Raw genomic sequence first — 57,671 nt, forward strand, 5'->3', positions numbered from 1 at the left:
CCCATTCAAAATCCGCTAGTTGTGATAAATGTTTGAAAATATCAACTAATATTCCTTTTTTAGACCACAAATTAAATCGCCTATAGACAGTGCTCCATTCACCAAACTCTTCTGGCAAATCTCGCCAAGGAATACCGGTTCTCATTCGGAAAAGGATCCCTTCAAACGTCATCCGATGCTCGGATTTATTATAAACTCGGCCGGTATTTTTCATTATTTGTAGTAGCTTTTCCCACCGTTTATCTGTTAGCATTGTTCTTGGCATGATGAATCGAGTTATGGTTGTTTTTGGCTGAATTATTATAACTCACATCATGCCGTCTAAAAAATAATCATGAAAGATCAACACGCCCTAGTCGTACTTACTTATTTAAACAATCTTTACCATTTATCATTAAGGAAAAACCAGTCAACGTTATGTTGATTTAAGTCGTTAACTCCCTCTTTTTAAATATGCAATATTCCGAATAATTTCAGTAAATTTCATTAAGATTAATAATTAAAATGGAACAAAGATCGAAAAATTCAACATCAATTATTTTTTTATGATATCAAGTGATAGGCTTATATTGTTTAATATAAAGATGGTAAGTATTAGTGCAGAAAATTTGTTCTTTGGATTTAATGGCTATAATGTTTTCATTAGGTTGTTTACCATTACTATTTTTGCCACATTTATTGTCTGATCTATATTGGTATTTACTTGCTTTTATCTTGTTTTTAGTTGTGTTAATCGTTCCTGTTAACTTTCGTTGGTATTTATCTGTTTTTGTTGTATTTAGTTTAGGTTTTTTGTGGTCAACTGCTTATTCTAAGCAATATTTATCCAACATTTCTCCCTATATTGATAAAACGCTAGTTGTTCACGCCAAAGTAGTTAATATCAATACTCATCAGGCAGCAACGGCCAACGAACCTTATTACATGCCATTTTCTATTTTTTCCATTTCAGATGTTACGCTTGCAAAGGATATTCCGATTTCGGTTTACTGGGATAGGTTAGATCCCCCTAAATCTGGGGAAATTTGGCAATTGACACTAAAAACAAAAGTTGTACATGGGTATTTAAATGATGGAGGATTTGATAGCCAACGCTTTTCGATAGCAAACCGTAGTTTATTATCGGCTAAATTGGTTGATGCCAAGTTGTTAAATAATAAATCTGACTTAAGACAATATATTACTAATTTGGCTCTACCTTATATCGATTTATTTAGTTATAAAGGTATTTTGCTAGCTCTTGCTTTTGGTGATCGTTCTCAATTAGATGACGAGCATCGTATGGTAATGATGCAAACAGGTATTGCTCATTTAATGGCTATATCTGGTATGCATATTTTAGTTGTTTATGGGCTTAGTTGCTTTTTGGCTAAAGCTATACTGTTTTTTATTCCAAAGCGTTTTATCTATTTTTTTGTACCAATTATAATAGGGTGGTTATGTGCATTTTTTTATGCATGGTTAACAGGTTTTAATCCGCCTACTTTGCGAGCTATGGTTGCTTTGTCAATTTGGATCTATTTTCGTTATAAAAAATATAAAATAAGTTCATGGCAAAAAATCAATCGGATCATTGCGTTGTTATTATTATTTGATCCATTGATGATTTTATCTGAAAGTTTTTGGTTATCTTGCTATGCAATAATAACTTTAATTTTTTTGCATGATTGGGTGCCGCTTTCCAAAGCAGTAAGGCATAAAAAACGTTGGTATATAATTAGGATATTGTATTTGCAGTGTGGGTTAACCTTATTGCTGCTTCCTATTCAGTTTTTTGTTTTTCAAGGTGTTAGTGGAGTTTCGATTTTAACAAATCTAATTGCAATTCCTGTTATTTCATTAGTTACATTTCCTACCATTTTATTGGCGTTAATATTTAGTATTTTTGATTGTTTTTCTATTGCCTTATGGTTTTGGCTAATTGCTGATAAATCTCTAGAATGGCTATTTTTGAGTTTAAATTGGCTTAATCAATTATGGATTAACATCCCTTCAGATTTTTATTTATTAGGTCTTTTAGGTTGGTTAACTGTAGTGATAATCCGTACAGGAGTTTGGCAACGCTTTAGCATTACTTTGCTCATAATTTTGATGATACTGGTTACCCCTTTTTTTAAACAGCAACACTATCGTTGGCGGTTAGACATGTTAGATGTAGGTCATGGATTAGCTATCGTTATCCATGATGGTAAGTCTGCAATTTTGTATGATACAGGGGCTAAGTGGGAAAAAAGTTCCGCTATGGAAAGGGTTATTATTCCTTTTCTACAATGGCATAATTTGAATGTACAAGGTATTATTATTAGTCATCAACATAATGATCATGTTGGCGGTTTGAAATTACTTCAACTTATTTACCCTAAAGCATGGTTAATGAGTTCGTCTTCTGATTTTAATAATGATTATCAATGCTTAGCGGGTAATAGTGTTATTTGGAATGATCTGACGTTTAATGTGCTGTGGCCTAATCAGCTGGTTAGCGATGCTCAAAATAAGGATTCCTGTGTGGTACAAGTTACCGATGGACATTTTTCTGTATTGTTAACTGGGGATCTAGAACGTAATCAGGAATATCAGTTAGTTACTAAATATCGAAATCAGCTAACATCCACTATTTTACAAATCCCCCATCATGGTAGTAGTACATCGTCAAGTTATACATTTTTAAATCATGTTAAACCAGTAAAGTCTTTGGCGTCTACATCTCGTTATAATCCTTGGAAACTCCCCTCCAATAAGGTAATGGCAAAGTATAAAGATTTACAATTAGACTATTATGTTACTGCTAGAACAGGTCAAATAAGTCTTTTTTTTGATAAACAAACATGGAAGCTAAAAACTATGCGAGGTGAAATTAAACCTAGATGGTATCATGATTGGTTTGGTAGTTTACCAAATTATGAGTAAAATAGGCTATCGTTTGCTATAGGCAACTATAATAATTGTTATATTGAGATATAAAACAATTTTACTAAATGTAATTGAGTGATGTTAAAGTTATGATTGAAAAACTGTGGTATGGTAAAAATCGTTTATTTTGGTTATTCATACCATTTTCCTTATTATATGGTTTAATTGCTATTTTCCGTCGCTTTTTATATCAAGTTGGTATTTTAAAATCTTGGCATTCACCTGTGCCTATTATTGTTATTGGCAATTTATCCGTTGGTGGTAATGGTAAAACGCCGCTAGTTGTTGGTTTAATTGAATCACTAAAACAAAAAGGATTGAAAGTTGGCGTGGTTTCGCGAGGCTATGGTGGTAAGTCTGACAATTATCCTCTTATTTTAGATAAAACAACAACAACCGAACAAGCAGGTGATGAACCTGTACTTATTTATCAACGTACTAATGTGCCTATTGCTGTATCTCCACACCGCTCTGACGCTGTTCAAGCGTTATTAAAGCAGTACCAGTTAGATGTTATTTTGACTGATGATGGTTTACAACATTATGCTTTAGCGCGTGATATTGAAGTGGTGGTGATTGATGGAAAGCGCCTATTTGGTAATGGATGGTGTATGCCGGCAGGGCCAATGCGAGAGCGTGATAGTCGGTTAAAATCGGTTGATCTTATTGTCATCAATGGTGATAGTGTAAATAATTTAGCGCAGCAGTATCCTAATAAAACCTTTACTATGCAATTAATGCCCCTGTATGCAGTGAATTTACTTACTCAAGAAAAAAGAGCGTTATCTTCGTTGTCAAATATATGTGCTATTGCTGGTATTAGTAATCCAAAACGTTTTTTTGATATGTTAAGTAAATTGCAAGCGGATGTGGTTGAAACCGTTTCTTTTGCCGATCATCAAAAATTTACTTTACCGTTGTTAAACAATGTAGCACGTAATAAACAAACACTTTTAATGACTGAAAAAGATGCAGTTAAATGTAGACAATTTGCTCAACAAAATTGGTGGTATCTGCCCATCGATGCGGTAATACCTGTGCAAGTTATTGATCAAATCTGTTTATTACTAGCTGAGACAAAATCCAAAGAGAAGAAAAAATGAAAGATATCCTATTAAACGCACTTGCTTGTCCTAAATGCCATGGTCAATTGCAATATAATGCTACTAATCAGCAGTTAATTTGTCATACAGATAATTTAGTTTATACAGTTAAAGATAATATTCCGGTGTTGTTAGAATGTGAAGCTAAACCACTTAACCAATCTGAATGTATTCAAGAATAAATAATAAGGTCTTAATTATGAACTTTTCGGTTATTATTCCCGCTAGGTATGCTTCGAGCCGTTTACCTGGTAAGCCACTAGCGGATATTCATGGTAAACCAATGATTGTTCGTGTGATGGAGCAAGCAAAAAAATCATCAGCCAATCGAGTGATTATTGCCACAGATCATCAACAAGTTTATGAGGTAGTCAAGGAGTATGGTGGTGAAGTCATTCTGACAAGTGATAAGCATAATTCAGGCACTGAAAGGTTAGCAGAGGTCATTAATGCCTATCAATTTGCTGATGATGAAATTATTGTGAATGTACAGGGCGATGAACCCTTAATTCCGCCTGTTATTATTCACCAAGTGGCTGAAAATTTAGTGCAATATAAAACGGGAATGGCAACATTAGCAGTACCAATTGATTCTGTTGAAGAAGCATTTAATACGGGTGCTGTTAAAGTTGTGACTGATAAAGATGGTTATGCGCTTTATTTTTCTCGTGCAACCATTCCTTGGGAACGCGATCGTTTTGCGAAATCAGCTGAACAGTTAAAACCATCGAGTATCGGTGATTTTTATCTCCGTCATATTGGTATTTATGCTTACCGTGCTGGCTTTATTCGTCAATACATTAAATGGGCGCCATCAACGCTTGAACAAATTGAGATGTTAGAGCAATTAAGAGTACTTTGGTACGGTGAAAAAATTCATGTCGCTGTGGCAAAACAACCTCCTGCAATTGGTGTCGACACTTTCGAAGATTTAGAAAAAGTAAGAGCGTTATTTAAGGAGTAAGCAATGGCAAACTTTACTGGCTTTAGCCAAGCTGGACTTAATTTTTTACAAGACGCTTGGATTAAAAACAGCAAACCGTGGTTTGAAGAGCATCGTGCTATTTATGATAACGATTTAGTTAAACCGTTTAGGCTTTTGGTTGAACAATTAACACCAGAGATGCTCAAAATTGATGAGTGGTTTGAAACTCGTCCTGCTATTGGTAAAACGATTTCACGTATACATCGAGATACTCGTTTTTCAAATGATAAATCACTTTATCGTAGCCGACTATGGTTGACATTTAAACGACCAAATAAAGATTGGAAAGAAGCGCCTGCTTATTTTTTTGAAATTAGCCCTAGTAGTTATCAATATGGACTTGGCTATTATTGTTCGTCAAAACAGACGATGGATATTTTTCGAGATGAGATTATTAACGATACTAAGAAGTTTTTGACCATGACACGTTGTGTCAAAAAACCATTTGAACTTGTTGGTGAAAGCTATAAACGTCCTTTAATCAAAGAGCAGGATGCCAAAATTGCAACATGGTATAACCGAAAAAATCTCGCAGTTATGGTAACAAGTAATCATATTGAAGACGTGTTAAATAGTGACTTACCCAAAAAATTAATTAAAGGATTTAAACAACTCGTTCCACTCTACGATTATTTAATGCGAGTGGAAATGATTAAAAATATACCAATGCTTTAGCTTTATTGAGTTTATGTTTTTATATTAGATATTAGGGAAATTTAATATAATTTCTTTCACACCATTAATTATAAATTGTGTTCCAACACAAACTAATAAAAAGCCCATAATTCTTGAAGTGGCTTCAATGCCACTTTTCCCCATAAAGCGCATTATGCTACCTGCACTGCGCATGCAAAACCAAAGGATAATACATAACAATAAAGGCACTAAAATCGAAGCAGTATAAACAACCCAAGTTGAAACGTCATAACCACCACTTTTTACTGTTGATGACATGCTTATTATCATTGCTATAGTTCCGGGTCCTGCTGTACTTGGCATAGCGAGAGGAACAAAAGCAATATTATTTGAGATCTCTTTCTTTTTTGCATCTGCTTCAAGCGTTTTGTGTGATGGTTGTTGTGGAAATAACATTCTAAAACCAATAACGCCAACAATCATGCCACCAGCAATACGTAATCCGGGAATCGATATGCCAAATGTGCTCATCACTAGTTGCCCACAATAAAACGATACAACCATAATTATAAACACATAAATACAGGTCAATTTTGATTGGTAATTCCGTTCTTCATTGGTCATATCCCCAGATAGACCCAATAACAGTACCACAGTGGTTAAAGGATTCGTTAAAGGAATAAATAAAATTAAACCAAAGCCGACAGTTTGTATAAGTTCCAACATAGATTTATTTTAAGTCCAACAAAATTTGTAGCTAAGTATAATTGAAATAATCAAAAAATGATATATGGAGGTGGTTGTAATTGGGTATCGGATTTTATTACCATGTTTGAAAAAATTGCAGGTTCTACGCTGATAATTATAGGTCTAATATTAGTAAAAATAATACTAAATCTGAATAATTCTTATAAATTAGTAGATAAAATGTGATATCAAGTTAAAGTTTGAAAGGAGTAATATTATACTCCTTTCATTTAATCAAATAGGACTTCTAATCAGAATGGAATATCATCATCAAAATCCATCGGCGGTTCTGGGGTTGCTGCAGGCTGTGCTGGCGCATTTTGTGTTGTAGGACGAGACTGAGCCATTGGTGCTGATGAAGAATTATTAGCACTTTGTCCCCAATTTTGTGAGCTATCTCCCATATTTTCACCACCATTTCGTGATCCTAAAATTTGTAAAGTACCACCAATAGGGTTAATTACAACTTCTGTTGTGTAACGATCTTGTCCTGACTGATCTTGCCATTTTCGAGTTTGTAATTGCCCTTCAATATAAATTTGGGATCCTTTTTTTAAGTATTCGCCTGCAATTTCAGCTAATTTGCCGAATATAACAACGCGATGCCATTCAGTGCGTTCACGATTTTCATTAGTTTGTTTATCCTTCCATGTTTCCGATGTTGCAATGCTAATATTCGCAACAGCATTACCATTAGGCATGTAACGAACTTCGGGATCTTGACCTAAATTACCAACTAAAATGACTTTATTTATTCCTCTACTGGCCATTATTAACTCCTAAACATGACATAAGTATTTTAAGCTACATATTGTAACATGAGACTGTAGTAATATCAGCGAATTTAATTCAATAATGGAATTTTGCGCTCATTTTATAAATGATATAGAAAGATAGGTTTAAACATAGGAATTTGTTGCTATAGCGAGTATAATGCCAAGCATTTGTTAATGTGATGTTCTAAAAGATTTTTTCTATAGGAGGCCTTATGATTAATGCGTTTGGATTAAAAAACAAACAGTTAGTAAAAATTAATGAAGGCGATATAAATAATGCAACTTGGATTGATTTAATTGAACCAGAGGAAGCTGATCGAGATTTTGTTTTAACGCATTTAGGACAAAACTTAGCAACTAGTATTGAACTTGACGATATTGAAGCGTCAGCTCGTTTTTTTGAAGATAACGAAGGTTTACATGTCCACTCTTTCTTTTTTTATGAAGATGCTGAAGATCGTGCAGGCAACTCAACAGTAGCTTTTACAGTGCATAATGGTCGTTTGTTTACACTACGTGAGCGAGATTTACCAGCATTTCGTTTGTATCGCATGCGATCGCGCTATCAAGGAATGAACGATGGAAATCCTTATGAAGTGTTACTTGATTTATTTGAAGTTAAAGTTGAGCAGTTAGCAGATCAAATTGAAAATATCTACAGTGAGCTCGAAGAATTAAGTTTAATTATTATGGATCGCTCAGCTCAAGAGCATTACGATGAAGCTATTACCTCGTTGGCAGAACTTGAAGATACCGCGTGGAAAGTTCGCCTTTGTTTGATGGATAGTCAACGTGCGGTTAACTATTTAGTTCGTCGAGCTAAAATGCCAGTAGATCAACTAGAACAAGCTCGTGAAGTTATTCGCGATATTGAATCGCTTGTTCCACATAATGAGTCATTATTCCAAAAAGTAAACTTTTTAATGCAAGCCGCAACCAGTTTTATCAATATTGAACAGAGTCGAATTATCAAAATTTTCTCGGTTGTATCTGTTGTGTTTTTACCCCCAACAGTAGTTGCTTCAGCTTATGGTATGAATTTTGAATTTATGCCAGAATTAAAATGGGAATATGGTTATCCATTTTCATTACTATTGATGTTGCTAGCAGGTGTCGCTCCTTATATTTATTTTAAACTTAAAAAGTGGTTGTAGATTTATTGATTTAATTTGAGTTTTTATTAGATAGTTTTTAATATATTAGATGAAATTCTTATCTCTCTAACCGCTTAGGATAATTTAATATAAATAATTATTAATATCAGCAATATATTTTCATTAATTGATGGATAAAACTTATTATTTTAACTAAAAGAATTAATTTATCATAAAGGAAGTAACATGAATCAATATGCACTTGTCACCGATATTGGTGGAACTAATGCTCGATTTGCGCTTTATAATTTGGCTACAAATGAACTATCAGCAATAACTAAAGTTCTTATTGCAAAGGATGATGTATTGCTAAAATTAATTAAGAATTACTTACAAGCCCAAGCGGTTACCGTTAAAATGGCTTGTATTGCAATTGCATGTCCTATTAGTGATGAAGATATAATTAGTATGACAAATAATAATTTGTCATTTTCACGTTCTGAACTAGTTAAGGCACTTGATCTTGAAAAACTAGAAGTAATTAATGACTTTACAGCAGTATCAACTTCAATTCCTAAATTATCTAAACAAGATCTTGTTCAGATTGGTGGTGATGAACCTGATTTAGATTACCCGATTGCAATTTATGGTGCAGGTACAGGACTTGGAGTATCACATTTAATTAAAGTAAATGGGCGTTGGATTAGTTTGTCAGGAGAAGGTGGGCATACAGAGCTTCCAATGATAAGTGATGATGAAGACCGTATTTTAGTGCAACTTCGCAAAAAATTTGGACGTGTTTCTGCCGAGCGGTTTTTGTCAGGCAGTGGTATTGTTAATATTTATCAAGCGTTGTTACAAATTAATAATCAACCAGTAATAGAGATTACACCCGACATTATTGTTGAGAAAGCGCTATCTAAAAGTTGTCCACTTTGCTTACAAACTTTAACCTATTTTTGTACTTTTATGGGGCGTTTTGGTGGTAATTTGGCATTAACACTTAATACACAAGGTGGCGTTTATATTGCTGGTGGTATTGTGCCACGCTTTATCGAATTTTTTAAAACATCTCCATTTAGAGATGCTTTTGAACATAAAGGTCGTATGTCCTATTTAGTCAAAAAAATTCCTGTTTATGTAATAACACATGAAGATCCAGGCTTGTTTGGTGCAGGTGTTTATTTACAAAATTGTCTTAATAAATAGTATTAATGAGTAAAGGTTTTATTCTATAATGTGGTGTTATATTTACCGAAGTACCAAAAAAGAGAACTGCTACCTATATATGGAACATGAAAATGATTTTTCAACGATTCCTGAAAAAGTAATGTCTATTTTTGGTTCACCTGTTTTTGTCATGAAAGTATTACTTGACGGTAAACGAAAATTTGTAGTTGGTACCGCCACTGAAATAGAAGAAAAGATTAAAACTGATGGATTTTTCTTACAAATGCTAAAAGAAGATGATTTCAAAGTATGATTGAGCCATTTTGGGAATATAAGACATTAGCTCAGATGAGTGATGAAGAATGGGAACAGCTCTGTGATGGTTGTGGTCAATGTTGCTTAAATAAATTGATGGACGAAGATACAGACGAGATCTTATATACTAATGTTGCTTGTAATTTGCTTGATTCCAATACTTGTCAATGTAAACATTATAATAGACGTTTTGATTATGAACCCGATTGTATCAAGTTAACTCGTGATAACCTCCTTACCATTGAATGGTTACCTTTAACCTGTACCTATCGTTATTTTTCTGAAACAGGGCAGTTGCCTCATTGGCATCCGCTTATTACGGGTAATAAAAAGCTTATGCATAAGCTGAAGATATCGGTTAAAAATCGGATTGTTTATGAAAAAGATGTGATTTGTTGGGAAGACCATATTATTTAAAATAGGGAGCTACTGCTCCCTTTTGATTTGAGTTTAAAGTATCAGCCATAAATATCCAAATACATCAACAGCAAGCATATTTAAAAACATTAAAATAAATACAAAAATCATAAATGAGATATCAATCATTCCAAGCGGTGGCACAATACGGCGAATTGGTGCTATAAGTGGTTCAGTTAACTGAGCAAGTAATTCATCCGCGTTTGATTGTCCACGGCTAACCCAACTTAGAATTGCTCGAAATAGTAATAACCAGAATAATAAATGCCCAAACGCATGAGCTATGACAGCAATAGCATAAAGTAGGTATTTACTAGTCCAAATTGATTCATTAATCATTCCATAGTAGGAAATAAAAATAATTTTAATGACGGCAACAAAATATAAAAGAACCCATGTAGCGGTATCAATTTGCTTAATAGATGGGATGACTTTGCGTAATGGACCGATAATAGGTTGAGTTATTCGTACGATAAATTGGGTAAATGGGTTATAGAAATTTACACGCACACGTTGCATCCATAAACGCAAAATTAAAACATAGAGACATACCGTTAAGATGGTATTACCTAGAAAATAAAGCGATGTCATTTAAGACTCCTTAAAATAAACTATTAGGGCAATATATCACAAATACTGCCTTGCTCCAAAGATCGCTGTACCTATTCTAACCATAGTGCTACCAGCAACAATAGCAGCTTGCATGTCGCCACTCATGCCCATGGATAATGTATCCATAAATGGATAATCAGTTTGTAAAGAACGCAAAAGTTCGTGCATTTTGTTAAAGACGTTTAGTTGTTTGTCAAAATCATTTTCAATTTCAGGGATCGCCATTAATCCACGTAAATTTAAATTGGGTAGTGTTATAATTTGTTTTGCTAAATCAGCAACTTGTTCAGGATAAACCCCCGACTTGCTGGCTTCTTTACTAATATTAACTTGAATAAGTACATTTAAGTTTTCCATATTAGCTGGGCGCTGATCATTTAAACGTTGAGCAATTTTAAATCGATCAATGGTATGCATCCAATCAAAGTGTTCGGCGACTAATTTGCTTTTGTTCGATTGTAATGGACCAATAAAATGCCAAGTTAATAAAGTATTGGGGAGAGTTTGTTTAAAATACTGGATTTTTTCAACGCCTTCTTGAACATAGTTTTCACCAAAAGATAGTTGACCTGCATCTATCGCTTGTTTGATTAAGGTTACTGGTTTTGTTTTACTGACCGCAATAAGTTCGATTGTATTGGGATCTCGTTCGCATTTTTGTGCTATTTCTTGAATTGTGCTTTTTATAGTAAGTAAATTGTCACGTACTGTATTCATGTTAATTCCCAATTAATAAACTAATAGGTAAAATATAATGTTAAAATCGATGTTGTCGCTTAGTGTAACGCAAAAAGCATCCGATTTGCACCTTTCAAGTGGTGAAGCACCATGCATTCGAGTTAATGGGCAATTAAAGTTTTTGTCTGAAGACAAATTATCTCCGGTAGAACTTGAAATTGAATTACTCAATTTATTGGAACAACCACAAATTGATGTCTTAAAAAAAAGTGGACAAATAGATCTTATATATCATTTGGTTGAAGTAGGGCGATTTAGAGTAAATATTTTTTATCAACAGCGTGGCATTTCTGCTGTGTTTCGCATTATTAATCATCGGATACCTACTCTTTCGGAAATTAATGCCCCCAATATTTTTAAGGATCTAGCCGTAATTGAGTCGGGAATTATTCTTGTCACAGGTGCAACAGGAAGTGGTAAAACAACGACTTTGGCGTCATTAATTCAATACATAAATTCAACAGTAGCTAAGCATATTATTACCTTAGAAGATCCGATTGAGTATATTTACCAAAATGATAAATCGTTAATTCAGCAATGCGAGGTGATAAATTTTACAAGCGCTATCGATAGTCTTTTAAGACAAGATCCTGATATCATATTGCTAGGAGAACTACGCAATAAACATTCAATTCAAGCCGCATTAACGGCTGCTGAAACAGGTCATTTAGTTTTTGCTACTTTACATACTAGTTCTGCTATTCAGACCATTAATCGTATTATTGATGTATTTGAATACGGCTCACGAGATTTTATTCGCTCGCAACTTTCCAATAGTTTAAAAGCTATTATAAATCAAAAATTAATACCTGTTGAAAATGGACGTAAAGCATTATTTGAAGTGCTTATAAATACATCAGCCGTTAGCAATTTAATCAGTGAAGGTAAAATTAAGCAAATATTTTCCCTTATGCAAAATGGGCAACAATATGGTATGCAAGTAATGCCGGACTGTTAATATAATCTGCAATTTTTTATAAAAGTAATTGAATAATTTCTTAGAATATAAAATTTTGAGATTTATATATAAAATCAATTATAATCTTTTTAAATAATCTTTTGCAAAAGAGGCTGAAAATGGAACAACGAATTGGTTTTATTGGATTAGGTAACATGGGTAATGCCATATTGCAAGGTATTTTGGGTAGTAATATTGTGCAAGGAACACAAATTTATGTTTTTGACCCTCATCTGGAAAAAGGTCAAGTTCTTAATCAAACTTACTCAGTTAATAATCTCGATTCAGCGAGAGATGTTGCTCGTGAAGCAGATATAGTGTTTATCGCAGTTAAGCCTAATGTGATTGTTGATGTACTTATTGATATTCAAAAAGAATTAAAGAAAAATACCATTGTAATTTCAATTGCAGCGGGTGTTAATATTAAAACAATTGCCAAATGTGTGGGTTATGAACAAAAAATTGTTCGTGTTATGCCAAATACACCAGCACTTGTTAATGCTGCTATGTGTTCAATTACCCCTAATACCGAAATTACCGATGAAGAATTGTCTATTGTTCAACAATTGTTAAATTGTATTGGTGAAACGGAAGTTGTTCCTGAAGTTTTAATTGACGCAGTTATTGGCGCAAGTGGCTCTTCCCCCGCTTTTGTGTTTATGTTTATTGAAGCACTAGCAGATGGCGCGGTTAAAGGCGGATTATCAAGAAAACAAGCTTACAAGTTTGCTGCCCAAGCAGTTTTAGGAGCGGCAAAACTATTATTAGAAACAGGTAAACATCCCGGGGAGTTAAAAGATATGGTCTGCTCACCTGCTGGTACAACCATTGAAGGAGTGCAAATACTTGAAGCCAAAGGGTTTAGATCGGCTGTTATTGATGCAGTGGAAGCAACGATAAAAAAATCTCAAATAATGGCAAAAGATTAATGTTATAAAATTCATAATGTTATATCTTTAAGTTAGCGTTATGAATTATTTTTACTGATGTAATAAGCAATCTTTTAAAAAGATTGCTTGCATTAGTAAACTAATTATGAGTAAATAGAAACAAGCATACGACATGCGGATTTATTTTGTAACATTTCGATATATGTAGTTTGTAGTTTACTATGTCTTAGAGATTAGTTTTCTTTAGTATATTCTTCTTAGTGTTAATAAGTAATCTAGGTTTTATGTTTTTGAATAAGCCCTTTGGGGGCTAAAGTTAATTTATTTATAGGAAGATTATTATGTCTAAGAAAACTGGTCAAGTAAAATGGTTTAACGAAAGTAAAGGTTTTGGTTTCATTTCTCCCGCTGATGGTAGCAAAGATGTATTTGTACATTTCTCTGCAATTTCCGGCGATGGATTCAAAACATTAGGTGAAGGTCAACAAGTAGAGTTTTCTATTCAAGATAGCCCTCGAGGTCCTTCAGCTACAGATGTTAGTGTAATCTAATTCTTTTATTATCTTATCAGCATTTGCTGGTAAGATTCATGTATTTCCATCCTAAAATTTTTTATTAAATCCTAGTTATTTTATAATATTTAATTTGTAGGATTTACTAGCATTGTTTACAGTAATTTTGAGAAACTACTGTAATAAATATACATAAAAAACAAAACTAACCCCTTACACAGACAAGAGATATAACGCTTATATCATAAAGAAAAAATAACAATCACTGATTTGGAAAAACGTGTAATAACCATCGTATTAATCAAAAATTCACCAAACCTGCCTTCCCACAAACGAATGGGAAAGCCGAAAGAGTGATACGAACTTTGAATTGGGATGTGGCATAATCAGCATATATTTAGCGATTCACAAGATAGAAAACAAAAACTGAAACGCTTTATTAATTTTTATAATACCATTAAACCACATAAAGCGATTTCAGGGAAAACGTCTTATGAGTTTTTAGAAGATTATTTTAACCATGAAGTGTAAACAATTCGGCGTTTTCCTACACATTATGATTTATTAAAACTCAAAGAGTCATATATTTTAGCCAAATCTCTAACCTATCTATTAAATTAAATATCTCGATTTTTTAACATAATAAGCAATGGGATAAAGGCAAAACAGATATAAATTAAGAATAGTGTTTGGTATTCAACTATACTAAGTAAAATACTACCTAAATACGTTCCTACTCCTCCGCCACCAAATATAGCAACACCCACAATTCCTGATAATAGCCCTTTGTTTTTCTACAACAAGATCAAGTGCTCTACCTGCCAGAATTGATTGTGTTAAAGCATAGCCCATACCAAGCATCATTGTTGTGTAAATACCCCAAACCTAGTACACAACTTACATAGAAAATCATGCTGCTTGTTTTAGTGTTTTATACTCAATCGGTGTCATGTTATTTAATGCCTCATGCGGTCTTTCGGTGTTATAAATCGTTAACCATTCTTCGGTTATTCTCCTTGATTGTGCTAAGTTGTTAAAAAGATATAAATCGAGTACTTCAGTACGATAGGTACGATTAAATCGTTCAATATAGCCATTTTGATAAGGGCTACCGGGCTGGATATAATCAATGGTTATATTATGTGATTTAGCCCAGTTTATAAAGGTTTTTCCTGTAAATTCTGGCCCATTATCGACCCGTATTTTTAATGGATACCCATGATATTCGGCCAGTTTATCTAAGTAACGGGTAATCCTTCCTGCTGGTAAGCTTACTGCAATATCAATCCCTAACGCCTCACGATTAAAGTCATCGATGACATTGAATGTCCTAAAGCGACGTTGATTACGGCTACTGTCACTCATAAAATCCATTGACCAACATTCACCTTGTTTATTGGGGACTAATAACCTTTCCGGGCATCGTGGAGGAATACGTTTTTTACGCTTTATCCTGAGATTAAGCTTTAATTGGCAATACACCCGATACACCCGTTTATGATTCCATTTATAGCCGAGCTTTCTGATACGATTAAAGCATTTAGGAAAGCCCCAGCGTAAATGCCGGTCTGTGATAGCATTTAACACCGAAATAATCACCGAATCATCCAGTAACTTAGGTTGATAATAGTAAGCACAACGACTTAAGCCAACAATGGCACAACTCATAGCAATGGTAACCGAATGATTTTGTTGTAGTTGATGTGCCTTCGTTTTACGTACTTTTGTGGGCATTACAGCTTTTTTATGATTTCTTCCTGAAGCTGGGATTTTAAGCTCAGTTCGGCAAACATCTGCTTAAGCTTGCGATTTTCAGACTCCAGCTCCTTTAAGCATTTGATATCCGAAGTTTCCATTCCGCCGTATTTTTCTCGCCATTTATAAAAGTTGAATTACCCATGTCATATTTACGGCACAGTTCTTTAACGGGAATACCCGCTTCTCCTTCTTTTAAAATAGCTACGATTTAATGTTCAGTAATTTTTTTCATAATTAAATCCCCTTTTACTTTTATCATAGAGAATTTTCTACTTTTTTGCTGTACTATTTTAGGGGATAGTTACAAAGGTTTATGCTAAATCTAACAGCAATTATGACAAAAATCCTAAAGAGCTATTGGATATTTATTTTTTCATAGTCTTTTTTTTAGACATTATTCCTTGTTATATTATCATTTTGTTGTTAACCCCGTTTGTGTCGATATTCACTTTATTAAAAATATACTACATAAGTTTCTTTTTACGGATATCTTTCTTATTTTTCTTTAACAAAACAAAAATATTTTTATCGTAAATGAATAAAGTAAAATATATAGATTTTTTTTATAAAATTTCTTATCATGTTTGAGCTATTCCATAGTATTCAATTTATTATTTTTAATAAATTATTTTTAATAAATTGTTTTTAATAAATTGTTTTTAACACGTAAAATGTAAGGAAATATAATGAAAAAATTAGTATTGTCTATTGTGCTTTTAGGGCTTTCTTCGGGAGCTATGGCTGATTTATCTGAATCATGCAAGACGTTTTTTGATAAGATTGACGGTTTAGTTAAAACTATCCCTGAAGATGCGGCAACTAAACAGCAAACAGATATGATCAAACAAAGCCTAGAAAGCAATAAACAACAAATTTCTGCACTACCTGCAGATAAGCAAGAAGAAGCTTGTAAACTAGGTATTGATTCACTTAAACAACTTGAAGCTTCAATTCCTAAAAAATAAGAACCTACAACGGTGATTTATCGTTTATTATGGCGATAATTCCATGGGGCTATTGGGTGTTTATCTTTCCATAGTCCTATTTGGTTCTGTTTTGCTCTGGTCTCTAATTTTACCATCATTTTGTTATTAGCTACCCCTTTATAACGATATGCCCAAGCATAACCTTTTTCGACCATTTTGGCATTGATATTAACTTTATTTAAAAAAATAGTACCTAAGGTTCTTTTATAGATATCTTTTTTGTTTTCTTTAACAAAAACATTTTTACCAGCAATGAGTGAAGCTAAATATTTCCGTGATACATTACCATAGGCTTGTTTACTTTCAGGCGCATCGATATCAAGCAAACGAACACGGATTTTTTGTTTTTTGACAGTTAAGATATCAACTGTATCGCCATCAATTACTTTTACAACTTTACCATTGAAATCAGCATAAACTAGTGTGTTTGATAAAAAAAATAAAATAATACAAATCAATAAAGGTTTTAAACGATTCATTATAAATAAAAAAGTATAAAAATTTGTAGCATTATACATGATTATTCATGCTATAACTAAATATGGATTTAATAAAAAGAGATGATGTCAACCTTATTTGTATTTAATAAGGCTGACAGAATGAGTAGCTTTAAATTAAAAAGCGTTGGTATCTTGGAATAGACCTACTTTTAAATCAGATGCTTGATAAATAAGCTTACCATCAACAAAAACTTCACCATCACCGATACCCATAATTAATTTGCGATTAATAACACGTTTGAAATGGATTTTATAGGTTACTTTTTTATTGGTTGGTAGTACTTGGCCAGTAAATTTTACCTCACCAACACCTAAAGCGCGGCCTTTTCCTTTACCACCAATCCAACCTAAATAAAATCCAACTAATTGCCACATAGCATCAAGCCCTAGGCAACCAGGCATAACTGGATCGTTTTTAAAATGACATTTAAAAAACCATAAATCGGGATTAATATCAAGTTCAGCTTCAACAAAACCTTTGCCAAAGTTGCCACCGTTTTCATTCATTTCAATAATACGATCCATCATTAACATTAAATCAGATGGTAATGGTGGTCCATCATGACCAAATAATTCATTATTGCCTGATTTAATTAAATCAGCTTTATCGTACGATGATTTACGTTCAAATGTCATAAAAAAACCTTTTATTTAATGTAAATTAAAACATGCTTTGAAAAATTGAAAGTTAGCTAACTCTCTTTTTCTATTTCGTAATTAATAAAATTTTGAACCAAAGTTTATTTGGTATTATTACTTTTTGCAATATTTTTGCCATCTACTTAACCAATTATCTTGTTTTTTGTCCTGCAACAATACTGCTTGCATACGTGCATGAATCAACTGGTAAAGATTAATGCTATTTTTATCTTTATAAGGAATACCAGTTAGTAGATAAAGCGCATCAGCAACATGTTCAACAGACCATATTGAAAACTTTCCTTGATCGATTGCTTCAATAACATCATCATTTAAACTTAAATGGCGTTGATTAGTGGCTGGAATAATTACGCCTTGTTGTCCAGTTAAACCTTGTTGTTTACAAACAGCAAAAAATCCTTCAATTTTTTCGTTCACTCCACCAATTGATTGGACATGACCAAATTGATCTACTGAACCAGTAACAGCCAATTGTTGATCAATAGGTTGCTGTGATAAAGCGCTAATGATTGCACAAAGCCCTGCAAGTGAAGCACTATCACCATCAATTTCACTGTAAGATTGTTCAAACACTAAAGAAGTTGAAAAAGGTAATTGATGATTGATAGCAAATTCAGACATAATAAATGCCTGCATTATCATCATTCCTTTTGAGTGAATATTACCAGCTAATTCTGTTTTACGTTCTATATCAATTATCTCTCCATCACCAAAATGAATAAGGCAACTTAAACGTGTAGGTTCACCTATAGCTTTGGGATTTCCTGGATATTCAATTACTGATAAGCCGTTTATTTGTCCAACAACTTGATCTTTAGTATTAATCATTATTTGATTACTAAATATTTCCTCATGTAGCCTTTCTTGTAAATAATTTTCATGCCATGATTTTTGCTTTATAGCAGAAGTGATGGCTGATTCATCGATTACACTATTTTGCATAAAGTGTATAGCATTAACTAATAGCGAATTAATCCAATCTACCGAAAGAGGGAGGTAATGTTGATCACCAGTATAGCGAGTAGCCTCTTTGTAAATTTTTGCTAAAGCTAAGGTATCAATATTGGGTAATTGTTGTTTGTTCGCAATAAAATTTAAATAATTAATCCATTGTTCGATTTGTTCTGGCGATTTGACCTGCAATTCATTTTCAAATTCAGTATAAATAGAAGTTGAATAAAATTCAGGTTCAAAATCTTGTAATTCTGCTAAACTTAATCTATCCCCAACTAAAATGATTCGTAAATCAAGTGGCATAGGAGGAATAGACAAAGGTAAAGGATGAGATTCGTCAGCTGAAACCCATTCAAACTCTTGCTTTATTACCATTTGTTTTAGTTTAGACCATAACAATGGTTGGCTAAGTAGTGAGCGAAGGCCTAAAATTAAAATGCCGCCATTAGCACGATGAACAAGTCCAGCTTGTAATTTTATAGGGCTATTTTCAGGTTGTCTAACACAACCAAATAGTTTTTCACTATCAACAGAAGATGCAAATAAACAATTGTCTTGGGCTGCAAAATTATCTTGTTTGCTCTTTGCATTGGCCAACGTAATTTTACTTTCGCTAAAAAAATAACTATAGCCTAATGAAGGTGAAGATAAATCAGATTTAATGGCTTGTCTTAGTAAATCAAAAAAAAGCTCGCTTTCAGGTGCTTTAAGCAACATAAAGCGGGGGCTATAACATACTCTTTTGGGTGGGCATAACAGTGCTAAGGCAGAGGCCACACGTGGTTGCCACATGAGTAAATGTTCTGATTTTTCTGATTCTAATGATATTGAATTATTAGTTTTGTTTCTAAGTTCAGAAATATAGGATAAATCAGGCTGGATCTGTTTTGCGTTGAGTTGTTTAATTGCCAAAGTTTTTATCTTTTTGTTAACTTATTTCATTTTGAAATTATAACAAGTATCCGATGTATCGCCAACAGATTACCAAAATCTTTATGGTAGCAAATAAAAAATTTACAGAAAGATTTTTTAAAATCAGGTAAACTAAAACATAATTTATTGTTTATTTATCTTAATAATCACCATTAGCAACGACTTAATATGCTCAAAATCAAAAATACTTACTTCAAAGACTATCGTGCCTCACAAATTGTTAGTTGGGGGCATTGGTTTACGTTGTTTAATATTTTTGTTGTAATTTTACTAGGTAGTCAATATTTATTTATTGCAGATTGGCCTCGTACTTTTATGGGGCGATTTTATGCAATTATTAGTGCAATCGGACATTTCAGCTATTTGACCTTTATTGCTTATTTGATTCTGCTTTTTCCGTTAAGTTTTTTCATTCATTCATCTCGATGGCAAAGGATAATTGCAACGGTTTTTGCAACAGTAGGTCTTTCATTACTAATTATTGATATTGAAGTTTTTTCGCATTTTAGAATGCACCTTAATTTGTCTATTTGGCAATTATTTTCATCGCAAAAAGTCACTTATTTAAGTACGGTATTTATTGCTATTCCGTTTATTTTGTTGATTGAAATTTTATTTTCGGTATGGAGCTGGAAAAAGTTACGTAGCTTAAGTAAACGTAAACGCTATGCAAAGCCTGTAGTAATTCTTTTTATTCTTTGTTTTGTTTCCTCACATTTGATTCATATCTGGGCTGATGCTAATTTTTATCGACCAATTACTATGCAGCGTTCAAGCCTACCACTTTCTTATCCTTTAACTGCTCGCCATTTTCTTGAACGTTATGGCTTTATTAAAGAAAATGGTTATCGTGATCGTGTTGCCCAAGAAGGGAATCCTTTTGCGATGGCAATTGAATGTCCGTTAGGAAATATTGTTTATAATCAAAAGACAATAAAAAATAATGTGTTAATGATTGTTATTGAAGGATGGAATACTAATTTATTAACTAAACATATGCCGTGGTTAAATGAGTTTTCTCAAGATAATATTTTCTTTGCTAATCATTATGGAGCAAGTAATCAGTCCTATTTAAATGACTTTTCATTGTTTTATGGGTTAGATCCTAACTACTATAATAGTATCCTTGTTGGACATAAACCGTCTGTATTGCTTGATGTCGTTACAAAACAGCACTACAACTTAGGTCTATTTTCGGAAAATGGTTTTGCTGAACCTTTATATCGTTCAGCTTTGTTATCTAATTTTTCAATACCACAACCTAAAAAACAATCTAATAAACAAATAACAGAAAACTGGAGGGCTTGGCATGAAGAACAAAATAGCCTTGCTAATCATGCACCTTTGTTTTCTATAATCCAATATTCATTGGGAAGTAAAAATAAAAAAATCACGATATCTGATCTTCAATCAGAAGCTAAAAGGCTAGATCAATACATTGAATCATTAATTGCCTATTTAAAATTATCTAATGCCTATGATGATACGATTATTGTTATTACTGGTTCGAATGATATTAAAATTGACGAAGTGAAAAAAGTAGCGTTACGCAATGCAGGAAGCGACTTTAACAGAGAATCATTAAAAGTACCATTGATTATATCATGGCCAAATAAAGGCCGTGCCCAAATAACAGAAGCAACTTCGCAAACTGATATTATGCTTACATTAATGCAAGACGCATTTTATGTTACTACGCCACCTCAGCTGTACAGTCAAGGTAAAAATCTATTTACTCAAAAGTCTAGACAATGGCTAGTTGCTGGTGATGAAAATACTATAGCAGCACTTTATGATGATAAAACGGTTGTTTTAGATGCTTTTGGTCGTTCTAAAATTTATGATATTAATGGTAAATTGCAAAAAGCAGAAAAAATTAGTTTACCCATCTTTTTGCAAATCGTTACTGAAAATCGCCGTTTTATGGTTGTGGATAATTGATTTAGCTTTTGAGTAGAATTATAAAAAGGGGTGAAGATTACTTCACCTCTTTGCCCATTGCTTGTAAATCAGCATGATAAGATGAACGTACAAATGGCCCACAAGCTGCATGAGTGAATCCCATAGCTAATGCCGTTTGCTTTAATTCTTCAAATTCTTGTGGCGAAACATAACGTTCAACGGGTAAATGATATTTACTTGGTTGTAAATATTGACCAAGCGTCAACATAGTAACACCATGACTACGTAAATCTTTTAACACTTGAATTAATTCTTGATTTGTTTCGCCAAGTCCTACCATTAACCCAGATTTTGTAGGAATTTCAGGATGTCGTTCTTTAAATGCTGCCAGTAATTTAAGTGATCCTTCATAGTTAGCGCCAGGTCGGATCCTTTTATATAAGCGAGGTATATTTTCTAAATTATGATTAAATACATCAGGTGGATTATCACTTAAGACATCAATTGCTTCATCAATACAACCACGAAAATCAGGTGTTAATGTTTCAACCTTTATATTTGGGTTTAATGCTCTGATTTCTCGAGTACAATTAGCAAAATGGCTAGCTCCACCATCTTTTAAATCATCCCTATCAACCGAGGTAATAACAACATAGCGTAATTTCATTTCTTGAATGGTTTGCGCTAGCTTAATGGGTTCTTTACTATCTGGTGGTAATGGTCTACCATGAGCTACATCACAAAATGGGCAACGGCGGGTACAAATATCGCCCAAAATCATAAAAGTAGCCGTGCCATGATTAAAACATTCAGCTAAATTAGGGCAAGAAGCTTCTTCACAGACTGAATGTAATCCATGTTTGCGCATTGTGTTTTTAATATGTGCTATATTATCAGAGTGAGCAGATAATTTAATTCGCATCCATTCAGGTTTTTTTAGTGGTGCTACATCTTCTAATGTTACAGTTGGAATTAAGCGTGTCTTGTCAGCATCACGATATTTCGAACTTCTGATTCTTGTTTCATTATTTTGCATAATTGGTATCTTATCTTTGAGGTAACTGCTTAATAAAATTATTAGTTAATAGTTGTTTTATCTCTTTACGGTCAATTTGAGAGACATATTCTTTTAGTTGCGTCATTTGTAATCCGGCATAGCCACAAGGGTTAATGTTATTAAAAGGGGTAAGATCCATATCAACATTGAATGCAAGTCCATGTAAAGTGCAGCCACGACTGATATGCAAACCAAGTGAGCAGATTTTTTTTTCGTTAATATATACTCCCGGTGCATCAGGCTTTGCATGAGCAATAATACCATAATGGAACAATGTTTGAATGACACTATTTTCTAAATAACTAACTACGTCTCGGATACCTAACTTAAGTCTTTTTAAATCAAATAAAATATACATGATTTGTTGACCTGGAGCATGGTAAGTAATTTGACCACCGCGATCGGTCTGAATAACAGGGATATTTGTCTGATTTAATAAATGTTCAGCTTTACCAACTTTACCTTGGGTAAATACAGGCTCATGTTCGACTAACCAGATTTCATCAAGAGAATGCTCATCACGTTGTTTCGTAAAGTCATGCATAGCTTGATAGGTATACACATATGGTTTAATTTTTAAGTCTTTGATTATGACATTATTAATGATCATAGTTTTTTCTGTTATCTTCAAGTAGTATTATCGCAATTTTTACGAGTATATAACAGATTTTATAATAACTTGACAACTTGTAGTTATTATTGGAATAGCTATTAGGAATAACATTTATATGTATCATTAGGTGAAATTTACTTATTTATCATATAAATAACATCAATTTCATTACTAATATTGAAATAGTTGATTAATTTAATAGGAATTAACGTTCTTTTCAAAGCCACAGTTTGCTTTACTTTTTTTTTTTAAATGGCAGACTGATATTAATGAAGCTCCGTAATGCAGAGTTTAAGCTTTTTTGGTTACGTTTTTTAATGTAATTAAGGATAGCAAATAATGCATTTTTCTAAACAAAAAAGAGGTTTTTATATGTCGGACATGCAAATGAATGATGTCGATCCCATTGAAACACAAGATTGGCTCAAAAGTGTTGAGTCTATTATTCGAGAAGAAGGAATCGAACGTGCACAGTATATTATTGAACAAATAGTTAATAAGGCGAGAGATGGGGGTGTTCCAGTACTTTTTGGATCTTCAACAAGTAATTATGTCAATACTATTCCAGTAGAAGAGCAACCTGCTTATCCTGGCGATTGGGAAATAGAAAGACGTATTCGTTCAATTGTCCGTTGGAATGCAATTATGATGGTGTTACGAGCTTCAAAGAAAGATTTAGAGCTTGGTGGACATATGGCATCGTTCCAATCTGCAGCTACTTTTTATGAAGTCTGTTTTAACCACTTTTTCCGTGCTCGTAATGAAAAAGATGGCGGTGATTTAATTTACTTCCAAGGGCACATCTCACCAGGTATTTACTCTCGAGCCTTTATTGAAGGACGTTTAACCGAAGAGCAATTAGATAATTTCCGTCAAGAAGTTCATGGTAAAGGTTTACCATCATACCCTCATCCTAAATTGCTTCCAGAATTTTGGCAATTTCCAACAGTATCGATGGGGCTTGGTCCTGTTAATGCCATTTATCAAGCACGTTTCTTAAAATATTTAGAAAATCGTGGGTTGAAAGATACTTCTGAACAAACTGTCTATGCTTTCTTAGGTGATGGTGAGATGGATGAACCAGAATCAAAAGGTGCAATTACCGTTGCAACACGTGAAAAACTAGATAATTTAGTTTTTGTTATCAACTGTAATTTACAACGTTTAGATGGTCCAGTAACGGGTAATGGCAAAATTATCAATGAACTAGAAGGTGTATTTGCTGGTGCGGGTTGGAACGTAATTAAAGTTCTTTGGGGTGACCGTTGGGATAAACTTCTCCAAAAAGATAAGTCTGGTAAGTTAATTCGACTAATGAATGAAACACTTGATGGTGATTATCAAACATTAAAATCAAAAGACGGTGCTTATGTTCGCGAGCATTTCTTTGGTAAATACCCTGAAACCGCTGAATTAGTTAAAGATATGTCTGATGAAGAAATCTTTAGATTAAACCGTGGTGGTCAAGATCCTGCTAAAATGTTTGCTGCATTCCAACGAGCAAAAGAAACTAAAGATCGTCCAACTGTTATTCTTGCTCACACCATAAAAGGTTATGGTATGGGGGCTGCTGCTGAAGCAAAAAATATAGCTCACCAAGTGAAAAAAATGAATATGGATGGCGTGCGTCATGTTCGCGATTTCTTCAATATTCCAGTGACAGATGAAGCACTTGAAAAATTACCATACATCAAATTTGAGGAACACACGCCAGAATACAAATACATTCATGAGCGTCGTGAAGCGTTACATGGTTATGTACCATCTAGATTAACTCATTTTTCAGGAACTGTTTCAATTCCTCCATTAAGTGAATTTGCGTCATTACTTGAAGCTCAATCGAAAGAAATATCAACCACTATAGCATTTGTCCGTGCGCTTAATATTATGCTTAAGGATAAAGAACTTGCTCCACGTTTAGTACCTATTCTAGCTGATGAAGCACGTACTTTTGGTATGGAAGGTTTATTCCGTCAAATTGGTATTTATAATCCACACGGTCAACAATATACACCACAAGATAAAGAACAAGTGGCTTATTATCGTGAAGATGAGAAAGGTCAAATTCTTCAAGAAGGAATTAATGAATGTGGTGCAACGGCTTCTTGGATTGCTGCGGCCACTTCATATAGCACAAATGATTTCCCAATGATTCCATTCTACATTTACTATTCAATGTTTGGATTCCAACGTATTGGTGATCTAATGTGGGCAGCAGGTGATCAACAAGCTCGTGGATTTATGATTGGTGGAACCTCTGGTCGAACAACGCTAAATGGTGAAGGTCTACAACACCAAGATGGTCACAGTCACATTCAAGCATTAACTATCCCTAACTGTATATCATATGATCCTGCTTATGCTTATGAAGTTGCGGTAATCATGCAAGACGGTTTACGTCGCATGTATGGTGAGCAAGAAAACGTTTACTACTATATTACAACTCTCAATGAAAACTATGCACAACCAGCAATGCCAGAAGGTGCAGAAGAGGGTATTCGACGAGGTATTTATAAACTAGATACCGTTGAGGGTCAAAAAGGCAAACCGACTGTTCAGTTACTAGGTTCAGGCTCTATTTTACGCCATGTTCGTGAAGCGGCTGAAATCTTAGCTAAAAATTATGGTATTAGCTCAGAAGTTTATAGCGTAACATCATTTACTGAACTTGCTCGTGATGGTCAAGATTGCGAACGATATAATATGTTGCATCCAAGTGAAACACCAAAAGTGCCTTATGTTGCACAAATTATGAATAACAATCCAGCGGTGGTTTCAACTGATTATATGAAATTGTTTGCTGAGCAAATTCGTGGATTTGTACCTGCTGAAAGCTATCGAGTACTCGGTACTGACGGTTTCGGTCGCAGTGATAGCCGTGAAAATTTACGTCATCACTTTGAAGTCGATGCATCTTATGTTGTGGTTGCAGCATTGGGTGAACTTGCTAAACGTGGCGATATTGAAGTTAGCGTTGTTGAAGATGCGATCAAAAAATTCGAAATCAATGCCGATAAACTTAATCCACGAATTGCATAAGAGGTTATTATAATGAGTATTCAAATCAAATTACCTGATATCGGTGGTGACGAAGTAGAAGTAACCGAAATTCTGGTTAAAATAGGCGATAAAGTTGAAGCTGATCAGTCAATTATGACAGTTGAAGGTGATAAAGCATCAATGGAAATCCCAGCACCACAGGCTGGTATTGTTAAATCTATTTCTGTAAAAATTGGCGATAAAGTCAAAACAGGCGTTGACATTATGGTCTTTGATGGGCAAGGTGGCGAAACTGCCGCTCCAGCTACAGTTACAGCACAAGAAGCACCAAAAGTTGAAGTAACACCAACTGCAACTAGCCAAATTGTAGATGTAAAAGTTCCAGATATTGGTGGTGATGAAGTCGAAGTAACGGAAATTTTGGTAAAAGTAGGTGATACTATATCTGTTGATGATTCATTAATTACCGTTGAGGGTGATAAAGCCTCAATGGAAGTACCAGCAACCATTGCTGGTACGGTTAAAAGTATCACGATAAAAGTGGGTGATAAAGTAAAAACAGGTTCCAAAATCATGGAATTTGAAACCACATCTAGTGCAGCTCCAGTTACTCAAGCAGCTCCAGCTGCCGCAGCTCCTGTTGCTGAAAAAGCAGCACCTGAGCCAATGCCAGCACCAGTTGCTGCAAAATCAGCGCCTGCTTCATCAAGCAATGAGTTTGTTGAAAACGATGCTTATGCTCATGCAACACCATCTGTACGTCGTTTAGCACGTGAATTTGGGGTAAATCTAGCAAAAGTTACTGCTACAGGTCCTAAAAACCGTATTTTACGTGAAGACATTCAAACTTACGTAAAAAATGCTGTTAAACAAATTGAAAGTGGCGCTACAGGTGGTGCATTACCTGGTCTATTACCATGGCCTAAAGTTGATTTTAGCAAATTTGGTGAAGTTGAAAGTTTACCATTAACTAAAATTCAAAAAGTATCAGGTGCAAATTTACACCGTAACTGGGTAATGATTCCGCATGTGACAGAATTTGATGAAACAGATATTACTGATTTAGAAGCATTTCGTAAGCAACAAAATGCAGAAGCAGATAAGAAAAAACTTGATCTTAAGATCACGCCACTTGTGTTTATCATGAAAGCGGTAGCAAGTGCATTAACAGCGTATCCACGCTTTAATAGCTCATTATCTGAAGATGCCCAAACCTTAATTATCAAAAAATACATTAATATTGGCGTTGCTGTCGATACACCAAATGGTCTTGTAGTTCCAGTATTTAAAGATGTTGATAAAAAGGGTATTGTTGAACTTTCTCGTGAGCTTGCGGCAATTTCTAAAAAGGCACGTGAAGGTAAATTGACAGGTAGCGATATGCAAGGTGGATGTTTCACTATTTCTAGCCTTGGTGGCATTGGTACAACCTCGTTTACACCAATTGTTAATGCGCCAGAAGTTGGTATTTTAGGTGTATCTCGCTCTAGCATGAAACCAGTTTGGAATGGCAAAGAGTTTACACCACGGCTAATGTTGCCATTATCATTATCATTCGATCACCGAGTTATTGATGGTGCTGATGGTGCACGCTTCTTAAGCCATATTGTTAACGTCTTATCCGACTTACGTCGTTTAGTGATGTAATTAAGGAGATCAAATTATGAGTCAAGATGTTAAAACACAAGTTGTGGTTTTAGGAGCAGGACCAGCGGGTTATTCCGCTGCGTTTCGTGCTGCAGACCTTGGACTAGAAGTTACCCTTGTTGAACGTTATTCAACACTTGGTGGTGTTTGTTTAAATGTAGGCTGTATTCCATCAAAAGCATTACTTCATGTTGCTAAAGTAATGGATGAAGCAAAATCATTAACCGAACATGGTATCCATTTTGGTACACCTAGACTTGAATTAGACAAAGTGCGTGGCTGGAAAGAAAAAGTTATTAGTCAACTGACTAATGGACTAGCTGGTATGGCCAAAATGCGTAAAGTCAATGTTATTCAAGGTGAGGCACAGTTTACCGGTAGTCATACAATGGAGGTAACTTCATCAAAAGGAATCACTAAGATCACCTTTGATAATGCGATTATTGCAGCGGGCTCTCGTCCAATCAAGTTGCCTTTTATTCCACATGATGATCCTCGTATTTGGGATTCTACAGATGCCTTAGCTTTAACCACCATTCCTAAAAAATTATTATTAATGGGTGGCGGAATTATAGGTCTTGAAATGGGGACTGTATACCATGCACTTGGTTCAGAAGTCGATGTAGTTGAAATGTTTGATCAAGTGATTCCGGCCGCTGATAAAGATGTAATTAAAGTCTTTACTAAACAGATCCAAAAGAAATTCACTTTACGATTGGAAACTAAAGTTACTACCGTTGAAGCAAAACATGATGCAATTTATGTCACCATGGAAAAGAAAGACGGCAGCACCGAAACTCATACTTATGATGCGGTATTAGTGGCTATTGGTCGTACACCAAATGGTAAATTAATTAGTGCGGAAAAAGCAGGCGTTAATGTTACTGACCGTGGATTTATCGAAGTCGATAAACAGATGCGTACCAATGTTCCGCATATCTATGCAATTGGAGATATTGTTGGTCAACCAATGCTTGCGCACAAAGGCGTACACGAAGGTCATGTGGCAGCAGAAGTAATTGCAGGTAAAAAACACTTCTTTGATCCAAAAACCATTCCTTCTATCGCTTATACTGAACCTGAAGTTGCTTGGGTTGGTTTAACTGAAAAAGAAGCGAAAGAGAAAGGTATTGATTATGAAGTATCAATCTTCCCATGGGCAGCTTCAGGACGAGCTATCGCTTCTGATTGCTCTGAAGGGATGACAAAACTGATCTTCAATAAAGCAGATAATCGCCTATTAGGTGGTGCGGTTGTTGGTGCAAATGGCGGTGAATTACTTGGTGAAATCACCTTAGCTGTCGAAATGGGTTGTGATGCCGAAGATATCGCATTAACAATTCATGCTCACCCAACATTGCATGAATCAATTGGCTTAGCCTCTGAAATTTATGAAGGCTCTGTCACTGATTTACCAAATGCTAAAGCGAAGAAGAAATAGTAATAAGTCATTTATATACTTAATAGAATGCCGTTAGCTCAAACTAACGGCATTTTTATTTTTTCTGATTTTTGATATTTTATTACTGATCAGCTTAAGGTCCTTATGTAGACTAAAATATACCAATAATTACACCAAGCGAAGTAATTGCAGTCAGAATTAATATGACTTTTGTGGCTGTCATTTGTTTTGCAGATACTAACCACCAAGCAAGTAAAACCATAGTCAAAGGTAGTATTTTCGGGAATATACCATCAAGTACACTTTGTAATGAACGCATGCTGTCACCCATTGGAATTTCTAATTGTGAATTTAGCACAATATTACCAGCAGCAAGGCCTCCAACTACCATAATTCCTAGAATATTAAAAGCATCGGTAATTCGTTTTACATTATCACCAATAATATTATCAATGGCATTCACGCCAAGTTTGTAACCATAATGAAAGCTCATATAAGAAATTAAAGGTCCTAAAATACCATAAGATAAAATATAAAAGATTGGGCCAATGGCATTTCCTCCAGCAGCCATTCCCATAGCAATTGATAATAAAATAGGAACGATAATGCCTTGAATTAAAGAATCACCTATACCAGCTAACGGACCCATTAATGTGGCTTTGATATTTACTGGTAATTCTTCGGGCACATTATTGCCTAATGCTATTTCTTCTTCCATTGATGCAACAATACCATTTATGATTTGACCTGTTTGAGGTTCTGTATTGTAAAACATCGAATGTCTTGTTAGTAATCGACGTTTTGCTTCAGGATCATTTTTGTAATACTTTTCGGCAAATGGAATATAAGAAAATGCCCAAGCATGTGCTTGTAATTTTTCATAGCTCATAGATGATAAATGTGTAAATCCCCAGCGATACCAAATTTGGCGTAATTCTTTTCTGGTTAATTTTGATTGGTCATTCATTTTTTTGTCCATTTTTAGTTCTCCTATCAAAATAGGTCATCATCTTCAAAAACATTTGAATTTGAGTTATTAGGTTCTTTGACAGCGGAAGAAGCTGGTTTATTAATCGCCATATAATACAGATAAGCAACTAAAGCCGAAATAAATACCAATGCGATCATACTTAAACCAGCGAAAGCCAATAAAACAAATCCAGCAAAAAAGAATATAAGCTGAATTTTTGACTTAATAACGATATTCATTAACATGGCAATACCAAGTGCTGGTAAGACACCCCCCAAAACAGAAATAATTTTTGTGATAACTTCAGGGACATTACTTAATAACCAATCAACTAGACCTGAACCATAAAAAATGGCTAAGAAAACAGGGACTGCACGTAATAAAAATGTTGTTACTTGGGGGTAAAATAAATGATTTAACATAATACCTCGAGTATTATTATGTTCTGCAGCTTGTTGTGCTTTATTATTCCAGAATGAATAAAGTGCCATTCGAGTATTGTAAAATATTAAACCAAAAGTTTGCCCTAATAATACAGATAATGTTACAGCTACAGCGGGTTCTTTTGTTGTTGCTAAAGCTAAACCGATACCGCCATAAGCCGCATAAGTGATCTCACTATTAGTGGCTCCCCCTGTTGATAAATTAGCAATAAAAACAGCTTGAACAGCTAATCCACACAAAACACCTGATTGTACATCACCGAAAGCAAATCCAACTAATAACCCTGCAACTAACGGCCTACCTACAATATAAAAACCGCCTGACATACCAAATAACCAAGGTGATTCTATTGCGCCTAAGTAACAGAATATTCCCGTGAGTAAGGCTGGAATAAAGAGTGTTGTTTCCATAATATTCTCCTCAATGAATAAGATCTATAAAGTGTCATATTTCTTTTTCATAATTGACCAACTTTTAGGCTCATCGTCTGGTAAAAGTTGAAATTCGATCTTAATACCTTGAGCCTCAATATATTCAAAAGCTTTATAGTCATTTTCATCAATAGCGACGGTTCGTCCCAATACTTTTGCACCTGATCGAGTATTCATACATCCTATATTTAATGTTGGATTCAGTTTAGCTCCGGCTCTGAGCAGTTTTTCAAATGTTTGTGGGGAATCACTAATTAAAAAAAAGTTTTTAGATGATTCCATACCTTGTTTTATTTTATCTACACCTTGTTCAACAGTATAAATTCCAATTTTTAATGTGCCTGCAGCTGCTTTTAAGACACGTTTTCGTAACTCATCAGAGGCAATATTGTCGCCTACCACTAGTATTCCATCGACAGGTCTGACTTTTGTCCAACGTGTCATTATTTGGCCATGAATGACACGATCATCTACTCTGGTTAATGTAATTGCCATAAATCTCTACTCCTATCGTATAACTGATTAAAAATCGATATCTTCATCATTGTCTATTGTCGTTGGAGCCAATAAAACTGAAGTTTGACCTGCTTCTAAAATTGAATTAAGTAGATCAGGTATAATGGATTCTTCTAATGAAGTGCCGGCTTGGATTAGCATAGGTAAATTTAATCCGGCAAATAAAAAAACTTTATTAGGATGAGCAAGCATGTAACGTAATGTTTCGTTATAAGGTGTACCTCCCATTATGTCACTTAAGACGATCACAGGTTTATTATTGCTTATTTGCTCATCAAGAACTTTCGTCAATCTAAATGAAAAATCGCTAATCCCATTTTCATCAAGCTTGACTGCAATAAATTTTGATGTATCGCCAGCAATCATTTTATAACTTGTCAAAATACCCTCACATAAATCACCATGTGAAGTTATAACTATTTTCATTATGATAGTACTCCTTGTGATTATTGTTTAAATATATATTTACATATTGATTTTACTAAAACAAATAAATTAAGTTTTATTTTTTTTTGGTAATTGAGATATTCATCACGATTTTTAAGAAAATCACGTTGACAATAATTTTATTGTTTTTAATATAATGTAATTACATATTTAAATTGAGGGAAATTATGAAAAGCTATTCTTTACTAGAGTTAAGCAAATTTATTGATCACACAAATTTGAAACCTGACGCAACTACAGCCATGATGGAAAAGCTTTGCAAAGAAGCAAGCGACTATAACTTTAAAATGGTAGCGATTAATCAGGTTCAATCAAAATTATGTGCAGAATTATTAAAAGGTACAAAAGTGGATATAGGTGCCGCAATTGCCTTCCCGCTTGGTCAAACAACCATTGAGTCAAAATGCTTTGAAACACAAAATGCAATCGAAAATGGAGCAACTGAAATCGATTATGTGATTAATATCACTGAATTAAAGGCTAAAAATTTGAAATATATTGAAGATGAAATGACTCAAATTGTTAGTATATGTCGTAAACACAATGTAATTTCAAAAGTCATTTTTGAAAACTGTTATCTAACAGAAGAAGAAAAAATAGCACTGTGTAAAATAGCTGTTCAAGTTAAACCTGACTTTATCAAAACATCGACAGGGTTCGGCCCATCAGGTGCAACACTTGCCGATGTTGAGTTAATGAAAAGCTATGTAGGTGATACTGTTAGAGTAAAAGCTGCTGGTGGAATACGTAATGCTGAAACATTTAAAAAAATGATTGCAGCAGGAGCGGAGAGAATTGGTACAAGTGCAGGTATTGCCATTATTGAAGAGCTAAAACAAGAATTGAAAAATAGACAGAAAAGCACGATTGAAATTTAATTAAATTTTACCTAAACAAGTATTTTAATCTTAAAAAAAACCACTTATTAGTGGGTTTTTTATTGTTAAACTGTTTATTATCAGTTCTAATTATTTTGTAATAACTAACAATTTAAACTGAGTGATTTAACTCAAAAATAAATGAATTGATATCGCCACGATATTTAGAAATCGAGTATTCAATTGGCATTCTATTATGTGTGTAACCAATTGAATGAAAATAAAAAATTGGGTTTCCTTCTTCTATGTCTAATAAATCACTTGTTGTCTCGTCCGCTTTGAGAACATCTAGTTTTCTACGTATTTGCAATACTGGAAAATTCATTTTTTGTAATACGGAATATAGCTTTTCTTGTTCAAAGTTATTATTCAAAAAGTCAGGTAAAAGTTTTAATGGTAAATAAGTGGTAACTAATACTATCGGATTATTTTCCGCATAACGTAAACGGACTAATTTATAAATCTCATCTTGTTCATTAATTTCTAAATGGTTCGCTATATCATTAGTAGCTCTATCAATTTTGAACGTAAGAACTTGTGTTTTAGGATGAAGACCTTTTCTATTCATCTCCGAATCATAACTTTCAATAATATGCGTAAATTCTTGATTTATTTTTTGTTGTTTAACTATAGTTCCTCGACGTTTTCTACGTTCAAGGTACCCATCATTAACCAAATATTGAATTGCTTGACGCACAGTTGGTCTACTAACTTGATAAATAACAGTCAATTCAGATTCTTTAGGAATTAATTGACCTTGAGCGTACTCTCCAGACTGAATTTTTTTCAATAAATCTTGTTGGATGAAAAGATGGCGTGGAATTTTATTTTTATGATTCATGGTGACAATAATATGCTTTATATATTAATACATATTAATATATTGTTTTTAGTATGTAAAATATTTACATTAATATTAATTAAAATTAAATGGTTATGTTTTATCGATTATAATTTAATTGAAAACTTTTGCTAAAACGCCATGCCCTTTATATTGATAATTTTTAGTTTTATATGCTATAAGAGCGGATTCACCTTTTGTTAAAGTTAATGATTCTGATTCTGATTTTGTTGTGATAATGATTTTCCCAGTAATGCATAAAACAATTTGTGGACTGTTGACTTGTTCTTCATGTGACTGATTATCACTTTGAATAACTTCAAATTGAAAGTCAATTATAGGTACCAAAAAAACATTTTTATTTTGTCTTTTTACTGGTTTAATCAATAACTGATCTAATTCAAGGCTTTCAAAATTGGTATTTTGAACAAACTCTTGGATATTAATTATTTTATTTGTCAAACCTGCTCTTAAAACATTATCTGAATTTGCCATAACCTCAAGACCTGTACCGCATAAATAAGCGTGAGGTGTTTCAGCTTCTATAAACATCGCCTGTCCTGGTTGTAATTCAATGATATTTAAAATTAATGGCATAAAAAGACCAATATCATTTGGATAATCATTAACTAGTGATTTAATTGTTGTAAAAGGCTCTTGCTCAGAAGCAGTAATATTGGTTAATAACTGTTTAATGGCAATTTCTTTATCTTTTTGTGAAATATCAAGTAAAAAACAAATAAATTTCTTTAATTGGTTCGGTGTGCGATTTTTTCGAAGTAGGGATATTTGCAAATTAAAAATAGGCAAAGCCAAATTCTCAAAAAAAGATAAAATCTCATCGATAGGTCGAAATGAACGCATGGCTTTAAATTGGGTTAAAGCATAAATCAGTTCTGGTTTATGATTAGGATCTTTATAATTTCGTTCAGGGCTATTAATTGCGATGCCAAGTTGATTTTCTCGTTCAAATCCGTGCTCAGCATTTATTTTTGTTGGATGAACTTGAATTGATAAGGCTTTATTTGCTGAAAGAATCTTAAATAAAAAAGGCAAAGAAGCAAATTGGCTAGCTGTTTTTTCACCCAAAATATCTACAGGGTTATTTTTAATTAGTTCATCAACTCGGATTTTATGATAATTGTCAATAACAGCCAAGGAACATCCCATAGGATGAGATCCCATCCAAATTTCTGCAATTGGTTTTCCTGTTGGATTCTGGAATCCAAATAATTTTGGAATATTATCAACACTGCCCCAGTCATAATTTTTGAAAGTATTTTCAAGTTTCCAGATGGTTTTGCTCATATTTCATCCTCCAAAAATTTATCTAGTGTTGTTAATATAGTCAAATTCAACTCTAACTCTTTTTAACTCAGAATGAAAGTAAGTAAGATAGAAAAAAATAAGCCAATTTATCAGCACAATTCAAATAAATTGGCTTATTTAATTAATAGAAATATTTAAATCTAACACGAGCACCATAACGATCTGCGGTATTATCACCATATGCTTTATTTCTATCTAGTAAAGACCAATATGCTCCTAAATAAATATTAAAGTTCTCCATATCCATCACATTATCAATTAGATAAGACGTATTAACAGTGTGAATTTTATATTTACCTTTGCCATTAATATGTCCGTGCTTTTCTTTTTTGTCTGGATCTGAATTATATTTCTTAATATTGTTATTGGCATAATAATAACCTAAACCAACTTTTTCCCAGATAATATCAGTACCGATGGTCATATTATTTTCATCTTTAGCATTCATATAAGCAAAGCTAGTGTTGATTTTTAGCCCTTTATTAGTTGCATCCCAATCCCCCTCACTGTTCCATGAAAATGTCGCACCATACCCCGTACGTTGTGACTGATCACGGAATTTGCCATCGCTGTCATAATAACCATAGGCATTTTTAACTACGTTAGTTTCAGCCGCAATTGCTGAAGAAAAATTATCATTTTTCCACGATAAAACTGGTCGAACATAAACTACATTTTTCTTTTTCTCAATGTCATAACCGTGATAGCTTGAATTATTAAACATTTTTTCACCATTATTAACTAATGCATTTATCTCAAAGTTAAAACTATCTAAGAATGGTTTATTGAATTGAATACTACCACCATTTTTGCTACGTCCTCGACCTTCTTTCATCATATAAATATAACCGAAACCATCTTCATAAAGATCATTAGCTGTATTACCTGAATATTCAATAAACGTATCTTGCCCAAGCGGAAACATATCATAAGCTTCGTAGCGACCAACTTTAATGCTCCAATCTTGTTTTTGTCCAAAATAAAATGCAGCATCATCTAAATTCATATCACCACCTAAATCAGCAAGTGGTTGCACAACAAATCCTGCAAAATTCGTATCATTGATTTCGCGATAACCATCCAAACCAATTAATATCCGACCATTAATATCCCAACGATCTTTATCGGCTGGCTTATTTTTTTTATCGGAAGTTGCACGTAATGAACTAAGTTGTTGTTTACTGCTAGCTGCATCTACATTAAATTCGATATCACCATATAACTTTAATTGACCTTGTGGTGTATCCCATTGGACTGCGGCATTAGCCATTGAACTTAATCCAACCAAGCTAAAAATAAATAATTTTTTCATAAAACCAACTCCTTAAATATATTGAATTAATTTATTATTATCGTAATCTTTGCGATTTCATTTTTATGTAAATTATAAATAACAAAATCTAAGTAAACTAAAGGTAAAATAATTAATGATAACGTTTACATTTTTTGATGTTATATGGTGATTGGATTTTTTAAAACATTAAAAATGTATTTCTGTGACACGAGTAACATTTTTAGCAAATTGATTTATCATAAATTACAAATTTTACTTTTTAGATAAATTAGTTTGGGCATTGTAAGGATAAGTCGAAACTGTATTTTAAAAGCGATTAAGTATATAATGCTCCGCAAATTTAATTAATTTATATCATCTAAAATATATTTCTATGAAATCTTCAATTATCAACAAATTAGAAATGCTACAAGAGCGTTATGAAGAAGTTCAAGCATTATTGTCTGATGCTTCGGTTATTGCGGATCAAAATCGCTTTCGCACTTTGTCTAAAGAATATTCGCAATTAACAGGGGTGGTTAAGTGCTTTTCTGATTGGAAGCAAACACAAGAGGATATTGAGACAGCTAAAATGATGCTATCTGATCCTGAAATGAGTGAAATGGCACAAGAGGAGTTAAACGAAGCATTAAGTCGAGTTGAAGAACAAGAAAAGCAACTACAAGTTTTACTATTACCTAAAGATCCTAATGATGATTATAATTGTTTTATCGAAGTTAGAGCAGGAACTGGTGGTGATGAAGCGGCTATTTTTGCTGGCGACTTAGCTCGAATGTATACAAGATTTGCCGAATCACGGAATTGGCGTGTTGAGATTATGAGTGCAAATGATGGTGAACATGGTGGCTATAAAGAAGTTATTATGTTAGTTAGTGGGGATGGTGTTTATGGTAATTTAAAATTTGAATCTGGTGGACACCGAGTCCAACGTGTACCGGAAACAGAATCTCAAGGTCGTATTCATACATCTGCTTGTACCGTTGCTGTTTTACCGGAAGTCCCTGAAGCAGAAATGCCTGAAATCAACCCAGCTGATTTAAAAATTGATACCTATCGTTCATCTGGCGCAGGTGGTCAGCATGTTAATACAACAGATTCTGCTATTCGTATTACCCATATTCCTACAGGCATCGTTGTTGAATGTCAAGATGAGCGATCGCAACATAAAAACAGAGCCAAAGCAATGTCAGTTTTAGCTGCAAGAATTCAAGATGCGGAACTACGTAAGCGCCAACAAGAAGAGGCTTCAACACGTCGAAATCTATTAGGTTCAGGCGATCGTTCAGATAGAATCAGAACATATAATTATCCACAAGGTCGAGTAACCGATCATCGAATTAATTTAACGCTTTACCGTTTAGATGAAGTCATGGAAGGAAAATTAGAGATGCTAATCGATCCGATTGTGCAGGAATATCAGGCTGATCAACTAGCAGCTTTATCGGAACAAGATGAATGACATACTTACAATGGCTTAAAAGTGCCTCTCAAACCTTAACAGATAGTGAAAGCCCAAAGCGAGATGCTGAAATTTTACTGAGTTTTGTTACGCAAAAAACGCGGACATTTTTAATGGCGTTCAGTGAAACATTGCTAACTGATGATGAATTGATTGCTCTATCTAAATGTTTAGAACGCAGGAAAAATGGTGAGCCTATCGCTTATATAACTGGCGAAAAAGAGTTTTGGTCTTTAAAGTTTAATGTTTCTAACGTCACTTTAATACCTAGACCGGATACTGAAAAATTAGTTGAATTAGGTTTAGAGTACCTTCCTAAAGTGCCTTGTGAAGTATTGGATCTTGGCACGGGAACAGGCGCGATAGTTATTGCAATGGCAACCGAACGTCAAGACTGTTTATTTACCGCAATTGAAAAAAATAAAGATGCCCTAATCTTAGCTCAAAAAAATGCTGCTCAAATCGGGGTGAATAATGTTTATTTTTTACAAGGTGATTGGTACAAACCAATAAAGAATAGAAAGTTTTCAATGATTGTCAGTAATCCTCCTTATATTGAGCCAACAGACATCCACTTATCCCAAGGCGATGTACGCTACGAACCAAGAAGCGCATTAGTTTCTGAAGATGATGGTTTAGCTGATATTAAACTAATTGTACAAGGTGCAACTAAGCACTTAAACCAATATGGGTGGTTACTAATAGAACATGGTTGGAAACAAGGCGAGGCAGTGCAAACTGTTTTTAAACAACACGGATTTCAATTAGTAGAAACCTTCACCGACTACAGTGGTAATGATAGAGTTACCCTTGGTCGCTGGTTTAAACCTTAACTAGGAAAATTTTATGATGCAGCAAAAAAAAGTAAACATTGGTGACATTACTGTCGCTAATGATCTACCCTTTGTACTATTTGGTGGTATGAATGTGCTTGAATCTCGTGATTTGGCGATGAAAATCTGTGAACATTATGTCACCGTTACCAATAAACTAAATATTCCTTATATTTTTAAAGCCTCTTTTGATAAAGCAAATCGCTCATCAATTCATTCCTATCGTGGACCAGGATTAGAAGAAGGGCTAAAAATATTCCAAGAGCTTAAACAACAATTTGGCGTTAAAATTATTACTGATGTACATACTGAAGCACAATGTCAACCCGTTGCTGATGTGGTTGATGTAATTCAATTACCTGCCTTTTTAGCAAGACAAACTGATTTAGTTGTTGCAATGGCTAAAACAGGCGCAGTAATTAATGTCAAAAAACCACAATTTGTTAGTCCAGGGCAGATGGGTAATATTGTTGAAAAATTTGAAGAGGCTGGTAACAATCAAATCATCCTTTGTGATCGTGGTAGCTGTTTTGGTTATGACAACTTAGTGGTTGATATGCTTGGTTTTAACATTATGAAAAAAGCAAGCAAAGGGTCACCAGTTATTTTTGATGTTACTCATGCTCTTCAATGCCGTGATCCTATGGGAGCAGCATCAGGTGGACGTCGTGGCCAAGTAACTGAACTTGCACGCTCGGGCATGGCTGTTGGTATTGCTGGGTTATTTTTAGAATCCCACCCAGATCCAAGTCATGCAAAATGTGATGGACCGTCAGCATTACCACTAGCAAAATTGGAACCTTTCTTAAAACAGATGAAAGCCATTGATGAACTAGTAAAAAGTTTTGATGAAATTGATACTGAACACTAAGAGTTTAATTATTTAGCTACAATTAAAAAAACGTTATTTATTATAAAGTAAACGGTATTTTTAGCATATTAATAAAAAAGAGAAACCAAATATGATTTCTCTTTTTTATTTGGTTATGTGGTCATTTTACGTCATTAATCTTTAGAAATTACTTACTTTTTAATCTTCAATTTTTCAACCACGGTAATAAATATACATAAAAAATGCCATACCCTAAATCATAGGTAGCGTGTTGATATTATAAATAAAATTGGCGATAGACTAAATATTGACACCAAACGTTCATCTAGAACATATTCATTAACATCTTCTAAAATCGTCATAACACATTAAATAATGTGACTTTAATGATTAATACTAACGTAATTTTGTACGTGGGTTGTCCATTTACAATGGGATATTTATACAAAGGTTTTTATTTTAAGTTATATTTTTGTAAAAAATATTCAGGATTCTATACCGTCATAAGTTTAAAAAATTCTAAAAAAGTCCGTTATATTATTTTTTTTAATAAAAAAAGTTGTGACTTTTATCTAAAAATTAGCATAAAAATCGATCTTTTTAGTGATTATGATCACGATTTAGAGTGTTTAATTTGCTAGATAAAATATGTTTATGCATTATAAAAATACATATTTACCTCATATCTGAATTTAAATATGTTCCTAAATAAAGCTTCGAATGTTTAAAATAAAAGTTACTTTGAAGTTCAATTTATTAATAATAATCATATGTTAATAAGTTTTACTGTAAGTTAAATAGCATAATTTAATTATTTTAGGAAAATAAATATGAATATTTATAATGCAAAAATGATACCTAACCGATTAAATCTTTTAACTAAACTTATTTTTTCTTTTTCTGTTTTAATGGGGGTAACAACTCCAGTGGATGCCGTCTATGAAAATCATTTTTTTGATGATGCTTCATTAACTGGTAATATCTTTTTCTGGAATCGTGATCGTGACCGTAAAGATATAGAAACCAATAAATATAAAAGCAATATTAGACAATCAACATTTAATAGTAATTTGGATTATCGTTCTGGCTATATTGCAGATAGATTTGCTATTGAACTCGGTGGTTATGGCGCTTGGGAAGTCAGTAATGGCGGTAATGGTCACCCAAATGAAATAGGATTTAGTGGCGCTCATACCCGTTGGGATGAGGATTGGAAGAAAGATGTCAGTGGACTTAGTTTTTATAAAGCACAAGCAAATTTTAAAATTGACGAATTATTTTGGGTAAAAGCAGGTTATATTCAACCCTCAGGTCAAACGTTACTTGCACCACACTGGAGTTTATTACCAGGTACTTATCGAGGTTTTGAGGTAGGGTCAACTCTTGATTTTGATAGCGCTGGAGCATTGTCGATGTCATATATGTGGAGTGATAAATATAAAGCACCTTGGTATAAACGGCTTTATGAATTTAAACAGTGGGGAAAAGGTAAAAAAATTAATTATTTACATTCTGCTGGTTTGAAGTATGACTTTAAAAATGACTTAGTATTAGAAAGTGCATTTGGACAAGCACAAAATTATATGAACCAATTTTTTGGTAAAGTATCTTATAAAATGGAAGTGTTTGATAATCCTATGATTATGAGCTACCAATTTTATGGCGCTAAAGATCAATCGCATAAAGATACAGATGTATATGATGGCTTGGCGTGGTTGCAAGCAGCAACATTAGGCTATCAAGTTGGTGCTATCGGTCTACGATTTGAAGGCGTTTCGGTTAAAGCTGATGGAGAACAGGGATTCTTTTTACAGCGTATGACACCTGATTATGCTTCATCAAATGGTCGTTTAGATATATGGTGGAATTCTCGCTCAGACTTCAATGCCAATGGTGAAAAAGCAGTGTTTGCTGAAGTGACTTATGATTTAAGTTACCTATCTCATTATTTAGCGGGTTGGAAAACAGGTGCGTCTTATGCCTATGGTTGGGATGCAAAACCTAGCACTAATCGTCAATACAATCAAAAACAGCGTTTGATTGAATCTGCATATAACTTTGATTTAGGTTATACCGTGCAAGAAAGTTGGGCAAAAGATACAACCTTCCAATTGCACTATACCAAATATAATAACCATTCAAATATACCGAGCTGGGGTGGTGGATACGGTAATATCTTCCAAGATGAACGGGACATTAAATTTATTGTTACAATTCCATTCACTGTTTTTAGTGCTAAACAAAAATAGGTAAAAAAGATGAAAAAGATTAAGGCAACGATATTAGCAACTTCAATCCTTTCTTTGTTAAATATATGTGCGATTCAATCAGTGCATGCTTCTCAACAAATTGCTAATTTGATTAGTTCTCAACTTAATGTTAAATATGAAGTTGTCGACAATCAAGCAAACGCAAATGGCGTTAACTGTTCAACTTTAGGTGCTGATTGGGCTTCTTGTAATAACGTCATGATTTCACTTAAAAATACTGGAACAGCCATTAATAATAAAGATTGGGCTATCTATTTTGATAATATCAGAATGATTCTAGCTGTAGACAATGATCAGTTTAAAATCACCCATATTACAGGTGATTTACATAAGCTCGAGCCAACAGAAAAGTTCACTGGTTTTCCTGCTAATACAACGGTGAATATTCCAATTATTGGGGAATATTGGATTGTAAGTGAAAGTGATGTTATGCCACGTTGGTATGTAACTTCAAGTGATGCTAAACCCAAAATTATTGCTAACACTAACACGGATTCTGACAATTTATCGGCATTTGTTGCACCAATAAAACAACAATGGAAAAGAACGGCTGATGATCACAATATTTTAATGACGTCTGCTAACCGTTTTGAATATAACGCCGATATTAATAAATTATCTGAATTATCGTTACGAGGGCAAATTCTACCAACACCAAGCAAACTTACAATAGGTAAAGAGGATGTTACGATTGATCAGCAAGGCGTTAATTTAATTCTTGATGGTTTAAATCAAGATAGTTTAGCTATTCTAAAGGCACAATTTAAAGCATTAAACATAGCTGTGACAGAAAAAGGTTATCAAATAAAAGCAACGATTGATCCTAAACAATTCGAACAAGGAAAAGTAGGATCATATCAATTAGATATTAAAAATGATAAGACATTAATCACCGCTTATGATGAAGCAGGGATTTTTTATGCCATTCAATCCATTTTATCTATCATTCCCGTAAATCATTCAAATTCAATACCAATGCTAAATGCTGTTGATTCGCCACGTTTTGTTTATCGAGGAATTATGCTTGATATTGGGCGTAATTTTAAATCTAAACAAGCCATATTAAGTTTATTAGATCAAATGGCAAAATATAAAATGAATAAATTTCATTTTCACTTAAGTGACGATGAAGGTTGGCGAATTCAAATTCCTGGATTACCTGAGCTAACTGATATAGGTAGTAAACGCTGTCACGACCTCACGGAGCAAAATTGTTTATTACCACAATTAGGTTCGGGACCTGATAATAATACAAGTGGATCAGGATTTTTAAGTCGTAATGATTACATTGAAATTGTCAAATATGCAAAAGCACGCTTTATCGAGGTTATTCCTGAAATCGATATGCCTGCACATGCCAGAGCCGCAATAGTATCAATGGAAGCACGTTATAAACGCCTAATGAATGAAGGAAAAGAGCAACAAGCTAATGAGTATCGTTTAGTTGATCCAACCGATACATCCAATACCACAACGGTACAATTTTATAATCGCTTAAGTTATTTGAATCCTTGTCTTGATTCATCTAAACGCTTTGTTAATAAAGTTATCGATGAAATCGCAAAAATGCATATTGAAGCAGGGCAACCGCTTAATACTTGGCATTTTGGTGGTGATGAAGCTAAAAATATCCGTTTAGGTGCAGGTTATCAAGATCTGCAAGCAAAAGAAAAAACTGATATTAAAGGTACTATTGATCAAAGTATTGAAGATCATCCATGGGCTAAATCACAAGCTTGCCAAACTTTTGTGAGAAAAGGCAAAGTGAAAGATATTGAGCATCTACCAAGTTATTTTGCACAACAAGTCAGTACCATTATTAAAAAGCATGGTATCAATCATATGCAAGCGTGGCAAGATGGCATGAAACATGCCGAAAATGCCAAATCTTTTACAGTCGATAAAGTTACAGTTAACTTTTGGGACACATTATATTGGGGGGGATTTGATTCAGTTAATGAATGGACAAATAAAGGTTATCAAGTGATTATCTCTAATCCAGACTATGTTTATTTAGATATGCCATATGAAGTGAATCCAAAAGAAAGTGGTTACTATTGGGCAACACGTTTTAGTGATGAACGTAAAATATTTAGTTTTGCGCCCAATAATTTACCACAAAATGCTGAAACTTCGGTTGACCGAGATGGTAATCCATTTACAGCTAAAGGTACTATGAACTGGTCAGGTGCTTATGGGCTATCAGCACAAATTTGGACTGAAGATATCCGTAGTGATAACAAAATGCAATATATGGCTTTTCCTCGTTTACTAGCGGTTGCTGAAAGGGCTTGGCATCAAGCTGATTGGGAAATGGCTTATCAAAAAGATCGCCAATATCAGCAAGGTGAAACACATTATGTAGATAGCAAAGCGTTACATGATGATTGGAATCGCTTTGCTAATTTACTTGGACAAAGAGAGCTAGCTAAACTTGATCTTGCGGGTATAAATTATAGATTACCTATTCCTGGTGCAAAAATTGTAAATGGTAAATTAAACGCCAATATTGTATTTCCGGGATTAAACATTGAATATTCAACGAATAATGGAAAAAATTGGAAACTTTATACTGCTCCAGTGGCAATTAATAAAGATGACACTATCTCTATTCGTAGTATTTCATCAGATCAAAAAAGAACAAGTCGTGTAGAAAAGCTAAATTAAGCTTTAAAGCACTAATATTCTTATCCGTTTATCGGATAAGAATAAAGCCTAAGAAAGGGAGTTGATGATATTTAATGAAGTGTCTCCATAAGCTCAGCTTCATCAAAATCGTTATCATTCCCATCTTCAAAATAAGTACCCCAACCATCATATGTGACGCCAAATTGGGTAGTAAGTGCGATGATTTCTGCAATTTGTGCATTTATTAGTTCGGCATTGAGTGGGCTTTCGGTAACAATATCAAAAGCGATAATAACATTGCCTGCATCGTCAATATCTTCATCGGGATCGGTTGCCTCATAGCCTAATTTATAGGCTTCTACTGCCACTTTTTCTAATTTATCAAAATTTTGTGATGAAATGTGATGCTCAATGATATAAAGTGCATGAGGATCGCTACCATCTTCTAATAGTTCCTCAATAATTGCGCTAGTATCTTGTTGAGCAAGGCGAATTTGATCTTTCATAATATACCTTTTAGTGGTCATGCAAATTGTGTGGTATATTACACGTTTCAAAATAATTTTCGAGAAAAAAATGATCGTTGATTTACATTCACATACTACGGCATCGGATGGACTATTAACACCTAGCGATCTTGTCAAAAGAGCGGTGGATAACCAAATTGCTATTTTGGCTATTACCGATCATGACACCGTTAAAGGTTTACCTGAAGCTCAAAAAACGATTGCTAACGAAAATTTACCTATTAAATTAGCTTGTGGTGTTGAAATATCAACTTCTTGGAAAAACAACGAAATCCATATTGTTGGGTTAAATATTGATATTGCACATCCCGAGTTAACGACACTGCTATCATCACAAGAACAAGGAAGAATCGATCGAGCGTTGGCTATAAGCCATAAATTAGCTAAAGTTAGTATTGAAAACGCTTATCAACAAGCACAACAATTTGCAAAAGGAGACATTGTTTCGCGTGCTCATTTTGCAAGATTTTTAGTTGCTAACGGCTATGTTAAAGACATTAAACGCGCCTTTAAAACATACTTAGGCAAAGGTGGTTATGCTTATGTACCTGCAACATGGTGTAGTATTTCAGATGCGGTTAATGCCATTCATGCGGCAAGAGGACAAGCAGTACTTGCGCATCCAAGTCGCTATGATCTAACTTTAACTAAATTAAAATTATTAATAAGTGAGTTTAAATCTAGTGGTGGTGATGCAATTGAAGTTTCACAAAGCAGGCAAACGCAAGATGATTTACAAAAATTAGCTAAATTAGCCAATGAATTTGAACTATTGGCATCACAAGGATCAGATTTTCATGGTGTTGACAGCTATTTAGATTTAGGGAAAACAACCCCACTACCTGGTAGTGTTACACCAATTTGGCATAATTGGAAACTCTAAATAAATCTGGATTAAAATCGATTTATATTCGTGCTTCACTATAAGGTTAACGATATAAAATTTAATCATGCAAATCAGATTAACAATAATATTGATATAGAAGAAAATTATGAGTCAAACTTTTTATATTCATCCAGATAACCCGCAAACTCGATTATTAAATCAAGTTGTCAACATATTAAATGATGGTGGTGTTATAGCTTTTCCGACCGATTCAGGATATTCACTGGGTTGTTTACTAGACAATAAATCGGGTGTTGATCGAATTTGTCAAATTCGTCAACTTGATAAAAATCATAATTTTACCTTGATGTGCCGTGATCTTTCTGAACTATCTAGTTATGCTTTTGTAGATAACACAACTTTTCGGTTACTAAAAAATAATACTCCGGGTAAATATGTTTTTATTTTACAGGCAAGTAAAGAAGTACCCCGTCGATTGATGAATGAAAAACGCAAAACAATTGGACTAAGAATTCCTGATAATAAAATTGATTTAGCGTTGCTCGAATTATTAGGGCAGCCATTAATGACTGCGACATTAATTTTACCTAATGATGACCAAGCGCAATCCGATCCCGACGAAATAGAAGATAAAATAGGTTATCAGCTTGATGCGATTGTGCATGGTGGTTATATAGGTCAACAACCTACCAGCGTAATTGACTTGACTAATGACTATCCAACAGTTATTCGCAAAGGAAGTGGAGACACTAAACCATTCGAATAAATGTCCATTTTTTATTGTCAATATATCGACAATATAGCTAATAGAAAATTGATACCTGAGAAGGTAACAGCGAGGATTTTATGAAAAATAGCAAATCAGCATTCCCACAACTTGGCAAAAAGACAAATAGCGTTAAAGCAAAGGAAAAGCAACTCTATGAAAAACCAAAAACCTCAAGAGTACCAGCTATTACACGCAAAACATCGGTACATGATAATACTGAAAAACTCCAAAAAGTATTAGCTAATTTAGGTAATGGATCACGCCGAGAGATTGAAGCCATGATTGTGGCAGGTAAAATCAGTGTAGATGGAAAAATTGCCACATTAGGCGATCGGGTTGATGTTAATGCCAATCCGAAAATTCGTATCAATGGCCATTTAGTTCAGCTAAGAAGTAAAGAAAAAGAAGTTTGCCGAGTACTAGCTTACTACAAACCAGAAGGTGAAATTTGTTCACGGAATGATCCTCAAGGACGTGCGACGGTTTTTGAGCGTTTACCTAGATTAAAAAATGCTCGTTGGGTGAACATTGGCAGACTTGATATCAATACATCGGGTTTATTATTATTTACAACTGATGGTGAATTAGCTAATCGATTAATGCATCCACGGCACGAGATTGAGCGTGAATATGCAGTGCGAGTATTTGGTAATGTGGCTGATCAACAAATTAACCAACTTCGTAAAGGGGTGCAACTAGAAGATGGCCCAGCCTCATTTCAATCAATTAAAGCACAAGGTGGTGATGGAATTAACCAATGGTTTAATGTAGTTATAACAGAAGGCCGTAATCGAGAAGTTCGTAGAATGTGGGAAGCTATTAATGTGCAAGTTAGTCGATTGCTACGTATTCGCTATGGCAATATCACTTTACCCAAAGGATTATCACGCGGAACTTGGCTAGAACTTGGTATTGACTCAGTCAATTACTTACGTGAACTAGTCGGTTTGCCACCTGAATCTAAAAGTTTCACCACAAGTTCTTCTTCTGACAAAAGAATAGTAAGACCTAAACGAGTTAAACTTAATCAACAGACTAAAACAACACGGCAAAGAGTAACTCAAAAAGCAACTCGAAAATAATCGTCACTTAGCCCTTAAATAGTTTAGTTGTTTAAGGGTGCCTGCATAAAATATAATTCAAATCTTTTATATTTGAAATAAAACTCATCGCCAAAGAATAATGAGTGACTAGGGGCTGTTGATCTTTGCTGTACATAAATTACTCAACAATACATTGGCAGCCACATTAACATAAATGCCAGTGATACCATACTGGCATAATTCCTTTCTAGCTTATCGTATCTAGTTGATATTGAACGATATTGCTTGATTCTAGCAAAGGCATTCTCGACTAAATGACGATAGCGATAAAGGCACCTATCCATACTGCTTTTATCTATATCCTTACCATAATTACGTTTAGCAATCACCGCTCGTCCGCCTTTTTGACGAACAAAGCACCGAAAAGGCTCGCTGTCATAACCTTTATCGGCTATCACTGTATTCACCTCATCGAGCTTTTCAATTAGGTTTTCTGCATAAGTGATATCATGTCGTTGTCCTTCAGAAAGCTCAAAACAAATAGGCAAACCACCACTATCAACCGCAAGATGAATTTTAGTTGAATGACAACCACAGCTCTGACCTATTTGCTCGGAATGCTCCGTTGCAGCGCCTGTACTATGTTGATGAGCCCAGATAATCGAACCATCTAGGATCACCCATTCAAAATCCGCTAGTTGTGATAAATGTTTGAAAATATCAACTAATATTCCTTTTTTAGACCACAAATTAAATCGTCTATAGACGGTGCTCCATTCACCAAACTCTTCTGGTAAATCTCGCCAAGGAATACCAGTTCTCATTCGGAAAAGGCTCCCCCCTCAAACGTCATCCGATGCTCGGATTTATTATAAACTCGGCGGTATTTTTCATTATTTGTAGTAGCTTTTCCCACCGTTTATCTGTTAGCATTGTTCTTGGCATGATGAGTCGAGTTATGGTTGTTTTTGGCTGAATTATTATAACTTACATCATGCCGGCTAAAAAATAATCACGAAAGATCAACACGCCCTAGTTATTCAACTTTTAGCAAAAAAGTTAATAAATTAACGCTAATTTATAATAGACTCATTAACTAGCTTATTAATTAAGCTAAATTAAAACAGTTTTCATCTTAATAGCTAGATGAACAAGCACAAAAAAATTAAACTAAAATGAATTGAAAGGAAAATTATGCGTATAATCATAGCTGTTTTTTTTATGTTCTTATTAGCTGCTTGTCATACACGTACAGCAGAAGAAGCTTATAAAGAAGGAAAATATTTAGAAAGCATCAACTTATTGGCGGATAGTCTTGAGGATAAGGGTACTGCAAAATTAGGTCAAAAAGACGTACAACGACTACAAAATATCGTCAATAGTGTTATGCAACATTATGAAACAACTTTATCAAATACCAATAATCAGGATTATGCCAAACGAATAGAATGCTACCAAAATTTATTAGCAATGAAACTGCGATTAAGTGATCGCTTTTATAGCCAAGAAATTAGTTTTTTTGATAATAAATATGATTTTACTAAATTACAAGAGAGTATCGCAAAAGAGTACTATGACTATGGTAATTCTATCACAGGAACCGATAGTAAAAGTTATAGAATAAAAGCCGATTTATACAAAAAAGGATTTGAGCAATACAACTATAAAAACATTGAAAGTTTGTATAACAATGCAAATAAAAAATATATGCAACTTGCTGCTAAAGATTATTATGACCAAGGAAAAATGTTAGCACAGCAAGGAAATTATAAAGCTGCTGCGGATGCATTTAATAATGCCTCGGAAGTATATCAGCCTCTTGGCAAGTACAAAGATAGTGACAAACTTTCTATTGAGAATGATAGAAAACACTGTACTCAACAAGCAGAAAATGCTTATGAACAAGCACAACAATTAGCTCGAACAGCAACACGTCGTTATCAATTTCGAGAAGTAGCCCAATATTACGCTTCAGCTGCTTCGGCTTATCGCCAATACGGATCGTTTCTCGATGCAGATTTTCAAGCAGATAAATATAAAAGAGAAGGGAAAGTAAAAGTTTATTATAATTCTTCAGAATTAAAATCTTATGTAACAGATCTATTAAGTAAAGACTTTATAGAATTTGTTATCTACCAACCAGGGCAAGCAGATGTCACGATCCGTGTAACGACAAATGTTGAATTTTCTGATCTTGGTAAATCAGTTAACAATGAAACCAAAACCGAAAAAATATTTGATAAATTTATTGAATTAGCTGACGAAAACGGTAATAAAAAGCAAGTTAAAACCTATAAATATCAACAGTTTAATTTACAAACTGTGACTCACAGCAACAAATTAACTTTGACCACTGAAATTGAGGCTCATGGAATCTATAGTTACAGTAAATCATTTAACGTTGTACAAACATCAGCAAAACATGATTATATCTATTCTGGCAATGTGCCATCAAATTTGCATAATTATAGTGAAGGAACATTGCAAACCAAAGATAGCTTGCTTCGGGCGGCAAAAGACCAGCAATTAACAGAATTAAAAGTGTATATTGAAGATATAGTTCGAGATCTTTCATATCTATAGTTAATATAAATCTCATAGCTACAACTTAATTAAATAAAACTACTTACTCATTGGCGCTTATTTTAGAAAACGAGTGCTCAATGAGTAAAATAATTCTTCAATTATTTTCTCTCAAGTAAAGGAATAACTCAAATTCTTTACATTAACCCTAATAATCTTTAATCAATTTTGATAATTAACTTTTTTAAATCTATTCAAAATGTTAATTATTTATTAATTAAAAATGGTCGTTAATTATGTCACTTGTGATTCCTGTAACTACCCCCTAAAATAGCACAACAAAAAAGTAGAAAGCTCTCTATGATAGAAGTGAAAAAGGATTAAAACACAAAAACAGGTAGCGTATTTTTTGATTATAAGCCATGCATTAAATATAAAAAAATTTACATTACTATTACAAAAAAGTCATTGAAAAAACATGAATAATCTTGTGTTTAACAATGTTTGATGTAATATAAGGCGCTTAAAAATCAACAAAATATTTTGATTTTTTTGTTCGATTCATATTCACACTGTTAATTATATAAATAATAATAGATAATTGAGAAATAAACATGAAACAAAACATAGACGGTTATTCTTACTTTTTTACAGAGTTTCAGAGTAAATTTCACGAGCAGTATGTTCCGTATTTTAATAAGAACAAAATAGGTGTATCTTCTAACTCGAATATTAAAAAAAAGCTTATAAAAATAAGCTTTTTTTCTGTTATTTTTGCAATAAGTAGTTTAAATGAAACCAATGCAATGCTTTCAGCCACAACATTTCGTATGATTCAAGGAAATGAGCCACAATTTTTTGCAAACGAAACTATAATAAACAAACTTGGATTTCATTATAACGGAAACGATTATAATGAATTAAATGGCAATATCAAAAGTGATACGATTAAGTATTTTGATGAAAACACTAAACTTAGCGATTTTAATATAAAGAGTTATTTTACACCTAGAGCATCAATAAATGATCTTAGTGGTGATTATTTTGATGTTGATGGTGATGCTTTTGATCCAGTTACACCAGTTACAAATACACTTAAATTTGTTTGGAAAGATAATAGAGGTAAACTTATTGATGAAGCCGATTATGATGATATTGCGTGTAGTCATAATAAGTACGAAATGCCTTTACAATTAGAAATTACAGCAAAAGATATTAAAATTAAAACAGAATATGGTTATCCTCAAGAGAGTTATCCTGTAAGTCACATTATTACAGATTCGCTCGAAACCAAGCCTATAACCAAAACATATAAAATAGCGATAGCTAAAGCTTGTTTTGCAAAACCGAATGGAATTAATTCATCTCCGGACTATCAATGGCGTTCAATTAAGAATGATAATAGTGGAATTGATGATAAATGGAACCTAACGGGCGCAGGTATAAATGGTATAAATAAAGATAAACCAAATCTAGAATTTGGTGGTGGCCACACAGATGATTATGTTGTAAATCAAGGGTTCAAGGTGAAGCCAACGGCATCAAATGGTAAGCTTTTCCCGACAACAGGCTTTAGGGGTGCGCAGTTCCAGCTTGTTATGGGTGGAAAACAAGAAGATTATATTTTTACAAGTAGTAATACTCTTACCCCCGTTGATGAGAATGGTCTTGTTACACTAGAAGGTCCAGTTAAAAGTGCCACTATTTCAGCAACTCTAAAATCAGATAATAATATTCATTATGATTATAGTTTTACATTAGATTTATGGGTTGAACCGACAAATGACCTTGTAACTAACCAACAAGAGGCGAAGTTAAAATGTGTAAGTCCTATGAGTTTATTGAGTCGTCAAGATTTAAATAATGGTTCAAGTTTTTCAAGTAAAAATTTGGATAGTTATCAAGGACGTATATATAATGTATTTACTCGAGGTATTGGGTTAGGCGTTTTTGGTGAGTGGGGCAGAGCAGTTAAATATGATATTTATGGTATATCGCCATCTTATCCTAAATCGAATTGGAGTTATGGTTGGTTTTTCACAAAAGAAACTCACCCAACAACTAATATTAATAATCCTATAGAAGGAATAGTGATTTCAAGTCATGATGGTATGATATCTTTCCCAAGTGCGTGGGGAAGAGACGAAGCTAAACGAGCTGTTTGTGGTAAATACTTATAACTACCATTCTTTAATTAACAAAAGGTATTTAAATAACTTTTTAAATACCTTCAGAAGTCATTCTTAAAAATTATGTAAACATTTGATTTTATTTAAGTTTTTAATATTGCAAATTTAGCTAAAATATGAAAATTACTTAAATAAAACGATTCAATAATCAGTTACTCATCGGGAGCATTTTTCAGATAAAACCGATGAGTAACTTATTTTGATAAGTTTGTTCTATCTCAAATCAATCAATACCTAGCACCATTCGTCCATTTTTAGTCGCCACACTAACCACATTATCCAAATCAGTGTAACGGCATCCTGTTACTAACAATTTAAGTTCTTCCCACATATTACCCGTTGAAAATGGTAACATATAATCACTAACATTATCCGTGCCAATAGCAACAGGAATACCCGCAGCAGCCAGTTCATCAACAGGGGTTAATGAGTTACGAGTAGGGCCTTGCTCTTCACGGCGAGGGCTATCGATCCAAGCAAAAGGACAAGCAATAACCATCATTTTAGCCTCTTTCATTTTTTTGTAGAGTTTTTGGCGATATTCTAAACTATGCGCAGTGATAGAAATGCTATGGATGGCAACAACTCGCCCGTGCATACCATGCTCAAGAGTTTTATCGGTAAGTTGTTCTGTTTCGATTTCATCTTGTGAGTTAAATTGGTCAACATGTACATGCACCATTTTGCCCAATGACTTACCTGTTTGCATTAACACATCAAGATGTTTAAGTCCCATACCTTCACCATGATCACGCTCATCACGACGTGGTAAACCGCCAATAATATCAACTAAATCAGCCCCTTTATCAAACCAATAACGTGCCTCTTTATCAATAACACCTTTAAGAGTTTGATTAACTAATTTTATGGTGATGTCATTTTTATAAGTTTCTCGTGCTCTTAAGGCTCCTTTAATTGCTCGTTCTTCAGCAATAGGATCAATATCAACAAACGATCCCATGGCACTTACACCTTGCTCAATCATACGCTCAACCGCCATACTAAAATGACGATAGTAATCATCTTCACTCATTGATGCTTTGACTTTATCTAATGTATCCCATTTTTCAATTAAAGTCTGTTTTTGATAGACATCAAAACTATCAACTGAAATAGTAAAAGCACGATCAGCATGCATATGTGCATTAACCCATCCGCCATTTTGCTTAATATTATTCATTAAATAGGCTTTTAAACTTTGGTCTCTTGTGGTTAATAACATGTTTTTATGTTCAATCATAATATGCCTCTACAATTCAATCTAAATGAAGTTGATAAAATCGGACGCAATAGGCAAAAAAAAATCCCCCAAAAAGGAGGATAAAATGGAATCAATAATATTAATGATTAAGATTACTGAGTTACAATTGATCATTGCGCCTACACCGTATCGATAAAAAATTGCAGAAATTCTAACCAAAATATTTTTAATAGCAAGTACTATAATTTATAAAATATATAAATAAATGAAATAGTTAAAGTATTATTTTTTAGATTTCTTACTTCAAAAAATAGTTTTTAATAAAGTTAATTACCAATAAATTAAGAAATAAAATCATAACTAATTATTTAATAACAATAATTAGTTGTCACAAAAATGAGATTATTAACCTTAAATACAGCTTTTGGATATTAGCTGTAGCAAGCGTATACTACACTAACAACTTATTTTGAAATATAGGTAGTCTACTAACATGAGTCAATTAAATATTATTGCCACAATCACAGTTAAACCAGAATTCTATGACGCATTTCAGCCAATTTTTAAACGTCTAGTAGCAGGTAGTCGAGCTGAAGCAGGTTGTTTACGCTATGAACTTAATCAAAGTATAGATAATTCAAATATCTTCATAGTGATCGAAACATGGTCATCACAGCAGGCAATTGATTTTCACAACACAACGCCACATTTTGTTGAATTTGCCAACTTTGCTAAAGAACATACTGATAGATTAGAGATTAATATTGCCAAACAAGTAATATAACTTAAAAGATGATGATAGTTAACATTTCGGGTTAACTACCATATTAATTAATCAAACAGTTCGATTTTTATATTCCGTGAATCACTTCGCCCCACATCGTCAAGCACTAAAATTTTGAAAGTCCCGCTTTGTGTTGGGATCCAGCTAAGAGCTTTACGAGGTTCGGTTTGCCCAATAAAATTGTTATCAACAAACCAATAAAGTGATTTAACATCACCATCACTATTAGCAGTAAAACTAATTTGTTCATTTTTTTGTTTAGTGGTTCTAAATTGATAAACCACATTTTTAAGAGGCGAAGTTATTTTTGGCGGTTCGCCTATAAAATTTTGTGATGAATGACAATGTTTTGTTGATGGTGGCGCTTTTTTAGGAATTCCTGCTTTAGCAAAAACAGCAGCTAAATCTGACGGCCAATATTCAAAAACAGCTAAGTGAGAGGTTGTTAAATCATAAGGAGGACAAACAGCCTTACCTGTTTGATTGTCGACCATCACGGGTCTAAAAATAGTATCAGGATTAATAGGTGACACACCCGGAATAAACCACGTTTTACCTTTTGCCTTGCACCATTGAGTCAGTAGATTGCCACTGGTTAGACAAATATCGATACGCTTTAAATTTGGAGGTAATGGGCGATTAGGTTCACGCAAGTTAGGATAATAAGCGTTAATACTTTCAACGATATTAAAAAACAGCGGTGTGGCGGCATCGACGCCTACAAAGGCATTATTACCACTACCATCAAAGTTACCAAGCCAAACCACCATAGCATAGTTACCAAAAGTTCCTGCTGTCCAAGCATCACGAAATCCCCATGATGTACCTGTTTTCCAAGCAACGGGCACCACCTTTTTTTGCATTTTGCTAAGTACATCTTGTGGGCGGGTATTTTGTTTCAACATATCAATGGTCATAAATGCTGCTTGTGGACTTAACAGCTTTTGTGGCTCGGGCGAGTCGTTGGCTTCAATAAATTGCAATGGCTGCCAACGGCCTTCGTTGGCTAGCATTGCATACAACCCGACTAACTCTTGAGCACTAACTTCACCACCACCTAACACTAAAGACAAACCATAATGCGACTCATCGGCGAGTTTTTGGATATGGGCATTGACCAAAAATTGATAAAAAGAGGGATTATGTAATTTAGAGGCCACCGATACAGCAGGAATATTACGGCTATGAATTAATGCATCGGTTGCCGAAATAGGGCCACGAAAGTTACGATCAAAGTTTTCTGGCGTGTATGAACCAAAATCAGTGGCCACATCTTTTAAAATTGTACGAGGATGTAAAACACCTTGGTCAATACCAAGCGCATAAATAAACGGCTTAAGTGTAGATCCGGGTGAGCGTTTAGCAAGTGTACCATTAACTTGACCTTGGATAGAATTATCAAAATAATTAGCCGAACCGATCAGTGCCTTAACCTTCATTGTTTGGGTATCAACCAAAATTACCGACGCATTATTAATACCTTTTACACGATTTCGCTCAATAAACAAATTGACTTGCCGACTAATGATTTTTTGCAGATTATTATCTAACGTAGTTTTAATTTCTTGAGCATCGTTTTGCTGTTGTTGAATGATTTGATTAATAAAATGCGGTGCACCAAAAGGCATTCGTTCTGGTTGACGCAAAACCAACTTTTGCGAAAAAAGAGCGACAATATTGCTATCAACAAAATATTTTTCTTGCCAACGCTCAAATAATTGATTTCTTGCTTTAACTAACGCTTTGCCAGCAAATCCTGTTTTACGATCAACTCGAAACGTTGGTGATTGAGGTAACACCACCAAAGTTAACGCCTCGGGCAAATTGACTTGTGAAGGCGGTTTATTAAAATAGATAAATGACGCTGCGCCAACACTTTCAATATTGCGACCAAAAGGGGCATAATTTAAATACGCTTCTAAAATATCATGTTTAGAATACATCAACTCTAACTGTATAGCCCTAGCAATTTGATGCAACTTTCCACCAATGGTTTTAGTATTTAACCGCCAATGCATTCGTGCAAGTTGCATGGTAATGGTTGAAGCACCTTGACGATTTCCACCACCAAGATAGGTTGCCCCAAAAGCCCTAATTAAACTAAATGGATTAAAGCCAACATGATAATAAAACCACTGATCTTCGTGCAGTAACAAACCATTAACAATATCAGGCGAAATATCCTCCAAAGGCGTCCATAAACGATAACGATCATCATTGGCTAATGTCATTCGAATTAGCTGGTTGTTATTATCATAATAGCGCTTTGAAAAAGTAAGTGATTCAGAAAGAGGGGCATGAGGTAACAAACGAATAATAAGGATCGCAATAAATAACAGCAACAAAGCCATTAACTTATTTTGATGACGAACAATAAACCTAAACATATTTAGTCAAAAGCTTAAAACGCATGTATTAAAAAACACCACCAATGCATTCACATCGGTGGTGGTTAAATTACATTTTATCAACAGTCTTAATGCCTAGCATATCAAGGCCAGTTTTAAGTGTTTTAGCTGTTAAAGAAGCTAATTTTAAGCGACTTTTTTTCAGGCTTTCGTTTTCGGCTGCTAAAATAGGGCAGTTTTCATAAAAACTTGAAAACAGCGTTGCAATTTCATAAAGATAAGCACAAAGCACATGCGGTGTACCTTCGCTTGCCACGATTGAAATAGTCTCATCAAATTGAATTAAACGAGTTGCTAAAGCACGCTCTTTATCAGATTCCAAACTAATATTAGCTGTTAAGCTATCTTCAGAAATATTGGACTTTTTAAAAATTGATAACACACGTGTATAAGCATATTGCAAATAAGGTGCGGTATTGCCTTCAAATGACAACATATTATCCCAATCAAAAACATAATCAGTAGTCCGATTTTTAGAAAGATCAGCATATTTAACTGCACCAATAGCCACCGCATCGACAATTTTTGCAAGCTCACTTTCAGAAAGATCTGGATTTTTGCTACGAATTAAAGTTGTTGCACGCTCACACGCTTCATCTAGCAAATCATTTAATTTAACAGTATCGCCAGAACGGGTTTTAAACGGCTTACCATCTTTACCTAGCATCATACCAAACATATGGTGCTCAAGTTTTAAAGATTCTGGTACATACTTGGCTTTGTGAACAATAGCCCAAACTTGCTCTAAATGTTGATGTTGGCGGGAATCAGTATAATAAAGAATACGATCAGCGTGTAACGTTTCGTAACGGTATTTAGCACAAGCAATATCGGTTGTTGCATAAAGGTAGCCACCATCACGTTTTTGGATGATAACACCCATCGGTTCGCCTTCTTTGTTTTTATACTCATCAAGAAAAACAACAATCGCCC

General features: G+C 34.0%; 52 protein-coding genes and 2 pseudogenes (1 of these 54 running past the window's edge). 30 read left to right on the plus strand and 24 right to left on the minus strand.

From position 1 onward, the window contains the following. Positions 1-265, minus strand: a 265-nt coding sequence (locus A9G31_RS02030) for a transposase (RefSeq protein ID WP_141671352.1), incomplete at its 3' end; no start/stop codon positions are given. A gap of 359 nt (positions 266-624) precedes the next feature. Here A9G31_RS02030 and A9G31_RS02035 point away from each other — a divergent pair. From A9G31_RS02035 to A9G31_RS02055, 5 genes are all read left to right on the plus strand, one after another. Beyond that, a complete protein-coding gene (locus A9G31_RS02035) occupies positions 625-2,907 on the plus strand; it encodes a DNA internalization-related competence protein ComEC/Rec2 (RefSeq protein WP_081299308.1) in 2,283 nt (760 codons plus the stop codon). A 92-nt stretch (positions 2,908-2,999) separates the two neighbouring features. After that, positions 3,000-4,013: a tetraacyldisaccharide 4'-kinase gene (gene lpxK / locus A9G31_RS02040; protein WP_065560255.1), complete on the plus strand. Its 1,014-nt coding sequence runs from the start codon at positions 3,000-3,002 to the stop codon at positions 4,011-4,013. Continuing rightward, complete coding sequence (locus tag A9G31_RS02045) at positions 4,010-4,195, plus strand: Trm112 family protein (protein ID WP_065560220.1); 186 nt, start codon at positions 4,010-4,012, stop codon at positions 4,193-4,195. The genes lpxK and A9G31_RS02045 overlap by 4 nt, the downstream gene beginning before the upstream one ends. Positions 4,196-4,212: 17 nt before the next feature. Next, positions 4,213-4,977 (plus strand): 3-deoxy-manno-octulosonate cytidylyltransferase, encoded by a 765-nt coding sequence (gene kdsB, locus A9G31_RS02050; protein WP_065560221.1) that lies wholly within the window; start codon positions 4,213-4,215, stop codon positions 4,975-4,977. A 3-nt stretch (positions 4,978-4,980) separates the two neighbouring features. Continuing rightward, positions 4,981-5,673 (plus strand): DUF2461 domain-containing protein, encoded by a 693-nt coding sequence (locus A9G31_RS02055; RefSeq protein WP_065560222.1) that lies wholly within the window; start codon positions 4,981-4,983, stop codon positions 5,671-5,673. 24 nt (positions 5,674-5,697) lie between these two features. Here the strand turns inward: A9G31_RS02055 and A9G31_RS02060 are convergent, their stop codons facing one another. Then, positions 5,698-6,360, minus strand: coding sequence for a MarC family NAAT transporter (locus A9G31_RS02060; protein ID WP_065560223.1), 663 nt, complete (start codon positions 6,358-6,360; stop codon positions 5,698-5,700). A 272-nt stretch (positions 6,361-6,632) separates the two neighbouring features. Further along, positions 6,633-7,151: a single-stranded DNA-binding protein gene (locus A9G31_RS02065; protein ID WP_065560224.1), complete on the minus strand. Its 519-nt coding sequence runs from the start codon at positions 7,149-7,151 to the stop codon at positions 6,633-6,635. Between the two features lie 218 nt (positions 7,152-7,369). Between A9G31_RS02065 and corA the strand changes: the two genes are divergently transcribed. The 4 genes from corA (at position 7,370) to A9G31_RS02085 (ending at position 10,153) form a co-directional block, all read left to right on the plus strand. Then, positions 7,370-8,311 carry a magnesium/cobalt transporter CorA gene (corA, locus tag A9G31_RS02070; protein WP_034912903.1) on the plus strand — a complete coding sequence of 314 codons (942 nt, stop codon included), beginning with the start codon at positions 7,370-7,372 and terminating at the stop codon, positions 8,309-8,311. 186 nt (positions 8,312-8,497) lie between these two features. Then, positions 8,498-9,460, plus strand: a complete 963-nt coding sequence (locus tag A9G31_RS02075; RefSeq protein WP_065560225.1) for a glucokinase — start codon at positions 8,498-8,500, stop codon at positions 9,458-9,460. A 28-nt stretch (positions 9,461-9,488) separates the two neighbouring features. Further along, positions 9,489-9,734 carry a YcgL domain-containing protein gene (locus tag A9G31_RS02080; protein ID WP_065560226.1) on the plus strand — a complete coding sequence of 82 codons (246 nt, stop codon included), beginning with the start codon at positions 9,489-9,491 and terminating at the stop codon, positions 9,732-9,734. Beyond that, positions 9,731-10,153: a YcgN family cysteine cluster protein gene (locus tag A9G31_RS02085; protein WP_034912894.1), complete on the plus strand. Its 423-nt coding sequence runs from the start codon at positions 9,731-9,733 to the stop codon at positions 10,151-10,153. Before A9G31_RS02080 ends, A9G31_RS02085 begins: the two co-directional genes overlap by 4 nt. Before the next feature lie 33 nt (positions 10,154-10,186). Here A9G31_RS02085 and A9G31_RS02090 read toward each other — a convergent pair whose 3' ends face one another. Continuing rightward, positions 10,187-10,744, minus strand: a complete 558-nt coding sequence (locus A9G31_RS02090; RefSeq protein WP_065560227.1) for a YggT family protein — start codon at positions 10,742-10,744, stop codon at positions 10,187-10,189. Between the two features lie 36 nt (positions 10,745-10,780). Next, positions 10,781-11,482, minus strand: a complete 702-nt coding sequence (locus A9G31_RS02095; protein ID WP_065560228.1) for a YggS family pyridoxal phosphate-dependent enzyme — start codon at positions 11,480-11,482, stop codon at positions 10,781-10,783. Between the two features lie 37 nt (positions 11,483-11,519). Between A9G31_RS02095 and A9G31_RS02100 the strand changes: the two genes are divergently transcribed. The 4 genes from A9G31_RS02100 to A9G31_RS12170 all read left to right on the plus strand — a co-directional run bounded on the left by A9G31_RS02100 (position 11,520) and on the right by A9G31_RS12170 (position 14,394). Next, on the plus strand, positions 11,520-12,461 hold the full coding sequence (locus tag A9G31_RS02100) for a type IV pilus twitching motility protein PilT (RefSeq protein ID WP_065560229.1): 942 nt from the start codon (positions 11,520-11,522) through the stop codon (positions 12,459-12,461). Between the two features lie 119 nt (positions 12,462-12,580). Further along, positions 12,581-13,390, plus strand: coding sequence for a pyrroline-5-carboxylate reductase (proC, locus tag A9G31_RS02105; protein ID WP_065560230.1), 810 nt, complete (start codon positions 12,581-12,583; stop codon positions 13,388-13,390). A 302-nt stretch (positions 13,391-13,692) separates the two neighbouring features. Continuing rightward, positions 13,693-13,902 carry a transcription antiterminator/RNA stability regulator CspE gene (gene cspE, locus A9G31_RS02110; RefSeq protein WP_065560231.1) on the plus strand — a complete coding sequence of 70 codons (210 nt, stop codon included), beginning with the start codon at positions 13,693-13,695 and terminating at the stop codon, positions 13,900-13,902. 336 nt (positions 13,903-14,238) lie between these two features. Next, complete coding sequence (locus tag A9G31_RS12170; protein ID WP_141671354.1) at positions 14,239-14,394, plus strand: integrase core domain-containing protein; 156 nt, start codon at positions 14,239-14,241, stop codon at positions 14,392-14,394. A gap of 86 nt (positions 14,395-14,480) precedes the next feature. On the opposite strand, the gene A9G31_RS11940 is transcribed toward A9G31_RS12170, so the two are convergent. Together A9G31_RS11940 and A9G31_RS02120 are read right to left on the minus strand one after the other, a co-directional pair. Beyond that, on the minus strand, positions 14,481-14,630 hold the full coding sequence (locus tag A9G31_RS11940) for a hypothetical protein (RefSeq protein WP_218056342.1): 150 nt from the start codon (positions 14,628-14,630) through the stop codon (positions 14,481-14,483). Positions 14,631-14,772: 142 nt separating this feature from the next. After that, a pseudogene (locus A9G31_RS02120) lies at positions 14,773-15,829 on the minus strand (IS3 family transposase). A gap of 478 nt (positions 15,830-16,307) precedes the next feature. On the opposite strand from A9G31_RS02120, the gene A9G31_RS02130 reads away from it, so the two are divergent. After that, positions 16,308-16,586 (plus strand): DUF5339 domain-containing protein, encoded by a 279-nt coding sequence (locus A9G31_RS02130; protein ID WP_065560233.1) that lies wholly within the window; start codon positions 16,308-16,310, stop codon positions 16,584-16,586. A 17-nt stretch (positions 16,587-16,603) separates the two neighbouring features. Here the strand turns inward: A9G31_RS02130 and A9G31_RS02135 are convergent, their stop codons facing one another. From A9G31_RS02135 to A9G31_RS02145, 3 genes are all read right to left on the minus strand, one after another. Further along, positions 16,604-17,125 carry a thermonuclease family protein gene (locus tag A9G31_RS02135; RefSeq protein WP_218056343.1) on the minus strand — a complete coding sequence of 174 codons (522 nt, stop codon included), beginning with the start codon at positions 17,123-17,125 and terminating at the stop codon, positions 16,604-16,606. A 96-nt stretch (positions 17,126-17,221) separates the two neighbouring features. Continuing rightward, positions 17,222-17,743 carry a bifunctional 3-hydroxydecanoyl-ACP dehydratase/trans-2-decenoyl-ACP isomerase gene (gene fabA, locus A9G31_RS02140; protein ID WP_034909831.1) on the minus strand — a complete coding sequence of 174 codons (522 nt, stop codon included), beginning with the start codon at positions 17,741-17,743 and terminating at the stop codon, positions 17,222-17,224. Between the two features lie 117 nt (positions 17,744-17,860). Then, positions 17,861-19,633: an AAA family ATPase gene (locus A9G31_RS02145; protein ID WP_141671355.1), complete on the minus strand. Its 1,773-nt coding sequence runs from the start codon at positions 19,631-19,633 to the stop codon at positions 17,861-17,863. A 189-nt stretch (positions 19,634-19,822) separates the two neighbouring features. Between A9G31_RS02145 and A9G31_RS02150 the strand changes: the two genes are divergently transcribed. Beyond that, on the plus strand, positions 19,823-21,595 hold the full coding sequence (locus A9G31_RS02150) for a DUF3413 domain-containing protein (RefSeq protein ID WP_065560234.1): 1,773 nt from the start codon (positions 19,823-19,825) through the stop codon (positions 21,593-21,595). A gap of 37 nt (positions 21,596-21,632) precedes the next feature. Here the strand turns inward: A9G31_RS02150 and lipA are convergent, their stop codons facing one another. Both lipA and lipB read right to left on the minus strand, forming a co-directional pair. Continuing rightward, positions 21,633-22,592, minus strand: a complete 960-nt coding sequence (gene lipA, locus A9G31_RS02155) for a lipoyl synthase (RefSeq protein ID WP_034909830.1) — start codon at positions 22,590-22,592, stop codon at positions 21,633-21,635. A 10-nt stretch (positions 22,593-22,602) separates the two neighbouring features. After that, on the minus strand, positions 22,603-23,223 hold the full coding sequence (gene lipB / locus A9G31_RS02160; protein WP_034909828.1) for a lipoyl(octanoyl) transferase LipB: 621 nt from the start codon (positions 23,221-23,223) through the stop codon (positions 22,603-22,605). A 375-nt stretch (positions 23,224-23,598) separates the two neighbouring features. Between lipB and aceE the strand changes: the two genes are divergently transcribed. Genes aceE through lpdA form a run of 3 tightly spaced genes read left to right on the plus strand, consistent with a single transcriptional unit; the run spans position 23,599 to position 29,314 of the window. Further along, on the plus strand, positions 23,599-26,265 hold the full coding sequence (gene aceE, locus A9G31_RS02165; RefSeq protein ID WP_034909932.1) for a pyruvate dehydrogenase (acetyl-transferring), homodimeric type: 2,667 nt from the start codon (positions 23,599-23,601) through the stop codon (positions 26,263-26,265). A gap of 12 nt (positions 26,266-26,277) precedes the next feature. Continuing rightward, entirely contained in the window at positions 26,278-27,873 is a 1,596-nt protein-coding gene (gene aceF / locus A9G31_RS02170; protein WP_065560235.1) for a pyruvate dehydrogenase complex dihydrolipoyllysine-residue acetyltransferase, read from the plus strand. Positions 27,874-27,889: 16 nt separating this feature from the next. Beyond that, the gene (lpdA, locus tag A9G31_RS02175) at positions 27,890-29,314 is read left to right on the plus strand and encodes a dihydrolipoyl dehydrogenase (RefSeq protein WP_065560236.1); all 1,425 of its coding nucleotides are present in this window, start codon (positions 27,890-27,892) and stop codon (positions 29,312-29,314) included. Positions 29,315-29,426: 112 nt separating this feature from the next. Here the strand turns inward: lpdA and A9G31_RS02180 are convergent, their stop codons facing one another. From A9G31_RS02180 to A9G31_RS02195, 4 genes are read right to left on the minus strand one after another with little or no spacing between them, the layout of a single operon-like run. Beyond that, a complete protein-coding gene (locus A9G31_RS02180; protein WP_065560237.1) occupies positions 29,427-30,254 on the minus strand; it encodes a PTS system mannose/fructose/sorbose family transporter subunit IID in 828 nt (275 codons plus the stop codon). A gap of 14 nt (positions 30,255-30,268) precedes the next feature. Next, positions 30,269-31,099, minus strand: coding sequence for a PTS mannose/fructose/sorbose/N-acetylgalactosamine transporter subunit IIC (locus tag A9G31_RS02185; RefSeq protein WP_065560238.1), 831 nt, complete (start codon positions 31,097-31,099; stop codon positions 30,269-30,271). Positions 31,100-31,123: 24 nt separating this feature from the next. Beyond that, complete coding sequence (locus A9G31_RS02190) at positions 31,124-31,615, minus strand: PTS system mannose/fructose/N-acetylgalactosamine-transporter subunit IIB (RefSeq protein WP_065560239.1); 492 nt, start codon at positions 31,613-31,615, stop codon at positions 31,124-31,126. Positions 31,616-31,642: 27 nt separating this feature from the next. Further along, entirely contained in the window at positions 31,643-32,062 is a 420-nt protein-coding gene (locus A9G31_RS02195) for a PTS sugar transporter subunit IIA (RefSeq protein WP_065560240.1), read from the minus strand. Positions 32,063-32,250: 188 nt separating this feature from the next. Here A9G31_RS02195 and deoC point away from each other — a divergent pair, with 188 nt between their 5' ends. Further along, complete coding sequence (gene deoC, locus A9G31_RS02200) at positions 32,251-32,961, plus strand: deoxyribose-phosphate aldolase (RefSeq protein ID WP_065560241.1); 711 nt, start codon at positions 32,251-32,253, stop codon at positions 32,959-32,961. 112 nt (positions 32,962-33,073) lie between these two features. Here the strand turns inward: deoC and A9G31_RS02205 are convergent, their stop codons facing one another. The 3 genes from A9G31_RS02205 to A9G31_RS02215 all read right to left on the minus strand — a co-directional run bounded on the left by A9G31_RS02205 (position 33,074) and on the right by A9G31_RS02215 (position 36,443). Continuing rightward, a complete protein-coding gene (locus A9G31_RS02205) occupies positions 33,074-33,802 on the minus strand; it encodes a GntR family transcriptional regulator (RefSeq protein WP_065560242.1) in 729 nt (242 codons plus the stop codon). 114 nt (positions 33,803-33,916) lie between these two features. Further along, complete coding sequence (gene manA / locus A9G31_RS02210) at positions 33,917-35,110, minus strand: mannose-6-phosphate isomerase, class I (protein WP_065560243.1); 1,194 nt, start codon at positions 35,108-35,110, stop codon at positions 33,917-33,919. Positions 35,111-35,252: 142 nt separating this feature from the next. Continuing rightward, on the minus strand, positions 35,253-36,443 hold the full coding sequence (locus A9G31_RS02215; RefSeq protein WP_065560244.1) for a carbohydrate porin: 1,191 nt from the start codon (positions 36,441-36,443) through the stop codon (positions 35,253-35,255). A gap of 355 nt (positions 36,444-36,798) precedes the next feature. Here A9G31_RS02215 and prfA point away from each other — a divergent pair, with 355 nt between their 5' ends. The 5 genes from prfA to A9G31_RS02240 all read left to right on the plus strand — a co-directional run bounded on the left by prfA (position 36,799) and on the right by A9G31_RS02240 (position 44,486). Further along, positions 36,799-37,884 (plus strand): peptide chain release factor 1, encoded by a 1,086-nt coding sequence (gene prfA, locus A9G31_RS02220; RefSeq protein ID WP_034909811.1) that lies wholly within the window; start codon positions 36,799-36,801, stop codon positions 37,882-37,884. Continuing rightward, positions 37,881-38,717 carry a peptide chain release factor N(5)-glutamine methyltransferase gene (gene prmC, locus A9G31_RS02225; RefSeq protein WP_065560245.1) on the plus strand — a complete coding sequence of 279 codons (837 nt, stop codon included), beginning with the start codon at positions 37,881-37,883 and terminating at the stop codon, positions 38,715-38,717. The genes prfA and prmC overlap by 4 nt, the downstream gene beginning before the upstream one ends. Positions 38,718-38,733: 16 nt before the next feature. Continuing rightward, the gene (gene kdsA / locus A9G31_RS02230; protein ID WP_065560258.1) at positions 38,734-39,588 is read left to right on the plus strand and encodes a 3-deoxy-8-phosphooctulonate synthase; all 855 of its coding nucleotides are present in this window, start codon (positions 38,734-38,736) and stop codon (positions 39,586-39,588) included. Between the two features lie 869 nt (positions 39,589-40,457). Continuing rightward, complete coding sequence (locus A9G31_RS02235; protein WP_442902665.1) at positions 40,458-41,798, plus strand: OprD family outer membrane porin; 1,341 nt, start codon at positions 40,458-40,460, stop codon at positions 41,796-41,798. A gap of 9 nt (positions 41,799-41,807) precedes the next feature. Further along, positions 41,808-44,486, plus strand: a complete 2,679-nt coding sequence (locus A9G31_RS02240; RefSeq protein ID WP_065560246.1) for a beta-N-acetylhexosaminidase — start codon at positions 41,808-41,810, stop codon at positions 44,484-44,486. Between the two features lie 71 nt (positions 44,487-44,557). Here A9G31_RS02240 and rraB read toward each other — a convergent pair whose 3' ends face one another. Further along, complete coding sequence (gene rraB / locus A9G31_RS02245; protein WP_065560247.1) at positions 44,558-44,953, minus strand: ribonuclease E inhibitor RraB; 396 nt, start codon at positions 44,951-44,953, stop codon at positions 44,558-44,560. Positions 44,954-45,023: 70 nt separating this feature from the next. Here rraB and rnm point away from each other — a divergent pair, with 70 nt between their 5' ends. The 3 genes from rnm (at position 45,024) to rluB (ending at position 47,672) form a co-directional block, all read left to right on the plus strand. Continuing rightward, positions 45,024-45,857, plus strand: a complete 834-nt coding sequence (gene rnm / locus A9G31_RS02250) for an RNase RNM (protein WP_065560260.1) — start codon at positions 45,024-45,026, stop codon at positions 45,855-45,857. Between the two features lie 109 nt (positions 45,858-45,966). Beyond that, positions 45,967-46,587: an L-threonylcarbamoyladenylate synthase gene (locus A9G31_RS02255; RefSeq protein ID WP_065560248.1), complete on the plus strand. Its 621-nt coding sequence runs from the start codon at positions 45,967-45,969 to the stop codon at positions 46,585-46,587. Between the two features lie 80 nt (positions 46,588-46,667). Beyond that, positions 46,668-47,672, plus strand: a complete 1,005-nt coding sequence (gene rluB / locus A9G31_RS02260; protein WP_081299309.1) for a 23S rRNA pseudouridine(2605) synthase RluB — start codon at positions 46,668-46,670, stop codon at positions 47,670-47,672. A gap of 143 nt (positions 47,673-47,815) precedes the next feature. Here the strand turns inward: rluB and A9G31_RS02265 are convergent. Beyond that, positions 47,816-48,578: pseudogene (locus A9G31_RS02265) on the minus strand (IS5 family transposase). A gap of 249 nt (positions 48,579-48,827) precedes the next feature. Between A9G31_RS02265 and A9G31_RS02270 the strand changes: the two are divergent. Both A9G31_RS02270 and A9G31_RS02275 read left to right on the plus strand, forming a co-directional pair. Then, positions 48,828-50,216 carry a hypothetical protein gene (locus A9G31_RS02270; RefSeq protein ID WP_065560249.1) on the plus strand — a complete coding sequence of 463 codons (1,389 nt, stop codon included), beginning with the start codon at positions 48,828-48,830 and terminating at the stop codon, positions 50,214-50,216. A 554-nt stretch (positions 50,217-50,770) separates the two neighbouring features. After that, positions 50,771-52,336, plus strand: a complete 1,566-nt coding sequence (locus tag A9G31_RS02275) for a hypothetical protein (RefSeq protein WP_065560250.1) — start codon at positions 50,771-50,773, stop codon at positions 52,334-52,336. A gap of 232 nt (positions 52,337-52,568) precedes the next feature. Here A9G31_RS02275 and A9G31_RS02280 read toward each other — a convergent pair whose 3' ends face one another. Beyond that, positions 52,569-53,585 (minus strand): amidohydrolase family protein, encoded by a 1,017-nt coding sequence (locus A9G31_RS02280; RefSeq protein ID WP_218056344.1) that lies wholly within the window; start codon positions 53,583-53,585, stop codon positions 52,569-52,571. Positions 53,586-54,039: 454 nt separating this feature from the next. Between A9G31_RS02280 and A9G31_RS02285 the strand changes: the two genes are divergently transcribed. Next, positions 54,040-54,330 carry a putative quinol monooxygenase gene (locus A9G31_RS02285; RefSeq protein WP_065560251.1) on the plus strand — a complete coding sequence of 97 codons (291 nt, stop codon included), beginning with the start codon at positions 54,040-54,042 and terminating at the stop codon, positions 54,328-54,330. A 47-nt stretch (positions 54,331-54,377) separates the two neighbouring features. On the opposite strand, the gene pbpC is transcribed toward A9G31_RS02285, so the two are convergent. Together pbpC and argS are read right to left on the minus strand one after the other, a co-directional pair. Further along, positions 54,378-56,717, minus strand: coding sequence for a penicillin-binding protein 1C (pbpC, locus tag A9G31_RS02290; protein WP_065560252.1), 2,340 nt, complete (start codon positions 56,715-56,717; stop codon positions 54,378-54,380). 70 nt (positions 56,718-56,787) lie between these two features. Further along, positions 56,788-57,671 carry the 3' portion of an arginine--tRNA ligase gene (gene argS, locus A9G31_RS02295; RefSeq protein ID WP_065560253.1) on the minus strand. Its footprint extends 850 nt past the window's final position, so only the last 884 of its 1,734 coding nucleotides appear in the window; its start codon lies beyond the right edge, outside the window; it ends in the stop codon at positions 56,788-56,790.

This window comes from Gilliamella sp. Gris1-4 (assembly GCF_001690335.1).
In the GTDB taxonomy this organism is placed as follows: domain Bacteria; phylum Pseudomonadota; class Gammaproteobacteria; order Enterobacterales; family Orbaceae; genus Gilliamella; species Gilliamella apicola_P.

Bases quoted from the DNA above. Each gene is read 5' to 3' on its own strand.
- pbpC (WP_065560252.1), bottom strand. From the start codon at position 56,717: ATGTTTAGGTTTATTGTTCGTCATCAAAATAAGTTAATGGCTTTGTTG.
- A9G31_RS02185 (WP_065560238.1), bottom strand. From the start codon at position 31,099: ATGGAAACAACACTCTTTATTCCAGCCTTACTCACGGGAATATTCTGT.
- rraB (WP_065560247.1), bottom strand. From the start codon at position 44,953: ATGAAAGATCAAATTCGCCTTGCTCAACAAGATACTAGCGCAATTATT.
- A9G31_RS02215 (WP_065560244.1), bottom strand. From the start codon at position 36,443: ATGAAAAAATTATTTATTTTTAGCTTGGTTGGATTAAGTTCAATGGCT.
- lipA (WP_034909830.1), bottom strand. From the start codon at position 22,592: ATGCAAAATAATGAAACAAGAATCAGAAGTTCGAAATATCGTGATGCT.
- A9G31_RS02100 (WP_065560229.1), top strand. From the start codon at position 11,520: ATGTTAAAATCGATGTTGTCGCTTAGTGTAACGCAAAAAGCATCCGAT.
- proC (WP_065560230.1), top strand. From the start codon at position 12,581: ATGGAACAACGAATTGGTTTTATTGGATTAGGTAACATGGGTAATGCC.
- A9G31_RS12170 (WP_141671354.1), top strand. From the start codon at position 14,239: ATGTGGCATAATCAGCATATATTTAGCGATTCACAAGATAGAAAACAA.
- cspE (WP_065560231.1), top strand. From the start codon at position 13,693: ATGTCTAAGAAAACTGGTCAAGTAAAATGGTTTAACGAAAGTAAAGGT.
- kdsA (WP_065560258.1), top strand. From the start codon at position 38,734: ATGCAGCAAAAAAAAGTAAACATTGGTGACATTACTGTCGCTAATGAT.
- lpxK (WP_065560255.1), top strand. From the start codon at position 3,000: ATGATTGAAAAACTGTGGTATGGTAAAAATCGTTTATTTTGGTTATTC.
- A9G31_RS02045 (WP_065560220.1), top strand. From the start codon at position 4,010: ATGAAAGATATCCTATTAAACGCACTTGCTTGTCCTAAATGCCATGGT.
- A9G31_RS02075 (WP_065560225.1), top strand. From the start codon at position 8,498: ATGAATCAATATGCACTTGTCACCGATATTGGTGGAACTAATGCTCGA.
- A9G31_RS02085 (WP_034912894.1), top strand. From the start codon at position 9,731: ATGATTGAGCCATTTTGGGAATATAAGACATTAGCTCAGATGAGTGAT.
- A9G31_RS02080 (WP_065560226.1), top strand. From the start codon at position 9,489: ATGTGGTGTTATATTTACCGAAGTACCAAAAAAGAGAACTGCTACCTA.
- A9G31_RS02195 (WP_065560240.1), bottom strand. From the start codon at position 32,062: ATGAAAATAGTTATAACTTCACATGGTGATTTATGTGAGGGTATTTTG.
- rluB (WP_081299309.1), top strand. From the start codon at position 46,668: ATGAAAAATAGCAAATCAGCATTCCCACAACTTGGCAAAAAGACAAAT.
- corA (WP_034912903.1), top strand. From the start codon at position 7,370: ATGATTAATGCGTTTGGATTAAAAAACAAACAGTTAGTAAAAATTAAT.
- A9G31_RS02285 (WP_065560251.1), top strand. From the start codon at position 54,040: ATGAGTCAATTAAATATTATTGCCACAATCACAGTTAAACCAGAATTC.
- aceE (WP_034909932.1), top strand. From the start codon at position 23,599: ATGTCGGACATGCAAATGAATGATGTCGATCCCATTGAAACACAAGAT.
- A9G31_RS02065 (WP_065560224.1), bottom strand. From the start codon at position 7,151: ATGGCCAGTAGAGGAATAAATAAAGTCATTTTAGTTGGTAATTTAGGT.
- A9G31_RS02180 (WP_065560237.1), bottom strand. From the start codon at position 30,254: ATGGACAAAAAAATGAATGACCAATCAAAATTAACCAGAAAAGAATTA.
- A9G31_RS02275 (WP_065560250.1), top strand. From the start codon at position 50,771: ATGAAACAAAACATAGACGGTTATTCTTACTTTTTTACAGAGTTTCAG.
- rnm (WP_065560260.1), top strand. From the start codon at position 45,024: ATGATCGTTGATTTACATTCACATACTACGGCATCGGATGGACTATTA.
- A9G31_RS02235 (WP_442902665.1), top strand. From the start codon at position 40,458: ATGGGGGTAACAACTCCAGTGGATGCCGTCTATGAAAATCATTTTTTT.
- prfA (WP_034909811.1), top strand. From the start codon at position 36,799: ATGAAATCTTCAATTATCAACAAATTAGAAATGCTACAAGAGCGTTAT.
- A9G31_RS02240 (WP_065560246.1), top strand. From the start codon at position 41,808: ATGAAAAAGATTAAGGCAACGATATTAGCAACTTCAATCCTTTCTTTG.
- A9G31_RS02150 (WP_065560234.1), top strand. From the start codon at position 19,823: ATGCTCAAAATCAAAAATACTTACTTCAAAGACTATCGTGCCTCACAA.
- A9G31_RS02130 (WP_065560233.1), top strand. From the start codon at position 16,308: ATGAAAAAATTAGTATTGTCTATTGTGCTTTTAGGGCTTTCTTCGGGA.
- A9G31_RS02255 (WP_065560248.1), top strand. From the start codon at position 45,967: ATGAGTCAAACTTTTTATATTCATCCAGATAACCCGCAAACTCGATTA.
- A9G31_RS02135 (WP_218056343.1), bottom strand. From the start codon at position 17,125: ATGTATAATGCTACAAATTTTTATACTTTTTTATTTATAATGAATCGT.
- A9G31_RS02205 (WP_065560242.1), bottom strand. From the start codon at position 33,802: ATGAATCATAAAAATAAAATTCCACGCCATCTTTTCATCCAACAAGAT.
- A9G31_RS02270 (WP_065560249.1), top strand. From the start codon at position 48,828: ATGCGTATAATCATAGCTGTTTTTTTTATGTTCTTATTAGCTGCTTGT.
- kdsB (WP_065560221.1), top strand. From the start codon at position 4,213: ATGAACTTTTCGGTTATTATTCCCGCTAGGTATGCTTCGAGCCGTTTA.
- prmC (WP_065560245.1), top strand. From the start codon at position 37,881: ATGACATACTTACAATGGCTTAAAAGTGCCTCTCAAACCTTAACAGAT.
- A9G31_RS02190 (WP_065560239.1), bottom strand. From the start codon at position 31,615: ATGGCAATTACATTAACCAGAGTAGATGATCGTGTCATTCATGGCCAA.
- A9G31_RS02280 (WP_218056344.1), bottom strand. From the start codon at position 53,585: ATGATTGAACATAAAAACATGTTATTAACCACAAGAGACCAAAGTTTA.
- A9G31_RS02060 (WP_065560223.1), bottom strand. From the start codon at position 6,360: ATGTTGGAACTTATACAAACTGTCGGCTTTGGTTTAATTTTATTTATT.
- fabA (WP_034909831.1), bottom strand. From the start codon at position 17,743: ATGACATTTGAACGTAAATCATCGTACGATAAAGCTGATTTAATTAAA.
- A9G31_RS02035 (WP_081299308.1), top strand. From the start codon at position 625: ATGGCTATAATGTTTTCATTAGGTTGTTTACCATTACTATTTTTGCCA.
- manA (WP_065560243.1), bottom strand. From the start codon at position 35,110: ATGAGCAAAACCATCTGGAAACTTGAAAATACTTTCAAAAATTATGAC.
- A9G31_RS02095 (WP_065560228.1), bottom strand. From the start codon at position 11,482: ATGAATACAGTACGTGACAATTTACTTACTATAAAAAGCACAATTCAA.
- lipB (WP_034909828.1), bottom strand. From the start codon at position 23,223: ATGATCATTAATAATGTCATAATCAAAGACTTAAAAATTAAACCATAT.
- A9G31_RS02055 (WP_065560222.1), top strand. From the start codon at position 4,981: ATGGCAAACTTTACTGGCTTTAGCCAAGCTGGACTTAATTTTTTACAA.
- deoC (WP_065560241.1), top strand. From the start codon at position 32,251: ATGAAAAGCTATTCTTTACTAGAGTTAAGCAAATTTATTGATCACACA.
- aceF (WP_065560235.1), top strand. From the start codon at position 26,278: ATGAGTATTCAAATCAAATTACCTGATATCGGTGGTGACGAAGTAGAA.
- A9G31_RS02090 (WP_065560227.1), bottom strand. From the start codon at position 10,744: ATGACATCGCTTTATTTTCTAGGTAATACCATCTTAACGGTATGTCTC.
- lpdA (WP_065560236.1), top strand. From the start codon at position 27,890: ATGAGTCAAGATGTTAAAACACAAGTTGTGGTTTTAGGAGCAGGACCA.